Origin of the sequence: Cellulosimicrobium sp. MI9406 (assembly GCF_040595865.1) — a bacterium.
In the GTDB taxonomy this organism is placed as follows: domain Bacteria; phylum Actinomycetota; class Actinomycetes; order Actinomycetales; family Cellulomonadaceae; genus Cellulosimicrobium; species Cellulosimicrobium funkei.
On the sequence record NZ_JALIZI010000004.1, the window covers coordinates 287680 to 344462 of the forward strand.

General features: G+C 75.5%; 54 protein-coding genes (2 of these 54 only partly in view). 24 read left to right on the plus strand and 30 right to left on the minus strand.

Annotated elements, in window-relative coordinates; all coding sequences use genetic code 11:
- Positions 1-874: the 5' portion of a GTP 3',8-cyclase MoaA gene (gene moaA, locus MT994_RS09445; RefSeq protein ID WP_354806007.1), read on the minus strand. Its footprint begins 233 nt before the window's first position; the window shows 874 of its 1107 coding nt (coding positions 1-874); it begins with the start codon at positions 872-874; its stop codon lies beyond the left edge, outside the window.
- 256 nt (positions 875-1130) lie between these two features.
- Here moaA and MT994_RS09450 point away from each other — a divergent pair, with 256 nt between their 5' ends.
- Genes MT994_RS09450 through MT994_RS09460 form a run of 3 tightly spaced genes read left to right on the plus strand, consistent with a single transcriptional unit; the run spans position 1131 to position 6261 of the window.
- Positions 1131-2396, plus strand: coding sequence for an XdhC family protein (locus MT994_RS09450; protein WP_354806008.1), 1266 nt, complete (start codon positions 1131-1133; stop codon positions 2394-2396).
- Positions 2396-3265 (plus strand): FAD binding domain-containing protein, encoded by an 870-nt coding sequence (locus MT994_RS09455; protein WP_354806009.1) that lies wholly within the window; start codon positions 2396-2398, stop codon positions 3263-3265. The genes MT994_RS09450 and MT994_RS09455 overlap by 1 nt, the downstream gene beginning before the upstream one ends.
- On the plus strand, positions 3262-6261 hold the full coding sequence (locus MT994_RS09460) for a molybdopterin cofactor-binding domain-containing protein (RefSeq protein WP_354806010.1): 3000 nt from the start codon (positions 3262-3264) through the stop codon (positions 6259-6261). Before MT994_RS09455 ends, MT994_RS09460 begins: the two co-directional genes overlap by 4 nt.
- A 50-nt stretch (positions 6262-6311) precedes the next feature.
- On the opposite strand, the gene MT994_RS09465 is transcribed toward MT994_RS09460, so the two are convergent.
- Positions 6312-6989, minus strand: coding sequence for a nucleotidyltransferase family protein (locus MT994_RS09465; protein ID WP_354806012.1), 678 nt, complete (start codon positions 6987-6989; stop codon positions 6312-6314).
- A 67-nt stretch (positions 6990-7056) separates the two neighbouring features.
- On the opposite strand from MT994_RS09465, the gene MT994_RS09470 reads away from it, so the two are divergent.
- Complete coding sequence (locus tag MT994_RS09470; RefSeq protein ID WP_354806013.1) at positions 7057-7191, plus strand: hypothetical protein; 135 nt, start codon at positions 7057-7059, stop codon at positions 7189-7191.
- A gap of 5 nt (positions 7192-7196) precedes the next feature.
- On the opposite strand, the gene MT994_RS09475 is transcribed toward MT994_RS09470, so the two are convergent.
- Positions 7197-7604, minus strand: coding sequence for a helix-turn-helix domain-containing protein (locus tag MT994_RS09475; RefSeq protein ID WP_031316645.1), 408 nt, complete (start codon positions 7602-7604; stop codon positions 7197-7199).
- Between the two features lie 143 nt (positions 7605-7747).
- On the opposite strand from MT994_RS09475, the gene MT994_RS09480 reads away from it, so the two are divergent.
- Positions 7748-8626 carry an SDR family oxidoreductase gene (locus tag MT994_RS09480; protein WP_211931874.1) on the plus strand — a complete coding sequence of 293 codons (879 nt, stop codon included), beginning with the start codon at positions 7748-7750 and terminating at the stop codon, positions 8624-8626.
- A gap of 51 nt (positions 8627-8677) precedes the next feature.
- On the opposite strand, the gene MT994_RS09485 is transcribed toward MT994_RS09480, so the two are convergent.
- Positions 8678-9061, minus strand: a complete 384-nt coding sequence (locus MT994_RS09485) for a universal stress protein (RefSeq protein ID WP_034653722.1) — start codon at positions 9059-9061, stop codon at positions 8678-8680.
- 45 nt (positions 9062-9106) lie between these two features.
- Positions 9107-9964 (minus strand): IclR family transcriptional regulator, encoded by an 858-nt coding sequence (locus MT994_RS09490; RefSeq protein ID WP_144680477.1) that lies wholly within the window; start codon positions 9962-9964, stop codon positions 9107-9109.
- A gap of 70 nt (positions 9965-10034) precedes the next feature.
- Here MT994_RS09490 and eda point away from each other — a divergent pair, with 70 nt between their 5' ends.
- The 6 genes from eda (at position 10035) to MT994_RS09520 (ending at position 14752) form a co-directional block, all read left to right on the plus strand.
- On the plus strand, positions 10035-10694 hold the full coding sequence (eda, locus tag MT994_RS09495) for a bifunctional 4-hydroxy-2-oxoglutarate aldolase/2-dehydro-3-deoxy-phosphogluconate aldolase (protein WP_194522260.1): 660 nt from the start codon (positions 10035-10037) through the stop codon (positions 10692-10694).
- 3 nt (positions 10695-10697) lie between these two features.
- Positions 10698-11819: a sugar kinase gene (locus MT994_RS09500; RefSeq protein ID WP_021483692.1), complete on the plus strand. Its 1122-nt coding sequence runs from the start codon at positions 10698-10700 to the stop codon at positions 11817-11819.
- 87 nt (positions 11820-11906) lie between these two features.
- The gene (locus MT994_RS09505) at positions 11907-12302 is read left to right on the plus strand and encodes a hypothetical protein (RefSeq protein WP_128957539.1); all 396 of its coding nucleotides are present in this window, start codon (positions 11907-11909) and stop codon (positions 12300-12302) included.
- A gap of 112 nt (positions 12303-12414) precedes the next feature.
- Positions 12415-12879, plus strand: a complete 465-nt coding sequence (locus tag MT994_RS09510) for a zf-TFIIB domain-containing protein (RefSeq protein WP_194522261.1) — start codon at positions 12415-12417, stop codon at positions 12877-12879.
- A gap of 25 nt (positions 12880-12904) precedes the next feature.
- Positions 12905-13675 (plus strand): SDR family oxidoreductase, encoded by a 771-nt coding sequence (locus tag MT994_RS09515; protein WP_354806015.1) that lies wholly within the window; start codon positions 12905-12907, stop codon positions 13673-13675.
- Positions 13676-13774: 99 nt separating this feature from the next.
- Positions 13775-14752 (plus strand): bile acid:sodium symporter family protein, encoded by a 978-nt coding sequence (locus MT994_RS09520; RefSeq protein ID WP_354806016.1) that lies wholly within the window; start codon positions 13775-13777, stop codon positions 14750-14752.
- A gap of 99 nt (positions 14753-14851) precedes the next feature.
- Here the strand turns inward: MT994_RS09520 and MT994_RS09525 are convergent, their stop codons facing one another.
- The gene (locus MT994_RS09525; protein ID WP_021482841.1) at positions 14852-15313 is read right to left on the minus strand and encodes a SufE family protein; all 462 of its coding nucleotides are present in this window, start codon (positions 15311-15313) and stop codon (positions 14852-14854) included.
- 158 nt (positions 15314-15471) lie between these two features.
- On the minus strand, positions 15472-16383 hold the full coding sequence (locus MT994_RS09530) for a sulfurtransferase (RefSeq protein WP_021483735.1): 912 nt from the start codon (positions 16381-16383) through the stop codon (positions 15472-15474).
- Between the two features lie 136 nt (positions 16384-16519).
- Between MT994_RS09530 and MT994_RS09535 the strand changes: the two genes are divergently transcribed.
- Complete coding sequence (locus MT994_RS09535; RefSeq protein ID WP_354806018.1) at positions 16520-17050, plus strand: methyltransferase; 531 nt, start codon at positions 16520-16522, stop codon at positions 17048-17050.
- 7 nt (positions 17051-17057) lie between these two features.
- Here the strand turns inward: MT994_RS09535 and MT994_RS09540 are convergent, their stop codons facing one another.
- A complete protein-coding gene (locus MT994_RS09540; RefSeq protein ID WP_354806019.1) occupies positions 17058-18452 on the minus strand; it encodes an aspartate aminotransferase family protein in 1395 nt (464 codons plus the stop codon).
- Between the two features lie 89 nt (positions 18453-18541).
- Between MT994_RS09540 and MT994_RS09545 the strand changes: the two genes are divergently transcribed.
- From MT994_RS09545 to yidC, 6 genes are all read left to right on the plus strand, one after another.
- A complete protein-coding gene (locus MT994_RS09545) occupies positions 18542-19462 on the plus strand; it encodes a LysR family transcriptional regulator (RefSeq protein WP_354806020.1) in 921 nt (306 codons plus the stop codon).
- Positions 19463-19530: 68 nt separating this feature from the next.
- Complete coding sequence (locus MT994_RS09550; RefSeq protein ID WP_354806021.1) at positions 19531-20844, plus strand: transcriptional regulator; 1314 nt, start codon at positions 19531-19533, stop codon at positions 20842-20844.
- A gap of 180 nt (positions 20845-21024) precedes the next feature.
- Positions 21025-22548 carry an aldehyde dehydrogenase family protein gene (locus tag MT994_RS09555; RefSeq protein WP_034653685.1) on the plus strand — a complete coding sequence of 508 codons (1524 nt, stop codon included), beginning with the start codon at positions 21025-21027 and terminating at the stop codon, positions 22546-22548.
- Positions 22549-22703: 155 nt separating this feature from the next.
- On the plus strand, positions 22704-23195 hold the full coding sequence (locus MT994_RS09560) for a DUF779 domain-containing protein (RefSeq protein ID WP_354806022.1): 492 nt from the start codon (positions 22704-22706) through the stop codon (positions 23193-23195).
- Between the two features lie 81 nt (positions 23196-23276).
- Positions 23277-23561, plus strand: a complete 285-nt coding sequence (locus MT994_RS09565; protein ID WP_034653680.1) for a DUF6412 domain-containing protein — start codon at positions 23277-23279, stop codon at positions 23559-23561.
- Between the two features lie 115 nt (positions 23562-23676).
- Entirely contained in the window at positions 23677-24468 is a 792-nt protein-coding gene (gene yidC / locus MT994_RS09570) for a membrane protein insertase YidC (protein ID WP_043654817.1), read from the plus strand.
- A gap of 143 nt (positions 24469-24611) precedes the next feature.
- On the opposite strand, the gene MT994_RS09575 is transcribed toward yidC, so the two are convergent.
- A complete protein-coding gene (locus MT994_RS09575; protein WP_354806023.1) occupies positions 24612-24977 on the minus strand; it encodes a DoxX family protein in 366 nt (121 codons plus the stop codon).
- 154 nt (positions 24978-25131) lie between these two features.
- Here MT994_RS09575 and MT994_RS09580 point away from each other — a divergent pair, with 154 nt between their 5' ends.
- Positions 25132-25569 carry a helix-turn-helix domain-containing protein gene (locus MT994_RS09580; RefSeq protein WP_081600010.1) on the plus strand — a complete coding sequence of 146 codons (438 nt, stop codon included), beginning with the start codon at positions 25132-25134 and terminating at the stop codon, positions 25567-25569.
- Positions 25570-25616: 47 nt separating this feature from the next.
- On the opposite strand, the gene MT994_RS09585 is transcribed toward MT994_RS09580, so the two are convergent.
- The 3 genes from MT994_RS09585 to aceA form a co-directional block, all read right to left on the minus strand.
- The gene (locus tag MT994_RS09585; protein ID WP_354806024.1) at positions 25617-26480 is read right to left on the minus strand and encodes a hypothetical protein; all 864 of its coding nucleotides are present in this window, start codon (positions 26478-26480) and stop codon (positions 25617-25619) included.
- A 176-nt stretch (positions 26481-26656) separates the two neighbouring features.
- The gene (aceB, locus tag MT994_RS09590) at positions 26657-28372 is read right to left on the minus strand and encodes a malate synthase A (RefSeq protein ID WP_354806026.1); all 1716 of its coding nucleotides are present in this window, start codon (positions 28370-28372) and stop codon (positions 26657-26659) included.
- Positions 28373-28505: 133 nt separating this feature from the next.
- Entirely contained in the window at positions 28506-29948 is a 1443-nt protein-coding gene (aceA, locus tag MT994_RS09595; protein ID WP_241005618.1) for an isocitrate lyase, read from the minus strand.
- A 180-nt stretch (positions 29949-30128) separates the two neighbouring features.
- Between aceA and MT994_RS09600 the strand changes: the two genes are divergently transcribed.
- Complete coding sequence (locus MT994_RS09600; protein WP_051028156.1) at positions 30129-31622, plus strand: helix-turn-helix transcriptional regulator; 1494 nt, start codon at positions 30129-30131, stop codon at positions 31620-31622.
- Positions 31623-31713: 91 nt separating this feature from the next.
- On the opposite strand, the gene MT994_RS09605 is transcribed toward MT994_RS09600, so the two are convergent.
- From MT994_RS09605 to MT994_RS09670, 14 genes are all read right to left on the minus strand, one after another.
- Entirely contained in the window at positions 31714-33474 is a 1761-nt protein-coding gene (locus MT994_RS09605; RefSeq protein WP_185981317.1) for an alpha/beta hydrolase, read from the minus strand.
- An 80-nt stretch (positions 33475-33554) separates the two neighbouring features.
- Positions 33555-34760 carry an acetyl-CoA C-acyltransferase gene (locus MT994_RS09610; protein WP_354806028.1) on the minus strand — a complete coding sequence of 402 codons (1206 nt, stop codon included), beginning with the start codon at positions 34758-34760 and terminating at the stop codon, positions 33555-33557.
- The gene (locus MT994_RS09615) at positions 34757-35914 is read right to left on the minus strand and encodes an alpha/beta fold hydrolase (RefSeq protein ID WP_354806030.1); all 1158 of its coding nucleotides are present in this window, start codon (positions 35912-35914) and stop codon (positions 34757-34759) included. Before MT994_RS09615 ends, MT994_RS09610 begins: the two co-directional genes overlap by 4 nt.
- Positions 35911-36615, minus strand: a complete 705-nt coding sequence (locus MT994_RS09620) for a CoA transferase subunit B (protein ID WP_354806032.1) — start codon at positions 36613-36615, stop codon at positions 35911-35913. The genes MT994_RS09615 and MT994_RS09620 overlap by 4 nt, the downstream gene beginning before the upstream one ends.
- A gap of 3 nt (positions 36616-36618) precedes the next feature.
- Complete coding sequence (locus MT994_RS09625) at positions 36619-37497, minus strand: CoA transferase subunit A (protein WP_354806033.1); 879 nt, start codon at positions 37495-37497, stop codon at positions 36619-36621.
- The gene (locus MT994_RS09630) at positions 37494-38555 is read right to left on the minus strand and encodes an alpha/beta hydrolase (protein WP_354806035.1); all 1062 of its coding nucleotides are present in this window, start codon (positions 38553-38555) and stop codon (positions 37494-37496) included. The genes MT994_RS09625 and MT994_RS09630 overlap by 4 nt, the downstream gene beginning before the upstream one ends.
- Positions 38552-39328: a 3-hydroxybutyrate dehydrogenase gene (locus tag MT994_RS09635; RefSeq protein ID WP_009863549.1), complete on the minus strand. Its 777-nt coding sequence runs from the start codon at positions 39326-39328 to the stop codon at positions 38552-38554. The genes MT994_RS09630 and MT994_RS09635 overlap by 4 nt, the downstream gene beginning before the upstream one ends.
- The gene (locus MT994_RS09640) at positions 39325-40023 is read right to left on the minus strand and encodes a TetR/AcrR family transcriptional regulator (RefSeq protein WP_021483774.1); all 699 of its coding nucleotides are present in this window, start codon (positions 40021-40023) and stop codon (positions 39325-39327) included. Before MT994_RS09640 ends, MT994_RS09635 begins: the two co-directional genes overlap by 4 nt.
- The gene (locus MT994_RS09645) at positions 40020-41609 is read right to left on the minus strand and encodes an AMP-binding protein (protein ID WP_061266967.1); all 1590 of its coding nucleotides are present in this window, start codon (positions 41607-41609) and stop codon (positions 40020-40022) included. The genes MT994_RS09640 and MT994_RS09645 overlap by 4 nt, the downstream gene beginning before the upstream one ends.
- Entirely contained in the window at positions 41606-42763 is a 1158-nt protein-coding gene (locus tag MT994_RS09650) for a branched-chain amino acid ABC transporter permease (protein ID WP_354806037.1), read from the minus strand. The genes MT994_RS09645 and MT994_RS09650 overlap by 4 nt, the downstream gene beginning before the upstream one ends.
- Positions 42760-43635 carry a branched-chain amino acid ABC transporter permease gene (locus MT994_RS09655; protein ID WP_021482276.1) on the minus strand — a complete coding sequence of 292 codons (876 nt, stop codon included), beginning with the start codon at positions 43633-43635 and terminating at the stop codon, positions 42760-42762. Before MT994_RS09655 ends, MT994_RS09650 begins: the two co-directional genes overlap by 4 nt.
- Positions 43632-44411: an ATP-binding cassette domain-containing protein gene (locus tag MT994_RS09660; protein WP_076405208.1), complete on the minus strand. Its 780-nt coding sequence runs from the start codon at positions 44409-44411 to the stop codon at positions 43632-43634. The genes MT994_RS09655 and MT994_RS09660 overlap by 4 nt, the downstream gene beginning before the upstream one ends.
- Positions 44408-45184 carry an ABC transporter ATP-binding protein gene (locus tag MT994_RS09665; protein ID WP_074809191.1) on the minus strand — a complete coding sequence of 259 codons (777 nt, stop codon included), beginning with the start codon at positions 45182-45184 and terminating at the stop codon, positions 44408-44410. The genes MT994_RS09660 and MT994_RS09665 overlap by 4 nt, the downstream gene beginning before the upstream one ends.
- Position 45185: 1 nt before the next feature.
- Positions 45186-46400, minus strand: a complete 1215-nt coding sequence (locus tag MT994_RS09670; RefSeq protein WP_034650798.1) for a substrate-binding domain-containing protein — start codon at positions 46398-46400, stop codon at positions 45186-45188.
- Between the two features lie 283 nt (positions 46401-46683).
- Here MT994_RS09670 and MT994_RS09675 point away from each other — a divergent pair, with 283 nt between their 5' ends.
- Complete coding sequence (locus MT994_RS09675) at positions 46684-48177, plus strand: PHB depolymerase family esterase (protein ID WP_354806038.1); 1494 nt, start codon at positions 46684-46686, stop codon at positions 48175-48177.
- A 20-nt stretch (positions 48178-48197) separates the two neighbouring features.
- Here MT994_RS09675 and nhaA read toward each other — a convergent pair whose 3' ends face one another.
- The 3 genes from nhaA to MT994_RS09690 all read right to left on the minus strand — a co-directional run bounded on the left by nhaA (position 48198) and on the right by MT994_RS09690 (position 51681).
- The gene (gene nhaA, locus MT994_RS09680; protein ID WP_021483106.1) at positions 48198-49514 is read right to left on the minus strand and encodes a Na+/H+ antiporter NhaA; all 1317 of its coding nucleotides are present in this window, start codon (positions 49512-49514) and stop codon (positions 48198-48200) included.
- Between the two features lie 161 nt (positions 49515-49675).
- Positions 49676-50260 (minus strand): DUF1697 domain-containing protein, encoded by a 585-nt coding sequence (locus MT994_RS09685; protein ID WP_354806040.1) that lies wholly within the window; start codon positions 50258-50260, stop codon positions 49676-49678.
- On the minus strand, positions 50227-51681 hold the full coding sequence (locus tag MT994_RS09690) for an amidase (protein WP_354806042.1): 1455 nt from the start codon (positions 51679-51681) through the stop codon (positions 50227-50229). The genes MT994_RS09685 and MT994_RS09690 overlap by 34 nt, the downstream gene beginning before the upstream one ends.
- Before the next feature lie 219 nt (positions 51682-51900).
- Here MT994_RS09690 and MT994_RS09695 point away from each other — a divergent pair, with 219 nt between their 5' ends.
- The 3 genes from MT994_RS09695 to MT994_RS09705 all read left to right on the plus strand — a co-directional run bounded on the left by MT994_RS09695 (position 51901) and on the right by MT994_RS09705 (position 55877).
- Positions 51901-52521 (plus strand): helix-turn-helix transcriptional regulator, encoded by a 621-nt coding sequence (locus MT994_RS09695; RefSeq protein ID WP_051028208.1) that lies wholly within the window; start codon positions 51901-51903, stop codon positions 52519-52521.
- A gap of 59 nt (positions 52522-52580) precedes the next feature.
- Positions 52581-54158, plus strand: coding sequence for a DHA2 family efflux MFS transporter permease subunit (locus MT994_RS09700; protein ID WP_354806130.1), 1578 nt, complete (start codon positions 52581-52583; stop codon positions 54156-54158).
- A 342-nt stretch (positions 54159-54500) separates the two neighbouring features.
- Positions 54501-55877 carry a PhoH family protein gene (locus MT994_RS09705; RefSeq protein WP_021479796.1) on the plus strand — a complete coding sequence of 459 codons (1377 nt, stop codon included), beginning with the start codon at positions 54501-54503 and terminating at the stop codon, positions 55875-55877.
- A gap of 59 nt (positions 55878-55936) precedes the next feature.
- Here MT994_RS09705 and MT994_RS09710 read toward each other — a convergent pair whose 3' ends face one another.
- On the minus strand, positions 55937-56783 hold the 3' portion of the coding sequence (locus MT994_RS09710) for an FUSC family protein (protein ID WP_354806043.1). It continues 497 nt past the right edge of the window; only the last 847 of its 1344 coding nucleotides appear in the window; its start codon lies beyond the right edge, outside the window; it ends in the stop codon at positions 55937-55939.

Genomic DNA, 56783 nt, shown 5'->3' on the forward strand with positions numbered 1-56783 from the left:
GGGTGCGGTCGCACGCGCCGCAGAACGAGCGCGTGACGGAGGCGATGACACCGACCGTCTGGGGTCCGCCGTCCACGAGCCACTCCTCGGCGGGCGCCGACGGGTCGTCGCGCCCGACCTCGAGCAGGTCGAAGCGGGTGCCCAGCACGGCCAGGAGGTCCGTCGCCGACACGAGGTCCTCGCGCGTCCAGCGCCCGTCGGCGTCGAGCGGCATCTGCTCGATGAACCGCAGGTGGCAGCCGTGCTCGACGGCCCACGCGAGGAGGTCGGCCGCGCCCGCCAGCGTCTCGGGCATGAGGACGGCGTTGAGCTTCACCGGGGCGAGGCCGGCGTCGAGCGCGGCCCGGATCCCGGCGAGCACGTCGGGGAGGCGGTCGCGCCGGGTGAGGCGCGCGAAGTGCGCGCGGTCGACCGAGTCGAGGGAGATGTTCACGCGGTCGAGCCCGGCGTCGACGAGCCCGCGGACGCGCTTGTCGAGGCCGATCGCGTTGGTCGTCAGCGAGAGGGACACGCTCGGCGCGGCGGCGCGCGCGGCGCGCAGGATGTCGGCGAGGTCGTTCCGCAGGAGCGGCTCGCCGCCGGTGAACCGGACGTCGGTGATGCCGAGCCGCTCCACCGCGACCCGCACGACCCGGCCGATCTCGTCGGGCGTGAGCAGGTCCTCGCGGGGGATCGCGGGCAGCCCTTCGGCGGGCATGCAGTACGTGCACCGCAGCGAGCACTTCTCGGTGACGGAGATGCGCAGGTCGCGCGCCACGCGGCCGTACCGGTCGACGAGCGCGTCGGTCGCCGGGCGGGCCGGGTCCAGGTCGTCCGGGGCGCCGGAGGGCACGGCGGGCCGCACCCTGGGCATCCCGAGCGAGACGGCGGTCATGGGCCGATCGTAGTCGTCCGTCGCTCCGGGACGGTGACCTGCGACTCACCGCGTGCTAGCGTGGAGTCCGTCGAATGGAACTGCAATTCCATCAGACGGAACTTCTCTCCGTGAGTCGGAGGGGGTCCACGGCGGATTCAAGCCCTGTGTTTCGGGCGCGTCACAGCGGACGCGGGCCAGGACACGCAGGGGACTCACCGCAAGGGTTCACTGGAAGGACGCCGGTACGCCGGCACCCTGCGGAAGCGAGGCCACGATGCTCCACATCGTCGACCGGCTCGCCCCCTGGCTCGGTCCGGGGCAGCCGCCCTTCGCCGTGGCGACGGTGGTCGCCGCGTCGGGGTCCGTGCCGCGCCCGGTCGGCACCGCGATGGCGGTCCGCGCCGACGGCGCCGTGCTCGGCAGCCTGTCCGGCGGGTGCGTCGAGGGCGCTGTCCACGCCGCAGCGCTCGACGCGATCGAGTCCGGCACGAGCCACCGCGAGACGTTCGGGTACAGCGACGACGACGCGTTCGCCGTCGGGCTGAGCTGCGGCGGGACGCTCGACGTCCACGTCCAGCCCGTGCTCCCCGACGACGACGCGACGCGCGCCCTGCACGCGCTCGCGGCGCGAGCCGAGCCCGCCCCGCCCGTGGCGCTCGTCCGCCGCATCGACGGCGGCGCGCGCACGGCCGTCGTCGTGGACGACCCGGGCGCCGCCGACGAGGCAGCGGTCGCCCGGGCGCTGCGCGGTCTCGTCGGGCCCGACAGCCTGGCCGCCGCCGCGGCGCAGGTCGTGGCGGTGCTGCGCGCGGGCGGCACGGCGACCGTGCACGCGGCGCACGGCGGCCCGGGCGCGTCGCCATCGGCGGGGCGCGCCGCCGCACCGGCCCCGGCAGGAGCAGTCGCCGGCGACGCGTGCGACGCGGCCGAGCCCGTCACGCTGCTCGTCGAGACGCGGCTGCCCGCGCCGCGCTTCCTCGTGTGCGGGGCCAACGACTTCGCGGGCGCGCTCGTGCGGCACGTCCGGCTCCTCGGCTACCGCGTGACGCTCGTCGACGCGCGCGAGGTGTTCGCCGACCCGCGCCGCTTCCCCGAGGCGGAGGTCGTCGTCGAGTGGCCCGACCGCTACCTCGCCGCCGAGGCCGCCGCGGGCCGGCTCGACGCACGGACCGCCGTCGCCGTCCTCACGCACGACGCGAAGTTCGACGTGCCGCTCCTGCGGCTCGCGCTGGACCTTCCGCTCGCGTACGTCGGCGCGATGGGCTCGCGCCGCTCGCACGCCCAGCGCGTCGCCGCCCTGCGCGCCGAGGGCGTGGGCGAGGCCGCTCTCGCGCGCCTGCGGTCGCCCATCGGGCTCGACCTCGGCGCCGTCACGCCTGAGGAGGTCGCCGTCTCCATCACCGCGGAGCTCGTCGCCACCCGGCACGGGCGCTCCGCCGTCGTCCCGCTCAGCAGCAGCTCGGGCCCGCTCCACGCGGAGCCCGCAGCACGACCGGACGGTGCACCGAAGCACCGCCCCCACCCCGAGGAGGCCCCCTGATGGACCTGGGTACCGTCACCGACCTCGTCCCGACCGCCGACCCCGCCGACTGGCGCGAGGGCGACGCGTGGCTCGCGGGCGGGACCGTCCTGTTCTCCTACGGCAGCGAGACGCTCCGGCGCCTGCTCGACCTGACGAGCGCGGGGTGGCCCGCGCTGACCGTCGCCGACGAGGGCCTCGAGATCGCCGCGACGTGCACCGTCGCCGAGCTGTGGGCGTTCGAGGAGAGCGCGCAGGCCGCGCCCGTGCGCGACCGGTGGCGTGCGCTGGACCTCGTGCGGCCGTGCTGCGACAGCTTCGTCGCGTCGTTCAAGATCTGGAACACGTCGACGGTCGGGGGCAACGTCTGCACGTCCCTGCCGGCCGGGCCGATGATCTCGCTCACCGCGGCGCTCGACGGCGTCGCGGAGGTCTGGGGGCCGGGCGGCACCCGCCGGGAGCAGCCCGTCGTCGACCTCGTCACGGGCGAGCTGCGCAACACGCTCGGGCCCGGGGAGCTCCTGCGCGCGATCCGTCTGCCGGACCACGCGCTGCGCTCGCGCACGGCGTTCCGCCGCCTGTCCCTGTCGAACCTCGGGCGCTCCGGCGTGCTGCTCGTGGGGCGGGTCGACCCGCCCGACGCCGGGGGCGCCTTCGTCCTCACGGTCACCGCCTCGACGCGCCGGCCCGTGCAGCTCCGCTTCGCGGCGGACGCACTGCCCACCGCCGCCGACCTCGTCGCCACGCTCGACGCCGCGATCCCCGCCGACCTCTACCACGACGACATCCACGGGCTGCCCGAGTGGCGCCGGGACATGACCTACCGCCTCGGCGAGCAGATCCGCGCGGAGCTCGTCGACGGCACGACCTCGGACGGAGGCCTCCGATGACGACGACGCCCGCCCCGCACCCGGCCCCGCCGGTGACGATCGACGGCCGCACGGCCCGCACCGAGCCCCGCGCGGGCCAGTGCCTGCGCACCTACCTGCGCGAGCAGGGCGCGCTCGGCGTGAAGAAGGGATGCGACGGCGGCGACTGCGGCGCGTGCACCGTGCACGTCGACGGCGTCCCGGTGCACTCGTGCGTCTACCCCGCGCGGCGCGCGGCGGGTCACGAGGTGACGACCATCGAGGGGCTCGCGGCGACGTCGTGCCCGGGCGGTGCCGCCGGGGACGAGCCGGCGGGCGCGTGCGACCACGACCCCCACGGCCCGCAGGACGCGCTGCACCCGGTGCAGCAGCAGTTCCTCGACGCGCAGGGCTTCCAGTGCGGGTTCTGCACCGCCGGGATGATCATGACCGCCGCGACGTTCGACGACGCGCAGCGCGAGAACCTGCCGCGCAACCTCAAGGGCAACCTGTGCCGCTGCACGGGGTACCGCGCGATCGAGGACGCCGTGCTCGGGCGCGGCGACACGACCGGGACCGCGCCGGGCACGGGCGAGCGTGCGCCGTCGGGCGGCGACCGGGCCTCTACCTCGCCGGACCGGGCCTCTACCTCGCCGGACCATGGCTCTACCTCGGGGGACCAGGGCTCTACCTCGGCGGGCCGGGCGTTCGGGCGCGACGTGCCCGCGCCCGCGGGCCGGGGGATCGTCACCGGGACGGTGCGGTACACGCTCGACGTGGACCCGGCCGACTACCCGGGCCTGCTCCACCTCAAGCTCGTGCGGTCGCCGCACGCGCACGCGCGCGTCGTCGCGATCGACACGACGGACGCGCTCGCGGTGCCCGGCGTGCACGCCGTGCTCACGCACGAGGACGCGCCCGCGACGCGGTTCTCGACCGCGCAGCACGAGCTGTTCACCGACGACCCCGACGACACGCGGATCCTCGACGACGTCGTGCGGCACGTCGGCCAGCGGGTCGCGGCCGTCGTCGCCGAGACCGTCGCCGCCGCCGAGGAGGGGGTGCGTCGGGTCCGCGTCGAGTACGCGCCGCTGCCCGCCGTCGTCGACCCGGAGGAGGCCATGGCCGCGGGGGCGCCGCTCGTGCACCCCGAGCTCGACGCCGCCGCCGCGCGCGTCTCGCGGCCGGAGGCGAACGTCGTCGCCGAGGTGCACAGCGAGCTCGGCGACGTCGAGCGCGGGCTCGCGGAGGCCGACGTCGTGCACGAGGCCACGTACCGCACCCACCGCGTGCAGCACGCCGCGCTCGAGACGCACTGCGCCGTCGCGTCCCTCGACGACGACGGGCGCCTCGTCGTGCGGTCGTCCACGCAGGTCCCGTTCCTCGCGCGCCGCCACCTGGCGCGCGTCCTCGACCTCGACCCGGAGCGCGTGCGCGTGCACTGCGAGCGCGTGGGCGGCGGGTTCGGCGGCAAGCAGGAGGTGCTCACGGAGGACGTCGTCGCGCTCGCGACCCTGCGGCTCGGCCGGCCCGTGCAGCTCGAGCTCACGCGCCGCGAGCAGTTCGTCGGCACGACGACGCGCCACCCGTTCCGCATCCGCGTGCGCGCGGGCGCACGCCGCGACGGCACCCTCACGGCGCTGCACCTCGACGTCCTCAGCAACACCGGGGCGTACGGGAACCACGGCCCGGGCGTCATGTTCCACGGGTGCGGCGAGTCCCTCGCCGTCTACCGGTGCGACAACAAGAAGGTCGACGCCCACTGCGTCTACACGAACACCGTGCCCGCAGGCGCGTTCCGCGGGTACGGGCTGTCGCAGATGATCTTCGCGGTCGAGTCCGCGGTCGACGAGCTCGCGCGGCAGCTCGGGATGGACCCGGTCGAGCTGCGGCGCCGCAACGTCGTGCGCGACGGCGACCCCATGCTCTCCACGCACCCGACGCCCGAGGAGGACGTGCTCTACGGCAGCTACGGGCTCGACCAGTGCCTCGACCTGGCCGCCGACGCGCTCGCGCGCGGCCGGGCGCGCGACGTCGCCGCGTACGGCGCGGGCGCCGGGTCGGGTCCGGACGTGCTCCCGGACCTCGGCCCGGAGTGGGGCGTCGGGGAGGGGACGGCGCTGTCCATGATCGACACCGTCCCGCCCCGCGGGCACTACTCGCACGCGCGCGTGCGGCTGCGGCCGGACGGGGTCGTCGAGGCTGAGGTCGGGACCGCCGAGTTCGGCAACGGCACGACGACCGTCCACGCCCAGCTCGTCGCGAGCGCGCTCGGGCAGGACGCCGCCGACGTCGTCGTGCGGCAGTCCGACACCGACCTCGTCGAGCACGACACCGGGGCGTTCGGCTCCACCGGCACGGTCGTCGCGGGCAAGGCGTCGCTCGCCGCCGCGCAGGACCTGGCCGAGGCGGTGCTCAAGGTCGCGGCCGGGCTCGCGGGCGCCGCGCCCGGCGACTGCCGGCTCGTGCCCGGCGGCGTCGACTGCGCCGGGACGGTGCTGCCGCTGGCCGACGTCGCGCGCGCCGCCGACGACGCCGGGATCGCGCTCGTCGCCGAGGGCCGCTGGGGCGGCACCCCGCGCTCGGTCGCGTTCAACGTCCACGGCTTCCGCGTCGCGGTGCACCGCGGGACGGGGGAGATCCGCATCCTCCAGTCCGTCCAGGCTGCCGACGCCGGGGAGGTCGTCAACCCGCGCCAGTGCCGCGGCCAGGTCGAGGGCGGCATCGCGCAGGCCCTCGGCGCGGCGCTCTACGAGAACGTGGTGGTCGACGAGACGGGCCGCGTGACGACGGACATCTTCCGCCAGTACCACCTGCCCACGTTCGCGGACACCCCGCGCAGCGAGGTGTACTTCGCGCGGACGTCGGACACCGTGGGCCCGATGGGCGCGAAGTCGATGAGCGAGAGCCCGTTCAACCCCGTCGCGCCCGCGCTCGCCAACGCGATCCGCGCCGCGACGGGCGTGCGGTTCACCGAGCTCCCGCTCGCGCGCGACCGCGTCTACCTGGGCATCAAGGCCGCCACCCCCACCCGCTGAGTGCGGGGAGCATTCCCGTCCGACGCCGGTCGGCGCGACTGTTCCCGCACTCAGCGGGGGGCGGGGCCGTCCAAGAGGTCGAGGTCGGCCGCAGTGTCGAGGTCGCGGCCGTCGCCGGGGTGGTCGACGACGTCGACCAGGTCGGCGTGGGCACGCAGGAAGTCGCGTGCCCCGTGGTCGCCGCGGGCGCTCGCGGCGGCGGGCGCCGCGAGCGCGGCGTCGAGGACGAGCGGGTGCGCCCACCGAGGGCGGCCCGTCCCCGCAGCGTCTTCGGCAGCGTCCTCCGCGGCGCCCCCGGCGAGCCACCGCGATGCGGTCACGCGCCCGGGGCGGTGCGCGGCGAGGAGGCGCGCGACGTCGTCGGGCCCGACACCGGGCTGGTCCACGTGCGCGACGACGACCCGGGCGGGGGCGAGGCCGAGAGCGGCGGCGACGCCGACGCGCAGGGACGACGCCATCCCGGTGGCCCAGTCGGGGTTGTCGACGACGCGCACCCCGGGCTCGTCGAGAGACGACCCGGCCCGCACGCGCGCGGCCTCGGCGCCGAGCACCACGACGACGGCGTCGCACCCGCCCGCGAGCAGGGTCGTCGTCGCGTGCTCGACGAGCGTGCCGCCGCGGTGGGGGAGCAGCGCCTTGGGCCCGCGCCCGAGGCGCGTCCCGGCCCCGGCCGCGAGGAGGACGGCGACGGTGGGCGTCGCTGGCGCGGTCGTCGGCGGGGTCGGCACCCGGCCAGGATAGGTCGCCGCCGACCCGGGGGCGCTGGCCCGTGATCCGGCGGGACATCGAGCGCAGGTGAGGGTCAACGCGAACACGGGACAGGTGGTCGGGCGGCGCCCCTACAGCGTCGGCAAGATCGTGCTCGCGGTCGTCGCGGGCCTGCTCGTGGTCGCCGCGCTCGTCTGGTGGTACCTGCGCTCGCAGACGTGAGCTGGTCAGTCCCGGCGCGCGTCGTACGCGCGCTGGGACGCCGACACCTCGTCGACCGCGCCCTCGAGGACGTCGATGAGACCCGAGAGGCTGTCCGCGACGCGGCGCCCGAGGTCGGTGAGGGAGTACTCGACGTGGGGCGGGATGCTCGCCCGCACCTCGCGCACGACGATGCCGTCGCGCTCGAGGGACTGGAGGGTCTGCGCGAGCATCTTCTCGCTGACCCCGTCGATGCGGCGGCGGAGCGCGTTGAAGCGCACCGCGCCGTCGCGCAGGCCGGCGACCGTGAGCACGCCCCAGCGCCCGGTCACCGCCTCGAGCACGTGGCGCGAGGTGCAGCCGCGCTGGAAGACGTCGGCCACCATCGCGTCGGTGGGTCCGGTGTCCTCCGCGGGGCGGGCGTCGGTCGTCATCGCCCCAGGATACGGCGCGCTCGCGCGGAAAGCGCTGTGAGATAGAACGCACTCTCTATTGATATGCACTTACGAAAAGTAAGCGCATGCTGGTGGTCGTGCGGCCGACCGGCCGCGCACCCCGCACTCGAAGGAGCCCGCGCATGTCCATCGCCGTCACCGGAGCCAGCGGCCACCTCGGCCGCCTCGTCGTCGAGTCCCTCCTCGCCCGCGGGGCCGACGCGTCCCAGGTCGTCGCGCTCGCGCGCACGACCGCCAAGGTCGCGGACCTTGCTGACCGCGGCGTCGAGGTCCGCGAGGCCGACTACGCACGGCCCGAGACGCTCGCCCCGGCGCTCGCCGGGGTGGACGTCCTCGTGCTCGTCTCCGGCTCCGAGGTGGGGCAGCGCGTCGAGCAGCACCGCAACGTCGTCGACGCCGCGCGGGCCGCCGGGGTCGCGCGCGTCGTCTACACGAGCGCCCCGCACGCGACGACGTCCGCGCTCGTGCTCGCACCCGAGCACAAGGCGACCGAGGAGCTCCTCGCCGCCTCGGGCCTCGCCACGACGGTCCTGCGCAACAACTGGTACACCGAGAACTACGTCGGCGACGTGCTCGGCGCGCGCGAGTCCGGCGAGATCGTCGCGAGCGTGGGCGACGGCCGCGTCGCGAGCGCGAGCCGCGCGGACTTCGCCGAGGCGGCGGCCGTCGTCGCGCTCGCCGCGCACGAGGACGCGTCCGCGCACGCGGGCGCCGTGTACGAGCTGAGCGGCGACGTCGCGTGGACGTACGACGACCTGGCTGCTGCGGCCGCCGAGGTGCTCGGGCGCCCCGTCGTCTACCGGCGCGTGTCGCCCGACGAGCACCGCGCGCTCCTGCTGGGCGCCGGCCTGGACGAGGGGACGGCGGGGTTCGTCGTCGCGCTGGACGGCAACATCCGCGACGGCCTCCTCGCCGAGGTCACCGAGGACCTGCGCCGGCTCCTGGGCCGCCCGACGACGCCGCTCGTCGACGGGCTGCGGGCCGCCGTCGCGCAGGGCTGAGCCGGGCAGCGCGGCCGTCCGGGCGACCGGGCGGCCGCGCGACGGCGTCCGTCAGTGGGACGCCTTGACGACGAGCACGGGGACGGGCGAGTCCAGCAGGACGCGCTGCGTGGTGCTGCCGAGCAGGAACTTGCCGACAGGCGAGCGCTTGCGCGCCCCCACGACGACGAGGTCGGGGGTCGTGCGCTCGGCCTCGTCGATGATCGCCTCGGCCGGGTCGCGGTGCTCGGGGCGGTACGACACCTCGGGGCGCGCGACCTGGGCGGGGAGCGTGTCGAGCAGGTGCGCGAGGCTCGCGGGGACGCCCGCGTCGGCGTCCTGCGGCGTGAGCACGAGGACGGCGAGCGCGGTCGAGCGGTGGACCGCCTCGGCGACGGCCGCCCGGAATGCGGTCTCGCCCTGCGGGGAGTCGTTGTACGCCACGAGGACGGTCATCGCGCGGGCCCTTCCGTCATTCCGTCGTGCTGCGGTTGAACTCTCTCACAGCGCGGCGTCCGTCGCCGGTCGGCGGGTCGCCCCGTCGCCGGAGCCGCGGAGCACGGCGTCGGGCACCGCCAGGGTCGGGGGCAGCAGGGGCGGCACGACCTCCCGCAGGACCGTCTCGATCTCCCGCCGCCGTCGCGGGCCGAGCCGCTCGGCAGGCGCCGTGACGCTGACGGCGGCGACCGGCTGCCCGGCGCGCAGGACCGGGACGGCGACGCAGCTGATGCCCGGCTCGTTCTCCTCCGTCTCCGTGGCGAACCCCGTCGCGCGCGTGGCCTCGCACGTCGCCCGGAGCGCGGCGGGCGTGACGGGGTGGTCCTCGGGCGCGGCGGCGGCGTACCAGGCGAGCGCGCCGTCGTCGAGGGTCCGCTGGGAGAGCAGCGCGCGCCCGAGCGCGGTGGTCGCCGCCGGGCGGCGGCGCCCGACGGCCGACCAGACGCGGACGGCGCGCGCCGGCTCGACCTTGTCGAGGTAGACGATCTCGGTCCCGGCGAGTGTGCCGAGGTGCACGAGCTCGTCGGTCGCGCGGCACACCGCGACGAGCACCGGGTGCAGGAGCGCGGGGAGGTTCTCCTCGCCGAGGTAGACCGTCGCGAGCGCCGTCGCCGCGGGGCCGAGGCGGTAGTCGCCGGTCGTGGCGTCCTGCTCGGCGTACCCGCGGAACCGCAGGGCCGCGAGCGTGCGGTGCAGCGACGCCTTGTGCAGCCCGAGCGAGCGCGCGAGGTCCCCGAGCGCGACGCCGTCGGGGCCGGCCGCGGCGAGCGCCTCGAGCGCGACGAGGGCCTTGTCGACGCTGCCGAGCGGGCTCTCGGCCGACCCCGGGGTGCCCGACGGCGCACGGCCGGCTTCCGCCATGGTGACTCCTTCGCCTAGAGTGCGTTCCGTAGTGAACAACACTTGTTCACCATAGCGAAACGGAGCCTGGATGTCACCCCTGGGACCCCTGGAGGGGATCGCCCGTGCCCGCGTCGTACCGGTCGTCGTGGTCGACGACGCGGCGCAGGGCGTCCTCGTCGCGAGCGCGCTGCGCGACGGCGGCCTGCCCGTCGCCGAGGTCACGTTCCGGACCGCCGGGGCGCGCGCGGCGATCGAGGCGGTCGCGCGCGAGGTGCCCGACGTGCTGGTCGGGGCGGGCACCGTCGTCACGGCCGCCCAGGTCGACGAGGCCGTCGACGCCGGGGCGCGGTTCCTCGTCTCGCCCGGCCTCTCCGCCGGGGTCGTGCGTCGCGCCCAGGAGCTCGGCGTGCCCGTCGTCCCCGGCGTCGCGACGCCGTCGGACGTCATCGCCGCGCTCGACCTCGGCCTCGACGTCGTCAAGCTGTTCCCCGCGAACGTCGTCGGCGGGCCGGCCGCGGTCAAGGCGTTCTCCGCGCCGTTCCCCGGCCTGCGGTTCGTGCCGACCGGCGGCGTGAGCGCCGCCAACCTGCTCGACTACCTCGCCCTGCCCGCCGTGCTCGCCGCCGGCGGCTCCTGGATGGTCGACGCCGCGCTCGTGCGCGCGGGCGACACCGCCGAGATCACCCGACGCACGCGCGAGGCCGTCGCACTCGCCGCGACCGCCCCCCACCCCGCCGAAGGAGCCTGACCCATGACCGACACGACCACCGCCCGCGCCCCGCTCGCCGTCCGCCCCGCGGCCGACTGCGCCTACGACGTCGTCGCGCTCGGCGAGGTCATGCTGCGCCTCGACCCGGGGGAGCGCCGCATCAAGACGGCCCGCAGCTTCGACGTGTGGGAGGGCGGCGGCGAGTACAACGTCGCGCGCGGCCTGCGCCGCGCGTTCGGCCTGCGCGGCGCGATCGTCACCGCGCTCGCGGACAACGAGGTCGGGCGCCTCGTCGAGGACCTCATGCTGACGGGCGGCCTCGACACGCGCTGGGTCCGGTGGCGCGAGGACGACGGCATCGGCCGCACGGTGCGCAACGGGCTCAACTTCACCGAGCGCGGCTTCGGGGTGCGCGGCGCGGTCGGCGTCTCCGACCGCGGCAACACCGCGATCGCCCAGCTCCGGCCCGACGACGTCGACTGGGACGCCGTGTTCGGCAGCGGCGTCCGGTGGTTCCACACCGGGGGCATCTTCGCCGCGCTGTCGGAGTCGTCCGCCGACGTCGCGGAGGCGGCGATGGCCGCCGCCCGCCGCCACGGCACGGTCGTCTCCTACGACCTCAACTACCGCCCCTCGCTGTGGAAGGGCATCGGCGGCGTCGAGCGCGCGCAGGAGGTGAACCGCCGCCTGGCGCGGTACGTCGACGTGATGATCGGCAACGAGGAGGACTTCACCGCGTCGCTCGGGTTCGAGGTCGAGGGCGTCGACGAGAACCTCACCGACCTCGACACGTCCGCGTTCCGCGCGATGATCACGCGCGCGGCCGAGGAGTACCCGAACTTCCAGGTCGTCGCGACGACGCTGCGCGGGGTGCGGACCGCGACGGTCAACGACTGGGGCGCGATCGCGTGGTCGCGCGTGCAGGGCTTCGCGGAGGCGACGCACCGCCCCGGCCTGGAGATCCTCGACCGCGTGGGCGGCGGCGACTCGTTCGCGTCGGGCCTCGCGTACGGGCTCATGGAGCTCGGCTCGATCCAGGAGGCCGTCGAGTACGGCGCGGCGCACGGGGCGCTCGCGATGACGACCCCCGGCGACACGTCGACGGCGTCCCTCGCCGAGGTCCGGAAGCTCGCGTCGGGCGGCAGCGCGCGCGTGCAGCGCTGACCCGTCGACCTCCCGTCTCCCGCCGTGCCGGGCCGCACGTCCAGGGTTAGTGTGGGCGCGCTGTCAGCGGGAGGCGGGAGGTACGGCGTGGCTGGTGGGGCCTTCGTGCCCGGGCTGCCCCGCCGCGGCGCCGAGGAACCGCCGGACCTGGGTCGAGCCCTGGAGCACGCGCGCATCCTCCGCGCGGCGGGAGACCCGGCCGGTGCCGCCCAGGTCCTGGACCGGGCCTTCGCTGCCGAGGGCGTGCGGACCCGCACCGTCGCCGAGCGCGTCCGGTTCCGCGCCCTGGTGCTCCGTGCCGACCTCGCGCTGGCCCTGCACGACGACGCGGCCGCCGCACGGTTCCTCGAGGGCGCGGAGTGGTTCCGCGCCGGGGCCGACTTCCTCCCGCGCGTGGCCGACGCGCTCGCCGCCCTCGACGACGAGGTGCACCTCGCCGACGAGCTGCGCGACCGCCTCGCGAGCGAGCGCCGCACGGGCTGAGCCGCACCGGCAGCCTGCCCGGCCGGGAACCGCTCGCGCCGGAGCCGCGTTGGACTGCGCAGTACCGGTGCGGGCGCCGACCGCGCCCGGCCCATCTCGCGAGGAGGCAGACATGCTGTGCCCCACCGACCAGACCGTGCTCGTCATGACCGAGCGCAAGGGCGTGGAGATCGACTACTGCCCCACGTGCCGCGGCGTGTGGCTCGACCGCGGCGAGCTGGACAAGATCATCGACCGCTCGGTGGAGGGCGAGATCGCCGCCGAGGCCGCGGGTCCGGCCGCCGCCGCGCCGCCCGCCCCTGCCGCGCCCGCCCCGACGTCGTACCCGCCGGCCGCCGCCGTGGACTACGGCAGCCCCGCCCCGCGCTCCGGGGAGCGGTACGGCGACCGCCGCGAGGACGACCGCGACCGCTACCGCGACGACCGGTACCGCGACGACCGGTACGACGAGCGCTCCCGCGACGACCGGTACCGCGACGACCGGGACCGCCGGTACGACGGCCGCGACGGCTACGACCCCCGCTACCGCAAGCGCAAGAAGAAGGAGTCCTGGCTCGAGGACCTCTTCGACTTCTGACGCGCCCCGTGGTCGACTGTCCCGCGTGACCGTCCTCGACTCGTTCTCGCTCGTCGGCCGCACGGCCCTGCTCACCGGCGGCAGCCGCGGCATCGGGCGCGCCGTCGCCCGTGCGCTCGGCGAGGCGGGGGCCCGCGTCGCGGTCACGGCGACCACCGCGGCGGCGGCCGACGAGGCCGCCGCCGCGCTCCGGGAGGCCGGCACCGACGCCCGCGGCTACGTGCTCGACGTCACCGACCGCTTGCAGGTGGACGACGTCGTCGTGCGCGCCGCCGCCGACCTCGGCACGGTCGACCTGCTCGTCAACAACGCGGGCGTGTCGATCGGCGGCGCGGCCCTCGAGATCGGCGACGACGTCTGGCACCGCACGCTCGCCACCAACCTCGACGGCGTCTGGTACTGCTCGCGCGCCGTCGCCCGGGAACTCGTCGCGCAGGGCCGGCCGGGGACGATCGTCAACGTCGGCTCGATGTCCGCGTCGATCGTCAACCGGCCCCGCTGGCAGCCCGCGTACCTCGCGTCCAAGGCGGCGGTGCACCAGCTCACCAAGGGCCTCGCCGCCGAGTGGGCACCGCACGGCATCCGCGTGAACGCGGTGGCGCCCGGGTACGTGCGCACCGAGGCGTCGCCGGTGGACCGGCCGGAGTACCACGACGACTGCGTCGCGCCCGCCGCGATGCAGCGCTGGGCGGAGCCGGAGGAGATCGGGCCGCCCGTCGTCTTCCTCGCGAGCGCGGCGTCGAGCTTCATGACGGGCGCCGTCATCACGGTCGACGGCGGCTACACGCTGTTCTGACCGGACGGGGCGGCCCGGTCCGGCGCTCCGGGCCGGGACGAGGGGCGCCTGCCGGGCGGGTGCCGTCCCGGGTCGTGCGCCGGGCTAGGCTCGGTCCCCGTGCGCGCAGTCCTGAGCAGGTGGGTCGACCCCTTCGTCGTGACGCTGCTCGTGGTGCTCGTGCTCGGGCTCGTCGTGCCCGTGGGGCCGGGCGCGCAGCGCGTGGTCGACGCCGCCGCGGACGTCGCGGTCACCGTCCTCTTCCTCGTCTACGGCATGCGCCTGTCCACGCGGGAGGTCTGGGCCGGGCTGCGCAACTGGCGCCTGCAGGGCGGGATCCTCGCCGCGACGTACGTCGTCTTCCCGGTGCTCGGGCTCGTCACGGCGTGGGCGATCGAGCCGCTCGTCGGGGCGCCGCTCGCCGCCGGCATGCTCTACCTCTCCCTGCTCCCGTCGACCGTACAGTCGTCCGTGGCGTTCACGTCCGTCGCGCGCGGCAACGTCGCCGGGGCGATCTGCGGCGCGACGGTGTCGAACGTCGCGGGCATGGTGATCACCCCGCTGCTCGTGCTGTGGCTCATGACGGGGACGGGCGGGGGAGCCGACGGGCCCACGGGCGGGCTCGGCGGGCTGCGCACCGTGCTGCTCCAGCTGCTGCTGCCGTTCGTCGTCGGGCAGCTCCTCCAGCCCTGGGCGGGGGACTGGGTCCGGGCGCGGCGCTGGCTCACGCTCGGCGTCGACCGCGGCACGATCCTCGTCGTGGTGTTCGGCGCGGTCGCGGCGGCGTCCTCGGCGGGCGTGTGGTCCAGCGTGTCCGGGTGGTCGATCATCGCGCTGCTCGTGGTCAGCGCGATCGTGCTCGCCGTGATGCTCGCGGCCACGTGGTGGGGCGGCGCGGCGCTGGGGCTCTCGACCGAGGACCGGGTCGCGCTGCTCATGTGCGGGTCGAAGAAGTCGCTCGCGACGGGCCTGCCCATGGCGAGCGTGCTGTTCCCCGTCGCGGTCGCCGGCGTCGTCGCCGTGCCGGTGATCGTCTTCCACCAGCTCCAGCTCGTCGTCTGCGCCGTCCTGGCGCGACGCCTGGCCCTCCGCGACTGACGCCCCTGACCCGACCGACGCCGACCATGCGGAGGTGTCCCGTCGCGGCGGCCGGGCGGGCGGCAACCGCATGTTCGGCGGGTCCGGGTGGGACTCCCGTCAGCCGCGGGCCGCTACCTGCTCCCGGACCTGGCGCTTGGCGCGCGTGAGCATGCCGTTCATGCCACCGATGCGCAGCGGGCTCACCGCGCGCGTCAGGCCGATCGACATCGGGAAGTCGTCGGGCACGTCGAGCACCTCCTGCACCGTCAGGCCCGAGAGGCCCTGCGCGAGGATCGACGCGAAGCCGCGCGTCGTCGGGGCCTCGGCCGGGGCGGTCGCGTAGAAGTGCACGACGCCCGCGTCGTCGACCTCCGCGAAGGCCCGCACCGGCGACTGGCACTCCTCGATCCGCTCCAGCAGACCGGGCGCGCTCGCGTAGCGCTCGGGGAGGTCGGGCAGCTCGTTCGCGAACTCGAGCAGCAGCTGGAGGCGCTCGCGCTCCGGCATCGCGAGGAAGTCCTCGCGGATCTCCGCGAGCGTCGCGGGCAGGTCGGGCGAAGCGTCGGAGGGGGAGCTCATGGGGGCGATCCTCGCATCGGGGCCGGGGCGGCGGGACGGCAGTCCCACCGTGCGGAACGCTCCGCGGACGCGTCGTATGCCCGCGGCACGCCGACGGCGCGCGGTCCGTCGTGGAGGACGGGCCGCGCGCCGTCGGGCACGCTCGCGCGGGACGCGGGTCAGTTGAGCGACGCCGGGGCCTCGCCGGGCTCCTCGCCCTTGACGATCGGCACGCGCACGGCGTTGCCCCACTCGGTCCACGAGCCGTCGTAGTTGCGGACCTTGTCGAAACCGAGCAGGTACGTGAGCGCGAACCACGTGTGGCTCGACCGCTCGCCGATGCGGCAGTACGTGACGACCTCGTCGTCCGTCGCGAGGCCGAGGCCGCCCTCCTGGTAGATCGCCTCGAGCTGCTCGCGCGACTTGTAGGTGCCGTCCTCCGCGACCGCCGTCGCCCACGGCACGTTGCGCGCCGTCGGGATGTGGCCGCCGCGCAGCACGCCCTCCTCCGGGTAGTCCGGGATGTGCAGGCGCTCGCCCGTGTACTCCTGCGGGGAGCGGATGTCGACGAGCGGCCCGTTGCCGATGTGGGCGAGGACATCCTCCTTGAACGCGCGGATCGTCACGTCGTCGCGCTCGACGACCGGGTACTCGACCGCGACCGGCTCGGGGACGTCGGTCGTGACCTCGCGGCCCTCGGCGATCCACTTGCCGCGGCCGCCGTCGAGCAGGCGCACGTCCTCGTGGCCGAACAGCGTGAAGACCCACGCCGCGTAGGCCGCCCACCAGTTGTTCTTGTCGCCGTAGACGACGATCGTCGTGTCGCGCGCGATGCCCTTGCTGCCGAGGAGCTGGGCGAAGCCCTTGCCGTCGATGTAGTCCCGGGTGTCGGGGTCGTTGAGGTCGGTGTGCCAGTCGATCTTCACCGCGCCGGGGATGTGCCCGGTCTCGTAGAGCAGCACGTCCTCGTCGGACTCGACGACGACGACGCCCGGCTCGCCCAGGTGCTCGGCGAGCCAGTCGGTGCTCACGAGGCGGTCGGGGTGGGCGTACTGCGTGATCTTCTCGCTGGTGTCGAGCGGTGCGGGCATGGTGTCCTCCGGGCGCGTGGTGGGCGTTCGCTCGTCAGGCTAGGTCGGCCGTCCGCATCACGGAAGGCGGACGACGCATGCTGAGACGGTGTAAACGCACGCTGCGGACGCTCGCTCCGGGAGCCACACTGGACGCGTGACCGCGACCGTCCCGGAGCGCGTGCGGCGCGCCGTCGAGCTGCTCGACCTCCGCGGCGACGAGGCCGTGCTCGAGATCGGACCCGGCCCGGGAGCCGCCGCCGAGCTCGTGCTCGCCACCCACCCCGGCGTGCGGTACGTCGCGCTCGACCGGTCCGCCACGGCGGTCGCCCGCACGACGGCGCGCAACCGGGTCGCTGTCGACGACGGCCGCCTCGTCGTGCGGCGCGGGGAGCTCGCGGCGACCGGCGGTCCGGACGTCCCCGGCGGCCCGTTCGACATCGCGTTCGCGGTGGACGTCAACGTCTTCTGGACGCGCGTGGCCCACGCCGAGGCGAGCGCCCTCGCCGCGCTGCTCGTCCCGGGCGGAGCGCTCTGGCTCGTCCATCAGACGCCCGACGGCGCCGACGACCGGGTCCTCGACGGCGTGCGCGCGTCGCTCGACGTCCGCGCGCTGGGCCCGGTGACGGTCGTGCGCGACGGGGTGCTCGCCGTCGGCGCGCGCCGGGTGGCCGACCCGCCCGGATGACGGGCGGTCAGCCCAGGAGCTCGCGCGTCGCGTCGCCGAGCGCCTGGTCGAGCAGCCCGAGACCGAGGTCGAGCTCGTCCTCGCTCACCGTCAGCGGCGGCGCGATGCGGAACACGCCGCCCATGCCGCGGAGCTGCACGACGTTCATGTGGAGCCCGAGCTCGAGCGCCCGCCGGGTGACGAGCGCGCCGAGCGCGTCGGCGCCCTCCTTCGTCTCGCGGTCGAGCACGAGCTCGATGCCCTGGAGCAGCCCGCGCCCGCGGACGTCGCCGATCGTCGCGTGGCGGTCCTGGAGGTCGAGCAGCCCGGCGCGCAGCCGGTCGCCCAGCACCCGGACGCGCGCGTCCATCCGCTCGGCCTGGAGCACGTCGAGCACGGTGGTGCCGACCGCCGCGACGAGCGGGTCCGAGACGTGCGTCGTGAAGAAGAGGAAGCCGCGCTCGTGCGCGCGGGCCTCGATCTCGGCGCTCGTGACGACCGCGGCGAGCGGGAGCCCGGCGCCGAGGGTCTTGGAGAGGGTGAGGATGTCCGGCACCACGGGCTCCTCGCCGTCGCGCCCTTCGAACGCGTACCAGGAACCCGTGCGGCACAGCGCCGTCTGCGCCTCGTCGAGGATCAGGAGCATCCCGCGCTCGTGGCACTTGTCGCGCAGCGCCGCGAGGTAGCCCGGTGGGAGCTCGACGATCCCGCCCGAGCTGAGGATCGGCTCGACGAGGCACGCCGCGAGGCTGCCCGTCGACTGCACGTCGACGAGGTCGAACGCGAGGTCGAGCTGGCGGCGCCAGTCGTGCGTGCCGTCGGGCGCGAGGTGGTCGGGCCGGTACGCGTTGGGCACGGGGATGACGAGGTTGCCGGGCGCCGTCGGGCCGTAGCCGCGGCGGCCCGCGCTGTACGTCGCGGCGGCCGCGGCGTGCGTCATGCCGTGCCACGACCCCGCGAGCGAGACGACCTCGTGCCGCCCCGTGACGAGCTTCGCCAGCCGGATCGCGGCCTCGTTCGACTCGGCCCCGGTCGTGAGCAGGAGCACCTTCTCGAGCGGGTCGGGCAGCGTGCCCGCGAGCCGGCGCGCGAGGTCGACGACCGGGCGCGACAGCATCCCGGAGAACAGGTGGTCGAGCGTCCCGACCTGGCGGCGCACCGTCTCGACGATCGCCGGGTGGCTGTGCCCGAGGATCGCGCTCATCTGCCCGGACGTGAAGTCGAGGACCCGGCGCCCGTCGGCCGTCGTGACGAAGCTGCCCGCCGCGCTCTCGACGATCTCCGGCGTGAACGGCCCGCCGTACCGCACGAGGTGACGGTCGGCGTCGGCCCAGAACCGCGCGGCGTCGTCCGCGGCGGCCCGGCCCCCGCCGGGGGACGGGGCGGACGGCGGTGCGGGCGCGGGGGAGGGCGGGAACGTCATGCTCGGAGCGTAGGGACGCGCCGCTGTGCGCGTACAGCGCGAGTCTGCGTACAGTCTGTGCGGAGAAGCCGCACAGAAAGGATGCGCACGTGCTCAACGCGGGACGCCTGCAGATCCTCGCGCGGCTCGAGAGCCTCGGGACCGTGCGCGCCGTCGGTGCCTCTCTCCACCTGAGCCCGTCCGCCGTCTCCGCGCAGCTCGCCGCGCTCGAGGCCGAGACCGGCGCGCGCCTCCTGGAGCGCACGGGCCGACGCGTCCGCCTCACGCCCGCCGGGCGCACGCTGGCCCGGCACGCGCGCGTCATCCTCGACCAGATGGCGCTCGCCGAGGCCGAGCTCGCCCACCCCGACGGCGAGCCGGGCGGCGTCGTGCGCGTCGCCGCGTTCTCGAGCGCGGTGCGCGCGCTCGTCATCCCGCTCGCGGCGCGGCTCGCCGTCGAGCACCCGCGCGTCGAGGTGGAGGTCGACGAGCTCGACCCGCGCGAGAGCGGGCCCGCGCTCCGGCGGGGGGACGTCGACGTCGCGGTGACCGCCGACCTGCTCGACGGCGCGCTGCTCGCCGGGCCCGACGTCGCGACCGTCCCGCTGCTCGAGGACCCGGTCGTGCTCGTCACGGCGCGCGGCGACCGGGCCCCCGGCGAGCCGGCCGACCTCGCGCGCCTCGCCGACGCGCCGTGGGCGGCCGACCTCCCCGGGCGCTACCTGTCCACGCTCGTCGAGAGCGCGTGCCGCGAGGCCGGCTTCGAGCCGCGCGTCGTCGCCCGGCTGCCCAGCTACGAGCTGCTGCTCGCGCACGTCGAGGCCGGGCTGTCCGTCGCGCTGCTGCCGGGCCTCGCCGTCGACCCGCGGTACGCCGTCGACGCGCGCCCGCTCCACGCGCCCCGCACCCGCCCGGTGTACGCGGCCGTGCGCCGCGGGGCCGCGCCGACCGCCGCGACCACCGTCGTGCTCGGCGCCCTGCGCCGCGTCGCGCGCGAGGTCGCCGGTCCCGCGGCGCCCGGCACCGGCTGACGCCCGCTCGCGCCGGATCCCGCGCGACCTACACTGGCCCCAGCACCGCACGACGACGTGGAGGTCCCGTGCCGCGCACTCCCGCACCGCCGCCCCGCTCCGAGGAGCACCCGCGCCGCCCCGACGCGCGCCGCGACCCGCGCTCCGTCCGCGCCGCCTACCGCTCGTTCCTCGACCACGGCGTCCTCCCGCGCGGCGTCCACCCGCTCGTCGCCGACTCGTGGCGCCGGTCCGTGCACAGCGGCGTCGACCCGGAGGCGCCCCGCACCGACTCGGGCCTCGCCCACGACGACCTCGTCGCCTACCGCGAGGCGCACCCGCTCGCGGGCGTCATGCCGGTCGTGCGCGAGCTCGTGGTCGACGCCGCCGCCGACGACGGCCTCGTCGTCGCCGTGTCCGACGACGCGGGCCGCCTCCTGTGGGTCGAGGGCGACCGGGCGCTGCGCGACGCCGTCGACCGCGTCGGGTTCGTCGAGGGGTCGGTCTGGCGCGAGGAACGGGTCGGGACGAACGCGCCCGGCACCGCGCTCGCGACGCGCAGCCCTGTCCAGGTCCTCGGCGCCGAGCACTTCTCCCGCCCCGTGCAGGCGTTCAGCTGCACGGCCGTGCCCGTCCACGACCCCGCGAGCGGGCGCGTCCTCGGGGTCCTCGACGTGACGGGGCGCCAGTCCGCCGCGTCGGGCGTCGTGCTGTCGCTCGTGCGCGCGACGGTGCTGAGCCTCGAGCGCGAGCTCGCCCAGCGCGCCGCGGCGACGGGGCCCGACGACGGCCCGGGCCGGCTCCCGGGACCGCCCCGCGACGGCGCGCCCGAGCTGCTCGTGCTCGGGACGGCGCCCGTGCTGCGCTCGCCGGACGGTCTCGACCACCGCCTCTCGCTGCGCCACGCCGAGATCCTCGTGCTCCTCGCGACGCACCCCCGCGGGCTGTCCGCCGACGAGCTCGCCGTCCTGCTGCACCCCGGCGAGCTCTCCGACGTGACCGTCCGCGCCGAGGTGTCGCGCCTGCGGCGCGTCGCGGGCGCGCTCCTCGCGGGGTCGCGCCCCTACCGGCTCGCCCGACCCCTGCGGACCGACGCCGACGTCGTGCGCGACCACCTCGCGGTGGGCGACGTCCGCGGCGCCGTCGCCGCCTACCGCGCGCCGCTCCTGCCGCGCTCGGGCGCGCCCGCCGTCGAGCACCTGCGCGCGGAGCTCGCGGCCGAGCTGCGCACCGCCGTCGTGGCCGCGGGCGGCGCCGACGTGCTCGACGCGTGGACGCGCACCGACGACGGCGCCGAGGACCACGCCGCGTGGACGCGGCTGCAGCGCGTCGCGGACCACGGCAGCCCGCTGTGGCTGCGCGCCCGCGCCCACCTCGACCTGCTCGACGACGAGCTCGACTGAGCTCGGGCGGGAGCCATCCGCTGCAACGGTCCTGCAACCCTGCGCCGCCTACCGTCGGCCCCACGGCGCGACGAGGCGCCGGGTCGCGCACCGCCGTCGGACGCTCCCCGCCCGACGGCGACCTCCCCCAGGGCGCGGCGAGGACCAGCACTGCGAGTCAGCACTGCGAGGAGGCAGACGATGACGGTCTACGCAGCCCCCGGCACGGACGGGGCGATCGCCGAGTACAAGGCCCGGTACGACCACTGGATCGGCGGCGAGTACGTCGCGCCGGCCGGCGGGCAGTACTTCGAGAACCCGAGCCCCGTGACGGGCCGGACCTTCACCGAGGTCGCGCGCGGCACCGCCGACGACATCGAGCGCGCGCTCGACGCCGCGCACGGCGCCGCCCGGTCGTGGGGCCGCACGAGCGCGACCGAGCGCGCCAACGTCCTCAACAAGATCGCCGACCGCATGGAGGAGAACCTCGAGCGGATCGCCGTCGCCGAGTCGTGGGAGAACGGCAAGCCCGTCCGCGAGACGCTCGCCGCCGACATCCCGCTCGCGATCGACCACTTCCGCTACTTCGCGGGCGCGATCCGCGCGCAGGAGGGGTCGATCTCCGAGATCGACGAGGACACCATCGCGTACCACTTCCACGAGCCGCTCGGCGTCGTCGGCCAGATCATCCCGTGGAACTTCCCGATCCTCATGGCCGTGTGGAAGCTCGCCCCGGCGCTCGCGGCGGGCAACTGCGTCGTGCTCAAGCCCGCCGAGCAGACGCCCGCGTCGATCCTCTTCCTCATGGACATCATCGGGGACCTGCTGCCGCCCGGGGTGGTGAACGTCGTGAACGGGTTCGGCGTCGAGGCGGGCAAGCCGCTCGCGTCCAGCCCGCGCATCCGCAAGATCGCGTTCACGGGCGAGACGACGACGGGCCGCCTGATCATGCAGTACGCGAGCCAGAACATCATCCCGGTCACGCTCGAGCTCGGCGGCAAGTCGCCGAACATCTTCTTCTCCGACGTGGCCGACGCGCGCGACGACTTCTACGACAAGGCGCTCGAGGGGTTCACGATGTTCGCCCTCAACCAGGGCGAGGTGTGCACGTGCCCGTCGCGCGCCCTCATCCAGTCGTCGATCTACGACACGTTCCTCGGCGACGCGATCGAGCGCACGAAGGCCGTGCGGCAGGGCAACCCGCTCGACACCGAGACGATGATCGGCGCGCAGGCGTCGAACGACCAGCTCGAGAAGATCCTGTCGTACATCGAGATCGGCAAGGCCGAGGGCGCGAAGGTCCTCACGGGCGGGTCGCGCGCCGAGCTCGGCGGCGACCTCGCGGGCGGGTACTACGTGACGCCCACGATCTTCGAGGGCAAGAACTCGATGCGGATCTTCCAGGAGGAGATCTTCGGGCCCGTCGTCGCGGTGACCGACTTCTCCGACTTCGACGACGCCATGACGATCGCCAACGACACCCTGTACGGGCTCGGGGCCGGCGTCTGGTCGCGGTCGGGCAACACCGCCTACCGCGCGGGCCGCACCATCGAGGCCGGACGCGTGTGGACGAACTGCTACCACGCGTACCCCGCCGCCGCCGCGTTCGGCGGGTACAAGGGCTCCGGCGTCGGGCGCGAGAACCACAAGATGATGCTCGACCACTACCAGCAGACGAAGAACCTCCTCGTCTCCTACTCGGCCCAGAAGCTGGGCTTCTTCTAGACCAACCCCACCCGCCCTGCCCGCCTACCGACCACGGGCTCGGCTCCCCCCGGCCGCCGAGCAGGTGGTCTTGGCTCGTCCGGCCGTCCGGACGGACCAGGACCACCGGCTCGCGGCGCCGGGATCGCCTGGTCGGCCGACACGTGGAGGGTCCCGTGGTCGACGACGTTCCCTCGGTCCGTCCGGTTGGCGCGACACCCGCGCGCGTCGCGCTCACCGACGACGCCGCGGCGCTGCTCGCGCGGCTGCGGACGGTCCACGGCGAGCTCATGTTCCACCAGTCGGGCGGGTGCTGCGACGGGTCGTCGCCCATGTGCTACCCGCAGGGCGACTTCCTGCTCGGCGACGCCGACGTGCACCTCGGCGACCTCGTCGTCGACGCGCCCGGCCCCGACGCGTCCGGTCTCGGCGCGGACGGTCCCGCCGTGGGCGGTCCCACCGGGGCGGACGGCGCGGCGGGCCGGTTCGTCGTGCCCGTCTGGATGAGCCGCGCACAGTTCGAGTACTGGAAGCACACCCACCTGACGATCGACGTCGTGCCCGGCCGCGGCGCCGGGTTCAGCGTGGAGGCGCCCGAGGGCGTGCGTTTCATCATCCGGTCGCGCCTGCTCACCGACGACGAGTGGGCGGCGCTCGACGTGGCCTAGGCTGACCTCACCGACGGGCTCCACGACGGGCCCGACGGCGGGCCCTACGGGGCCCCGACGGCCCGGAGAGGAGGCGGTGCGATGAACGACCTGCTCGTCGTGGCGCGCGACCTCGCCTCCGCGCTCACGCTCCTGCTCGGCACGTCGACCCTCACGGCCACGCTCTTCCTCCTCGGCGCCACCGCCCTCGTCGCGGCCGTGGCTGCCGTGGCCGCGCGCTGGGGCGCACCCCTCGCGCTCGGTGTGGCGGCTCGCCCCGCGGGCCGCCTGCGCGACACGGTCGACGTCGGTCCCGCCGTCACGCAGAGCGACCCGGACGCCCCGGGTCGTGCCCGACCCCGGGCTCCCGGCCGACTCCTCGGCTGATCACCCGGCCGAGGGACCCCACCCGCACCCGCGTCGCTGCGCGGCGTGCTGCTGCCTGCCCACCGCAGGGTGATCGGCGAACGCGTACCCCGCACGTTCGACCGAGGACACCACCATGAACCTGCTCGACCTCCCGCTCGTCTCCACCGTGCTCGACGCCGCGTACCGCGCGCTGATGGGCCTGTCCGACCTGCTCGAACCCCTCGCGGGCGGCGCCGCGGCCGCGGCGGCCGTCGTCCTGCTGACGCTCGCCGTGCGCGCCCTGCTCGTCCCCGTCGGCGTGTCGCAGGCGAAGGCGGAGCGCGACCGCGCGCGTCTCGCACCGCGGCTCGCCGAGCTCCAGCGTCGGCACCGGAACGACCCCGAGCGGCTGCGGCGCGCAACCGTGGAGCTCTACACCCGCGAGGGCACGACGCCGCTCGCGGGGTGCCTCCCGATGCTGGCCCAGGCGCCCGTGGTCGGGGTGGTCTACGCGCTGTTCCTGCACGCGGAGATCGCCGGCCACAGCAACGCGCTGCTCGGCCACACCCTGTTCGGCGCGCCCCTGGGCTCGAGCCTCGTCGGCGGGCTCGGGGCGGGTGGTGTGCCGACCGTGGTCGTGGCCGGCGTGGTCGTGCTCGCGATCGCCCTCGTCGGCGAGCTCACGCGCCGCGCCTCGCTGCCCGGCGGTCGGCTCGCGCTGCCCCGGACGACGCCCGGCGCCGACACCGGGCCGAGCATGTCCGGTGCGGCGGTGCTCTCCGGCCCGGGCCTGCAGAACGCGCTCGGTGCCCTGCAGTTCGTCACCGCCGTGATCGCCTGCTTCGTGCCCCTCGCCGCGGGTCTGTACCTGCTGGTGACGGTGACGTGGACCCTCGGGCAGCGCCTCGTCCTGCGCCGCCGGTACCCGCTCGTCGCGACGGCGTAGCGGAGGCCGCGGGGCTGTCCAGCGGACCGCCGGCCGCGCGAGAGTGTCGGGGTAGGGCCGATCTGTCGCCCTGTCGCGAGGCCGTCCGCGCGGTCCCCGCAGCCCCGCGGCGGCCTGGGGGCGGGCCGCGGCCCGCCCGCGGGTCACGGCGCCGCGAACCGGCCGACGGCGACGAACACCGCGAGGGCGAGCAGCACCACGTTCGCCGGGACGGCCTTGGCCTCGCCGAGGCGCACGTGCAGAGGGATCGCGCCGACCTGCGTGAGCGCGAGCCCGACCGCGGCGACGGGGGTGAGCACCGGCGCGACGCCGAGCGCCCAGGGCAGGATCACGCCGACGGCGCCGGCCACCTCGAGCCACCCGATGGCGCGCACGCCCGCCGCGCGCTCGGGCGTGACCCACCGCATCTGCTCCTGGAGCACGGGGATCGGGCGCAGGGCCTTCATGAGCCCGGCGCCGAGGAAGGCGGCGGCGAGCAGACCGGAGGCGATCCACAGGGCGACGTTCATGCGTGAGTCCTTCGAGAGGAGGCGGCGACGGCCCAGGGTGGCCGGTCACTCTTTGTGCCTGGGCACATGATGGGTAACCATGAGCACCGGTACAAAAGGCACACCGGTGTGCGTGAGGCACACGGAGCAGCACCCGGAGAAGACGGAGACCCCCATGACGACGACGCCCAGCACGGACGTGCCGGTGGTGCGCGAGCTCGCCGAGCGCCACGGCATCCCGGTCGACCGCGGCTGCGCCGCGGCGGAGGCGACGAGCGAGGTGCGCTCGGTCCTCGACCGGGTGGGCGACAAGTGGAGCGTCCTCATCCTGGGGATGCTCTCCGCCGGCCCGCAGCGCTTCACCGAGCTGCTCCACGGGATCGACGGCATCTCGCAGCGCATGCTCACCCTCAACCTGCGCCAGCTCGAGCGGGACGGCCTCGTGAGCCGCACCGTGCACGCCGTCGTGCCGCCGCGCGTCGACTACGCGCTCACAGGGCTCGGCGAGACGCTGCTGCCGCCCGTGCTCGCGCTGGTCGAGTGGGCGCTCGCCCACACGCGCACCATCCGCGAGAACCGCGACGTGTTCGACGCGCGGCGTCCCGCGGGCTGACGGGCCGTCCGGCCCGCGGGGGACCGAGCGGGTCGGACGCAGGGCGGTCAGCCCGCGAGCGGGCCGGCCGCGCGCAGGTACCAGGGCTCGTACCGCTCCAGCGAGAGCGTCCAGAGGCCGGGGGCGCCCGCCGGCACCGCGAGGCACACGTTGCCGGTCACGGTGTCGCCCGAGCCGATGAGGCCCGTGCTCACGAGCGCGTGCGGCACCGCGCCGCACCCGCTCTCGGCGTGGACGCCGTCGTCGCCGACGAACCCGACGTCGACCGCGCCCCACGCGGTCACCTGCGAGCTGGACCCGGTGTAGGTGGCGGTGACGGGCACGATCCAGTACTCGGTGCCGTCCGGCGGCGGGGCGTTGACGTCGTCGTGCGCGAGCACGTCCGCGGTCGCCTCGTACGGCTCCTCGAGGAGGACCTCCCACTCCTCGCCGCCGATCGTGTACCCGTCGAACAGCCACGGGTCGTCGCGCGTGCCCGTGCCCTCCCAGTCGCCCTCGGACCAGTCCTCGTCCGACCAGCCGTCGCCCGGCCACTCGTCGCCGTACGCGTCGTCGGTCGGGGCCGCGACCCACGCGGCGATCCGGGCGCCCGCGTCCGTCGCGACGCCCGCGGCGAACCCCGTCCCGCCGCCGACGACGAGGCACACGACCCCGACGAGCAGCCCGACGGCCGTCCGAGACAGACCACCACGCCCCGGTGCCGCGCGCGGCGGGGCCGGCTGGGGAGCGCCGGGGTACGGCGGCCCTGGGCGCGGTGCGAGGGGCTGCGGGGCGCCCGCGTGCGGAGGGCCGGGGTGCGCTGCGGACGGCGGCGCCGCGTACGGGTTCGGGTGCGCGGCCGGGCCGGGGGAGGAGGACGGCGGGCCGGGAGGGGGCGTCGGCGAGGACGGCGGCGTCACAGGGGTGCTCATGGTGCTCCGGTGTCGTGCGGGCGGGCGCCCGGACGACAGGTGCCACCGTGCGTGGCCGGATGCTCCCACACTGCGGTCCCCGCCGTCGAGGGCGATGGCGCGCGCCCGTGGGCACGCCCTCGGTGCCGCCGCCGGGTGGGCGACGGCACCGAGGCCGTGGAGGGCGGGAGACCGCGCTACGGCTGGTCCACCTCGGAGCCCACGAGGAACTGCGAGTACGCCCCGATGGTGAGGAACGTCGGGAAGTCCTCGGCGAGCGCGACGGCGCGGAACACGTGCGCCGCGTCGTCGATCCGGTTCCCCGGGGTGCGCGGCAGGTCGTCGACGATCTCCGCGAGCAGCGCCTCGACGCGCTCGCGCGTGATCGGCACGCCGTTCTCGGTGCGCGTGCCGGACGCGATCCACTGCCACACCTGCGACCGCGAGATCTCGGCCGTCGCGGCGTCCTCCATGAGGTGGTCGATCGCGGCGGCCCCGACGCCGCGCAGCCACGACTCGAGGTACCGCACCCCGACGGAGACGTTCGAGCGCAGGCCCGCCGCGGTGACGGTCGCCCCGGCCCGGCGGGCCGACCCGATGTCGAGCAGCTCGTGCTGGCCCACCCGGACGTCGTCGCGCTGCCGCGAGACCTGGTTCGGCGCGTCCCCCAGCACCGCGTCGAACTCGGTGCGCGCGACCTCGATGAGGTCGGGGTGCGCGACCCACGTGCCGTCGAACCCGTCCGTCGCCTCCCGGCGCTTGTCCGCGCGCACCTGCTCGAACGCGCGCTCGGTGACGTCCGGCCGACGGCGGTCCGGGATGAACGCGCTCATGCCGCCGATCGCGTGCGCGCCGCGCCGGTGGCACGTCTGCACGAGCAGCTCGGTGTACGCGCGCATGAAGGGCGCGGTCATGGTGACCTGCGCGCGGTCGGGCAGCACGTACGAGTCGCCGCGCGTGCGGAACGCCTTGATCACGGAGAACAGGTAGTCCCAGCGCCCGGCGTTCAGCCCGGCGCAGTGGTCGCGCAGCTCGTGGAGGATCTCCTCCATCTCGAACGCCGCGGGCAGCGTCTCGATGAGCACCGTGGCGCGGATCGTGCCCTGCGGCAGGCCGAGGTACTCCTGGGCGAGCACGAACACGTCGTTCCACAGCCGGGCCTCGCGGTGGCCCTCGAGCTTGGGCAGGTAGAAGTACGGCCCCCGCCCGCGCGCCACGAGCTCGTGCGCGTTGTGGAACAGGTACAGCCCGAAGTCCACGAGCGACGCCGACGCCGAGACGCTCACGCCCGCCCGGTCGACGTACCGCATGTGCTTCTCGATGAGGTGCCACCCGCGCGGGCGGAACACGATCGTGGGGAGATCGGTGAGCGTCGTCGAGCGCAGGCGGTACTCCTTGCGGTGGTCGCCCGAGCCGGCCGTGTGGGTCAGCGTCCCGCGGATCGCGTCGTGCAGCGCGAGCTGGCCCTCGATCACGTTGCGCCACGTCGGGCTGGAGGCGTCCTCGGCGTCCGCGAGCCACACCTTGGCGCCGGAGTTGAGGGCGTTGATCGTCATCTTCGGGTCGGTCGGGCCGGTGATCTCGACGCGGCGGTCCTCCAGGCCCGGCGCGCCGGCCGAGCCCGCGACGCGCCACGACGGGTCGTCGCGCACGGGCCGCGTCGACGGACGGAAGTCGGGGTCGATGCCGTCGGCGACGTCCTGCCGGCGCTGCTGGCGGTCCATGAGGAGCTCGTGGCGGCGTGCCACGAACCGGTCGTGCAGCAGCGTGAGGAAGTCGAGCGCCTCGGGCGTGAGGATCTCGCGGTAGCGCTCGCCGAGCGTGCCGGTGACGCGCAGGGTCCCGGTGACGCGAGGGCCGCTCGCGGGCGCGGGGGTCGACGGGGGAGAGGTGGTCGTGGTCAGCGTGGTCATGGCGTGCTCCGAAGGTCGATGTCGCGAGGTAGAGCTCTGGTCTGCCGAGGGAGAGCCCTGGTCCCGCGAGGTAGAGGCGTGGTCATGACCAGGCCTCTACCTCGCGGGACCGCTCCTCTACCTCGCGAGGGGCTTAGTGGAACTGGGCGGTCTCGGTGGACCCGGCGAGCGCGAGGGTGGCGGCGTCGGGGTTGAGAGCCGTGGCGACCCGGTCGAAGTAGCCGGTGCCGACCTCCCGCTGGTGGCGGGTGGCGGTGTAGCCGTCGGCCTCGGAGGCAAACTCGGCCTCCTGCAGCTCGACGTAGGCGGACATCGCGCGCTCGTTGTAGCCGCGCGCGAGCTCGAACATGGAGTGCGAGACGGCGTGGAAGCCGGCCAGCGTGATGAACTGGAACGCGTAGCCCATCGCGGCGAGCTCCTTCTGGAAGCTCGCGATCTGGGCGTCGTCGAGGTGCTTCTTCCAGTTGAACGACGGCGAGCAGTTGTAGGCGAGCTTCTTGCCCGGGTGCTGCGCGTGGATCGCCTCGGCGAACGTCCGCGCGAGCTCGAGGTCGGGCTCGCCCGTCTCGACCCAGATGAGGTCGGAGTACGGCGCGTACGCGAGGCCGCGCGCGACGACCGCGTCGAAGCCGGGGCGCACCCGGTAGAAGCCCTCGGACGTGCGCTCCCCGGTGAGGAACGGCTGGTCGCGCTCGTCGACGTCGGACGTGAGGAGGTCCGCGGCGAGCGCATCCGTGCGGGCGATGACGATCGACGGCACGCCCGCGACGTCGGCCGCGAGGCGCGCGGCGTTGAGCGTGCGGATGTGCTGGCTCGTGGGCACGAGCACCTTGCCGCCGAGGTGCCCGCACTTCTTCTCGGACGCGAGCTGGTCCTCCCAGTGCACGCCCGCCGCGCCCGCGGCGATCATCGAGTGCATGAGCTCGTAGGCGTTGAGCGGGCCGCCGAACCCGGCCTCGGCGTCGGCGACGATCGGGGCGAGCCAGTCGCGGTCGGGCCGCTGCCCGTCCGACGCCGCGCGCTCGGCCGCCTCGATCTGGTCGGCGCGCAAGAGCGCGTTGTTGATGCGGCGCACGACGGCGGGCACGGAGTTGGCGGGGTAGAGCGACTGGTCGGGGTACGTCTGGCCGGAGAGGTTGGCGTCGGCCGCGACCTGCCACCCGGACAGGTAGATCGCCTTGAGGCCTGCTCGCACCTGCTGCACGGCCTGGTTGCCGGTGAACGCGCCGAGCGCGGCGACCCACTCCTCGGTGTGGATGAGGTCCCACAGCGTCTCGGCGCCGCGGCGGGCGAGCGTGTGCTCCTCGCGCACGGAGCCGCGCAGCGCGACCACGTCCTCGGCGGTGTAGTCGCGCTGCAGGCCGGCCCAGCGCGGGTCGGTCGCCCACTGCTCGGCGAGCTCGGCGGCGCTCTGCGTCTGGTCGCCCGGACGGGCGGACGGGCGCGCGGCGTCGCCGGAGGTCGGGGCGGTGCCGGGGCCGGTGACCGTCGCCGTCGTCGCGACGGCGCCGAGCGGGCGGGCGCCGCCCGCGTACTCGGACGGGGAGCGGCGGCTGACGATGGTGGGCCTGTTCACGGGTGCCTCCTGGTGGTGCGCCGGCCCACGTGGTGCGGGCCGGCCGGGCCGGTCGGTGGACCTCGGCGAGGTCCGTGCTTCGACCTTCCTCCCGCCCGCAAGCCCTTCTCAAGCCAGATCGAACGAAAGAAACGCGGTTCTTCTCTTGTGCGCAAGGAGTGGCGCGTGTCACTCTCAGTCATGGCTATCCCGACGACGCGACCGGCCGGAATCGCGGAACATGCGGAAATCCCGCTCGAGAGCGAGCCCGACGCCCTGACGATCGGCCGCAGGATCCGGCACCTGCGCACCGCTCGCGGCATGACGCTCGACGAGCTCGGCGCCGCGATCGGCCGCGCGCCGTCGCAGGTGTCGCTCCTCGAGAACGGCAAGCGCGAGCCGAAGTTCGGCCAGCTCCAGGCGGTGGCGCGCGCGCTCGGCGCGAGCCTCGACGACCTGCTCTCGCCGGAGCCGCCGTCGCGCCGGGACGCGCTCGAGATCGAGCTGGAGCGCGCCCAGCGCGGCCCGCTCTTCGACGCGCTCGGCCTGCGGCCCGTGCGGGTGGGCAAGTCGCTGCCCACCGACGCGCTCGAGACCATCGTCGCGCTCGAGCGCGAGCTCCAGCGCCTGCACACCGAGCGCGCCGCGACGCCCGAGGAGGCGCGCCGCGCGAACGCGGAGCTGCGCGCGACCATGCGCGCGCAGGACAACTACTTCCCCGAGCTCGAGGACGCGGCGGCCGGGCTGCTCGACGGCGTCGGGCACGCGGGCGGGCCGATGCCGCAGCGCGTCGCGGCCGACCTCGCCGCCCACCTCGGCTTCACGCTGCACTACGTCGGCGACCTGCCGCACTCCACCCGGTCCGTGCTCGACCTGCGCCACCGCCGCGTGTACCTGCCGAGCAACGGGATGCGCGGGCGGTCCAACGCGACGTCGGCGCTGCTCCAGGCGCTCGCGCCGCACGTGCTCGGGCACGCGGAGCCGCGCGACTACCGCGAGTTCCTCCGCCAGCGCGTCGAGGCCAACTACCTCGCCGCGGCGCTCCTGCTCCCGGAGCGGCACGCGGTCAAGGCCCTGCGCGCCGCGAAGGACGCGCGCGAGATCTCCATCGAGGACCTCCGGGACGCGTTCGCGGTGTCGTACGAGACCGCCGCGCACCGGTTCACCAACCTCGCGACGAAGCACCTCGGCATCCCGGTGCACTTCATGAAGGTCCACGAGTCCGGGGTGATCCACAAGGCGTACGAGAACGACGGCGTGCGCTTCCCCGCCGACCCGCTCGGCGCGGTCGAGGGGCAGTACGTGTGCCGGAGCTGGACCGCGCGCACCGTGTTCGCCGTCGAGGACCGGCTCAGCCCGTTCAGCCAGTACACGGACACCCCGAGCGGCACCTACTGGTGCACGTCGCGCGTGCAGGCGTCGGCCGACGGCGAGTTCTCCGTGAGCGTCGGCGTCCCGTTCGCGCACGTCAAGTGGTTCCTCGGGCGCGACACGACCGAGCGGCTCGTGTCCCGCTGCCCCGACGGCGCGTGCTGCCGCCGCCCGCCCGACGACCTCGCCGACCGCTGGGCGGGCCACGCCTGGCCGAGCGCCCGTCCGCACGCGTCGATGCTCGCAGCGATGCCGACCGGCGCGTTCCCGGGCGTCGACCAGACCGAGGTCTTCTCGTTCCTCGAGGCCCACGCGCCGGGCTAGCCGGCCCGTGCCTGCGCGCGCTCCGCCCGGTCCGCACGGTCCGCGCGAGCCGCGAGCCGCGCGAGCCGGGTCGGCGGACGCCGGTCGGCCGTCAGCCGATCGAGCCGCCCTCGACGGGAGCGACCATCGCGTCCTTGAGGCGCGCGGTGTCGGCGTCGGTCCAGCCGTCGGGCGCGTGCAGCGCGGCGAAGCCGTCGGCGTACTCGAGCTGGTAGACGTGCCCGTGGCCCGGCGGGATGTCGGACGCGGCCGCGACGAAGAGGTCGCCCGTGAGCTGCCAGAACGTGACGAACGGGTACCAGCGCACGTCGCCGAGCACGTCGGGCCCGCGCGGCTCGCGGAGCCAGTCGGGCTCGGACCACAGCGTCTCCGGGCCCCACCAGGTGACGCCGTCGGACGCGTGCTGGAGGTACACGACGCGCGGCTCGTCCCAGCGCGGGCCGGGGCCCCAGAGGTCGGCGACGCCGGTCGCGACCGGGTCGCCCCAGCGGACCTGGCGGCCGTCGTCCACCACGGGGGCGTACTCGAGCGACCCGGGGTCGCGCGCGTCGGTGAGCTCGCGCCACATCGGCGTGAACCCGGGCGTCCCGGTGAACATGGCGCCGTCGGAGCGCGCCTCGACGTCCTGCACGCCGCTGAACGCGCCCTGCATCCCGAACGACCCGAGCGAGATGCCGAACGCGAGCAGGCGCGGGCGGTCGTCCTCGGGCAGGTCGGACCACCGCGCGTACACCGCCTCGAACAGCGCCTTGCCCGCGGCGGGCGGGGTCGAGCGGTCGCCGACGAAGCTGATCCAGCTCGGCAGGTAGGAGTACTGCATGCTGGCGATCGCGGTGTCGCCGCCGTGCATGAGCTCGAGCGCCTCGACCATGGCGGGGTCCACCCAGCCGGTCCCGGTCGTGGTCGCGACGACGAGGACGGACCGGTCCCAGGCGTCCGTCCGGTCGAGCTCGTCGACGACGCGGGCCGCCGTGGCGTCGAGGTCGCCCTCGGGGTCGAGGCCCGCGTACGCGTGGATCGGCTCGCGCACGTCCGCGGGGTCGACGACGTCGCCCGCCGCGGCGAACGCGCGCAGCTCGTCGAGGGTCGGGCCGGAGACGACGAACTTGCGCCCCTCCGCGCCGAGCGAGTCCCAGGGCTCGAGGGAGTCGGGGGAGCCGGACCGCTCGGGGAGCGTCGGGGGCGTGAGCCGAGGGCTGATCTCGGCGTTCGCCGCCGCGTAGACCGAGTTCAGCGCGCTGAGCGTGCCTGACCAGATGACGCCGTTGAACAGCAGGACCACGACGACGGCGACCGCGACGCCGCTGACGAACCGCGCCACGGGGGCGGGCACGACCTTGCCGACGAGGACGCTCAGCCATCGGGCGACGCGGCGCAGGCCGCGGCCCGCCTGGAGCACGAGCAGCGCGACGGCGAGCGCCGCGAGCAGCGTGACGACCTCGCGTCCGGGGACGTCCTCCGACATGCCGAACAGGTGCCGCAGCTCGATCTGGCGCCGCGCCCCGAGGATCAGCGCCAGCGGCACGAGCACGACGGTCGCCCCGGCGAGCACCCACCACGCGATCCGGCTCGCGCGCGCGGTCCACCGGATCCGCAGCCCGACCTTCACGGCGAACCACTCGACGAGCGCGCCGACGGCGTACCCGCCGACGGCGCTCACGCCCGAGATCACGGCCTGGTAGTACCAGGCGCGCGGGATGAGCGACGGCGTGAACGACAGGCAGAACCAGGCGAGCGCGACCACGAGCCCGGTGGCGGAGAACCGCCGGAGCCACCGCCCCCACGCGCCGTGCCGGGGGCGCTCCTCGTCGACGGGCTCGGGGGCGCGGGTCTCCGTCGCGGTGGGCTGCACCCCGCGATCGTAGGCGCGGCGCCCCGAGCCGTCCCCTCGAACGGCCGGGGCGCCGTCGGTCCACCGGACCCGGGCGAGCCCTACGCCTCGAGCAGCAGCGCCTCGCCCTGGCCCCCGCCGCCGCACAGCCCGACGGCGACGCGCCCGCCCCCGCGGCGCGCGAGCTCGTGCGCCGCGTGCACGGCGAGGCGGGCGCCGGAGGCGCCGATCGGGTGCCCGAGCGAGATGCCGCCGCCGTGCACGTTGACGACGTCCGGCGAGACGCCGAGCACGCGCGTGGAGACCGCGACGACGGTCGCGAAGGCCTCGTTGATCTCGACGAGGTCGAGGTCGTCGACCGTCCACCCGGCCCGGTCGAGGGCCTGCCGGATCGCGCGCGCGGGCTGGGAGTGCAGCGACGTGTCGGGGCCGGCGACCTGGCCCCACGTCCGCACGGTCGCCAGCAGCGGCGCACCCGCGGACTCGGCCCGGGCGCGGGTCGTGAGGACGAGCGCGGCGGCGCCGTCGGAGATCTGCGACGCGTTGCCCGCGGTGATGGTGCCCTCGGGGTCGAACGCGGGCCGCAGGCGCGCGAGGCCCTCGACCGTCGTGTCGGGGCGTACCCCCTCGTCGTCGCGCACCTCGACCGGCTCGCCCCGGCGCTGCGGGACGCTCACGGGGGCGAGCTCGGCGTCGAACAGGCCGTCCTTCGCCGCGGCCGCGGCGCGCTGGTGCGAGGCCGCCGCGACGGCGTCCTGCTCCTCGCGGGGGACGAACACGTCGCCCACGTTGGTGCGCTCGGTCGAGACGCCCATGGAGGCGTGGTCGAACGCGTCGGTGAGCCCGTCGCGCGCGACGGCGTCGACGAGCGTCGCGTCCCCGAACGCGAACCCGGCGCGCGACCCGAGGAGCAGGTGCGGCGCGTTGGTCATGGACTCCTGGCCGCCGACGAGCACGACCTCCGCCTCGCCGGAGCGGATCATCCGGGTGCCGTCGATGACGGCGGTGAGCCCCGAGAGGCACACCTTGTTCACCGTCACGGCGGGCACGTCCCAGCCCACGCCCGCGGCGGCGGCCGTCTGGCGCGCGGGGTTCTGGCCCGCCCCGGCCTGGAGCACCTGGCCGAGCACGACGGCGTCGACGGCGTCCGCGCCGAGGCCCGAGCGCTCGATCGCGGCGCGCGCGGCGACGGCGCCGAGCTCGACCGCGGTGAGCGCGGCGAGGGAGCCCTTGAGGCGGCCCTGCGGCGTGCGGGCGGCGGCGACGACCACGACGTCGTCGGGGGAGTGCGGGGTGGTGGTGCTCACGGCTGGACCTCCAGGGGTGCGGACGGCGGTGTCTGCGCGGGCGCCGGGGGTGTGGTGCCCGCTCGTGCGGCGGCGGCGTCGACGTCGGCAACGGCAGTGTCGACCAACCCGAGCAGGAGCCCGAGGAACACGTCCGGCTCCTCGAGGTGGGGGCTGTGCCCGACGCCGGGCCGCACCTCCTCACGGTACCGCCCGCCCGCGGCCGCGTAGGCGTCGAGGACGGCCCGGGTCTGGGCGACCATCGGCTGCGGCGGGTGCGTCTCGACCCCGGGCCAGCCAGGGACGGCGCCGAGCGCGCCGAGCTGCGCGAGGTCGAACAGCGACGTGTCCGAGACGATCGCGTCGGCGTCGCCGCGCACCCACAGCACGGGCGCGGTGGCGCCGGACGTCGCGAAGCCGGACAGGTCGCAGTACTTCGCGCTGATCGCGTTGTTCATGCCGCGCGTCCCGGGCGCCACGCCGGGCCACGTGCCCGACGCCGTCCGGTCGCCCGGGTAGCTGTCGTCGCCCGTGCGCGTGGAGAGCACGGAGTCGAGCAGGAGCTCCTCGAGCGCGCCGAGCGGCTCGCCGAGCGCGGCCGGGTCGGCGACGTAGAACCGGCGCAGCACGTCGCGGGGCGACCCGGCGTCCTCGCTGCGGTCGCCGGCGGCGAGCGCCGCGACGAACGCGGGGTTCGCCGTCCCGCCGCCCGAGCCCGCGAAGTCGGGGGAGAGCGGCGTCCCGGCGACGTCGCGCGTGCCGCCGAACCCGTACGGCGACATGGGCGCCTCGAGCAGGATGCCGTCGAACAGGTCGGGCCGGTCGGTCGCGAGCTGCAGCACGACGCCCGCCCCCGCCGAGTGCGCGACGGCGACGAGCGGGCGCGCGAGGTCGAGCGCGTCGAGGACGGCCGCGACGTCGTCGGCGAAGTCCCGCACGCCCCGGGTCGCGTCGACGGGCCGGGGCTCGGCGTCGCCGTACCCGCGCAGGTCGACGGCGACGCCGCGCACGTCGGCGGGGAGCGCGCGCAGCAGCGGGTCGAAGAACGCCGACGACGAGCAGTTGCCGTGCACGAGCAGGACCGTCGCGCGGGCCGCACCCTCGGCGGCGACCTCGCGCACGTGCTCCCGACCGCGCGGGGTCGGGACGTCGCGGCGCAGCACGTCGCGCGTCACGACGGCGTCCCCGCGGCCTGCGTGGACGGTCCCGGGCCGGCGTCGGCGACGTCGAGAGGGGCGTCGTCGAGCGCGACGGCGAGGTCGGGCTCGGTCGCGGCCCGCACGTCGTCGACGCTCACGCCGGGCGCGGTCTCGCGCAGCACGAGCCCGTCGGGCGTCACGTCGATCACCGCGAGGTCGGTGATGACCCGGTGCACGACCCCGCGCCCCGTGAGGGGCAGCGAGCACGAGCGGAGGATCTTGGGCGACCCGTCGCGCGCCACGTGCTCCATGAGCACGATCACGCGGCCCGCCCCGTGCACGAGGTCCATCGCGCCGCCAGGACCCTTGACCATCTTGCCGGGGATCATCCAGTTGGCGAGGTCGCCCGTCTCGGAGACCTGCATGCCGCCGAGGATCGCGGCGTCGATCTTGCCGCCGCGGATCATGCCGAAGCTCAGCGCGGAGTCGAAGAACGCGGCGCCCGGCAGGACGGTGACGGTCTCCTTGCCGGCGTTGATGAGGTCGGGGTCGACGGCGTCCTCGGTCGGGTACGGCCCGACGCCGAGGATCCCGTTCTCCGACTGGAGCACGAGGTGCTTGTCCTGGGGCACGTAGTTGGGCACGAGGGTCGGCAGGCCGATGCCGAGGTTGACGTACCAGCCGTCCTGGAGCTCGCGCGCGGCGCGCGCGGCCATCTCGTCGCGGGTGAGCGGCACGGCTCAGCCCTCCTTCACGGTGGTCGCGGTGCCCGACGGCGCGGGCTGGTCGGTCGCGGCGGGCGGGCGCACGGTGCGGCGCTCGATGCGCTTGGGGACGTCGGGTCCGACCTCGACGACGCGGTGCACGAACACGCCGGGCAGGTGCACGGCGTCGGGGTCGATCTCGCCGGGCTCGACGAGCTCCTCGACCTGCGCGACGCACACGCGGCCCGCCATCGCGGCCAGCGGGGAGAAGTTGCGGGCCGACCGGTGGAACACGAGGTTGCCGTGCCGGTCGCCGCGCAGCGCGTGCACGAGCGCGAAGTCCGTGGTGATCGCGTCCTCGAGCACGAACTCGGCCTCGTCGGCGAACGCGCCGTCGCGACCGCGCGGCCCGACGCCGAACGTGCGCACCTCCTTGGGTACGCTCGCCTGCGCGACGCCGCCCGCGCCGTCGTACCGCTGGGGGAGGCCGCCCTCGGCGACCTGCGTGCCGACGCCGGTGCGCGTCCAGAACCCGGCGATGCCCGCCCCGCCGGCGCGCAGCTTCTCGGCGAGCGTGCCCTGCGGGGTGAGGTCGAGCTCGAGCTCGCCCGAGAGGAACTGCCGCTCGAACTCCTTGTTCTCCCCGACGTACGAGCTCGTCATCTTCCGGATGCGGCCCGCCCCGAGCAGGACCCCGAGGCCCCAGTCGTCGACGCCGCAGTTGTTGCTCACGACCCACAGGTCGCGCGTGCCCTGGGCGAGCAGCGCCTCGATGAGCGCGATGGGGTTGCCGCACAGGCCGAACCCGCCGACGGCGAGCGACGCGCCGTCGGGCACGTCCGCGACGGCCTCGGCCGCGGACGCGACCACCTTGTCCAGCCCGGTCCCTCGTGGGGACGCGATCGTGGGGCTCATGCCGTGACCTCCTCGTCACTCGCCGGTCCGGGTCCGTCGCTCGTGACGGCGGCCAGGGCCCGCAGGGTCTCGCCCGCGACGGCCTCGACGCCGGGCGGGCTCATGATGATCGTGTAGTGATTGATACCCGCTACGTCGCGGGTGCGCAGCCCCGGCAGCCGCGCGCGCCACGCGGCGAGGTGCTCAGGGGAGTAGAGGGCCTCGGGCTCGTCGAGCAGGCCGCGCGGCGCGCGCAGCAGCACGAGGGGCACGTCGAGCGGGTGGTCGCCCGCGAGCGCGTCCGCGAGCGGTCCGCCCTCGTAGAGCTCGAGCGAGTCGGCGGAGACCGCCGCGCCCGACGACGCCGGCCGCAGCGCGGGCGCCTCCCCGACGAGGTCGTAGTCGACGTACCCCGCGACGACGTCGGCCCACGGCTCGTCCCACGCGCTCGCGAAGGCGGGGTGCGCGCGCCAGAAGCCGCGGTACTCCTCGTGGTCGGCGAACGTGCGCTCGAGGCGCTCGACGGCCGGGCCGAGCAGGGCGCGCAGGACCTCGTCGTGCGTCGCGTCGGGCGCGAGCCCGGTCGGCGGCGGGAGCGGGATGCCGCCGTCGACGAGCACGAGCCGGGAGACGCGGCCGGGGTGGCGGTGCGCGAGCACGACGGACACGAACGCGCCCATGGAGTGCCCGAGCGCGACGACGCGGTCGATCCCCAGCGCGTCGAGGACCGTCGCGAGGTCGTCCGCGTGCGCGCCCATGCCGTACGGGCCGGGCAGGCCGTTGCTGCGCCCGCGCCCCCGCAGGTCGGGCGCGACGACGCGCACGCCCGGCAGCGCCGCGACGACGGCCGGCCACGCGCGGTGCGACGCCGTGATGCCGTGCACGGCGAGGACGGTCGGGACGGCGTCGTGCGCGGGGGGCGCGCCGCCGTCGGGCCGGGCGCCGGGCTCGGGTGCGGGCGGGGCGACCGGGTCCCACACGCCGACGCGCAGCCTCCCGCCCGCGACGGGGGCGTCGAGCGTCGCGTAGGTGTGGGTCGCGGCGGTGACGTCGTCCGGCGCGGTCGTGGCCGCGGTCACCGGGCGCTCCAGCCGCCGTCGATCGTCCACGACGCGCCCGAGACCATCGACGCGTCCGGGCCGGTCAGCCAGCCGACGAGCGACGCGACCTCCTCCGGCTCCACGAGCCGCTTCACCGCGGACTCCGCGAGGAGCACGGTCGCGAGCACCTCGGACTCGGGGACGCCGTGCACGCGCGCCTGGTCCGCGATCTGCTTCTCGACGAGCGGCGTGCGGACGTAGCCGGGGTTGACGCACACGCTCGTCACGCCGTGCGGGCCGCCCTCGAGGGCCGTCACCTTGGACAGGCCCTCCAGCCCGTGCTTCGCGGACACGTACGCCGACTTGAACGGCGACGCCACGAGGCCGTGCACGGACGACACGTTGACGACGCGCCCGAACCCGCGCGCGTACATCCCCGGGAGCGCGGCCCGGACCAGCAGGAACGGCGCCTCGAGCATGATCGCGTGCAGCAGGCGGAAGTCGTCCGGGCGGAAGTCCTCGATGGGGCTCACGCGCTGGACGCCCGCGTTGTTGACGAGGACGTCGACGTCGAGCGAGAGGTCGTCGAGCGCGCGCGTGTCGGCGAGGTCGACGACCCACGCCTCGCCGCCGAGCTCGTCCGCGAGGCGCTGCGCGCCGTCGGGGTCGACGTCGGCGACGGTCACGTGCGCGCCACGCGCGGCGAGCTCGCGCGCGCACGCGGCGCCGATGCCGCTCGCGCCGCCCGTGACGAGCGCGCGCCGTCCGGCGAGGGTCGGGGCGGTGCCGGGGACGGTGGCGGGGACGGTCATCGCGCGTCTCCTTCGGTCTCGGTCGAGGTGGCGGGCCCGGTCCCGGTCGGCGGGGCGGTCCGCGGCGCGGCGAGCGCGCGCTCGATGAACTGCATGGTCTGCTCGAACACGTGCGGAGGGACCTCGGCGGCCGCGGTGTCGTACGACGGCGGCTCCGCGCCCTCGTCCCAGCGCCCGCCCCACAGGACCCAGCGCATCCCGACGATCTCGCCGATGCCCATGAGCGCCCACGCGGCGACCTCCGGGTCGACGTCGTGGCCGACCTCGCCGTTCGCGCGCGCCTTGTCCAGCCCGGTCATGTAGCCCTCGACGATGCGCGCGTAGTGGCGGCGCAGCGCCCCGGGGGAGACGAACTCGGCCTGCCGCACGATGCGGTAGAGCGCCGGGTGCTCGGCAGTGAAGCGGAAGAACGCCTCGAAGCCCGCGCGCTCGGCGGCCAGGCGCGTCGTCGCCTGCGAGCTCGCCTCGATCATCGCGTGCCGCACGCGGCGGTTGAGGTCGTCGACGAGCTCGTCGAACACGTCGATCTTCGACTCGAAGTACAGGTAGAACGTGCCCTGCCCGACGCCCGCGGACTCGGTGATCTTCACGATCGACGCGTCGTGGTACCCGACCTCGGCGAACACCTGCTCGGCCGCGGCGAGGATCTTCGCCCGGGTGCGGTTGCCGCGGGCGGTGCGGGGCTGGGTGCTCATGAGTCCTCCGGGACGGTCACGCGCTCGGCGAGCGAGCGGCGCGACACCTTGTGCAGCGACGTGCGGGGCAGGGACGGGACGAGGTCGAAGCGGCGCGGGACCTTGAAGTGCGCGAGCTCGCGGCGGCAGAACGCCTCCAGCTCCTCGGCGTCGGTGGGGTGGCCGGCGCGCGGGACGACGAACGCGGCCCCGACCTCGCCCCACCGGTCGTCGGGGACGCCCACCACCGCCACGTCCGCCACCGCGGGGTGGCGGCGGAGCACGGCCTCCACCTCGGACGGCGTGACGTTCTCGCCGCCGACGATGAAGACGTCCTTGAGGCGGTCGACCACGCGGTAGCACCCGTCGGCGTCGCGCTCGACGAGGTCGCCCGTGCGCAGCCAGCCGTCGCGCAGGACCGCGGCCGTGGCGGCCTCGTCGCGGAAGTAGCCCGCGAACACCCCCGGTCCGCGGACCAGCAGCTCGCCCGCCGCGGGCCCGTCGAGGTGGCGGCCCGTCACCGGGTCGGCGACGGCGACCTCGACGTGCGGGTACGGCGTGCCGGCCGAGCCGCTGCGCTCGCGGGCCTGGTCGTCGGGCAGGCACAGCACGTTGGGGCCCGCCTCCGTGAGCCCGTAGCCCTGCGAGAGGGCGACGCCGCGGCGGTGCCACGTGCGCAGCAGCGGCTCCGGCATGGGCGCGCCGCCCACGACGGCGTGCCGCAGCGACGACAGGTCGGCGTCCGCGAAGCCGGGGTGCTCCGCGAGGAGCAGGTAGTTGGTCGGGACGCCCATCATCGTCGTGACGCGGCGCTCGGCGACCAGCTGGAGCACGCGCTCGGGCTCGAACGTGCGCTCCAGGACGACCGTCGCGCCGGTCCACCACGCGAGCAGCGGCTGGATGTTCCACCCGCCCGCGTGGAACTGCGGCAGCACGCTCAGCACGACGTCGTGACTCGTCAGCTCGACCGTGCGCGAGAGCGACAGGTTCGTCCAGAAGCAGTTCGCGTGCGTGAGCAGCGCGCCCTTGGGCGTGCCCTGCGTGCCGGACGTGAACACGAGGAGGAGCGGGTCGTCGTCGCGCACGGGCCGGCGCTCCGGCGCGGGACCCCGCCGTGACGGCGGCGGGACGTGCGCCTCGACACCGCTGCGCCCGAGCTCCGCCCGCCGGGGCGGGCGGCCGGGCCGCTCCCCGTCGAGCCGGCGCAGCGGGTCGAGCCGGTCGAACGCCGAGTCCGCGAGGCCGGAGAACTCCTGCTCCACGAGCACCAGCGCGGGGTCGGCCTGCTCGACCTGGGCGGCGAGCTCGCCGGGCGACAGCCGCCACGACAGCGGCGCGAGGACCAGCCCGGCCTGCGCGCACGCGAAGAACAGCACGACCTGGTCGGCGCTGTTGCCCGTGACGGTCGCGACGCGGTCCCCGACGCCGTAGCCCGCCTCCCGGAACGCCGCCGCCAGGGCGCTCGCGCGCTCGTGCAGGTCGCGGTAGCGCAGGGTCACGCCGCGGTCGTCGACGGCGACGCGGTCGGGCGTCGCGAGCGCGCGGTCGCGCGTCCAGCGCCCGAGGGTGTGCAGGCCGTCCTGGGCGTCCTGGTGCTGCGTCGTCATGCCACCTCCTCCAGGCGCTCGCGGGCCTCCTCCCGATCCTCCCGCGGGCGGCGGCGCGCGGCGAGGCGCGACGCGGCGCCCGCGATGCCGCCGGGCAGGAACATCACGACGAGGATGAAGAGGGCCCCGAGCAGGAACAGCGGCTCGCTGAGCGGCACGCGCAGCACGGCCGGGAGGTCCGCGACGGCCGCGGAGCTCGCAAGCGTGCCGAGCCGCTGGTCGAGGATCGTGTAGAGCACGCCGCCGACGATCGCGCCCCACCGGGACCCGACGCCGCCGAGCACGACCATGACGAGCAGCGTGAGCGTGAAGTCGGCGGACGTCGCGCGCGGCACGGCGCCGGACTGGAGCAGCAGGTACGCCATGCCGACGACGGTCGCGAGCGTCGCCGCGAGGACGAACACGAGGAGCTTGACGAGGTAGGGGCGCCCGCCGATGACGCGCACGCGCATCTCGTTCTCGCGCGTCGCTGCCGCGACGTGCCCCGCGCGCGACCGCTCGACCCACAGCACCACGAGGTAGACGACGACGAGCACGGCGAGGGCGAGCCAGTAGAGGTTGCGCGTGTTGAGCACGCCCACGAACGCGTCGGGGACGTTCCGGGTCGCGAGCGCGAGGCCCTCCTCGCCGCCGGTCGTGCCCCCGGGGTTGCGGCGCACGAGCACGTTGCCCGCCTGGGCGAACGCGAGGGTGACCATGGCGAACGAGATGCCCGTGACCCGCAGCGAGACGGCGCCGACGACGTGCGCGAGGACGATCCCGCCGACGAGCACGAGCGCCGCGGCGGACAGGAGCGGGATCTCGGTCGTGTCGAGCACGATCGCGAGCCCGTACAGCCCTGCCGCGAAGTACAGCGCGTGGCCGAAGCTCAGCAGGCCCGCGACCCCGAACAGCAGGTGGTAGCTCAGCGCGAGGGCGCCGATGAGCCAGCACATCGCCATCATCTGGAGCGCGCCGGGCGTGTACGTCGGGCCGGGCAGGACGCCCGGCACGTGGAGCGCGAGCAGCGGGAGGCACGCGAGCACCGCGACGAGCGCGACGCCCGCGAGCGTGCGGACCAGCGTGCCCGACGGCGCCCGGCGGGCGGGTCGGTCGGCGCGCGGTGCGTCGTCGGCGGGGGCGGCCGGGGCCGGGGGAGCGGTCTGGGTGGTCATGCGGCTGCCCTCCCGAGGAGGCCGGTGGGACGGACGAGGAGCACGAGCGCGAGCAGGAGCACGACGAGCAGGTCGCCGTAGCCGAGGTAGTAGTTCGCGAACTGCTGCAGGACCGCGACGAGCACGGACGCGACCGCCGCGCCGGTCAGGGAGCCGAGCCCCCCGATGACGGTGACGATGAACGCGAAGATGAGCAGCGAACCGCCGAGGTGCGGGGAGACGTACCCGAAGTACTGCGAGGCGAGGACCCCGCCGAGCCCCGCGGCGGCGCCGCCGACCGCGAAGACGAGCGTGAACGCCTTGCGCACGTCGATGCCGAGCGCGGTGACCATGGACCGGTTCTCGACGCCCGCGCGGATGATGAGCCCGTAGCGGGTGCGCTGGAGGAAGAGCACGATCGCGCCGAGCACGAGCGCCGCGGCGCCGATCGCGACGAACCGGTCGTTGGGCACCGGCGCGCCCGCCAGGTCGGTCGTGCCCTTGAGCCATGCCGGGCCGGAGATGAACTCGGGGTCCGACCCCCACATGCCCTCGAACAGCGCGACGGACGCGAGCGAGAGCCCGACGGTGACGAGCACCTGCTCGATGTGCCGCTCGTAGAGCGGGCGGATGAGCAGGAGCTCGGTGAGCGCCGCGGCCCCCGCCCCGACGACGGCCCCGGCGAGCAGCGAGAGCCCGAAGACGCCCCACGAGTCCGCGCCGAGCGAGCGCGCGACGAACCAGCCGCCGAACGCGCCGAGCGTGAGGAACGAACCGTGCGCGAAGTTGAGGACGCCCATGAGCCCGTAGATGAGCGACAGGCCCGACGCGACGAGGAAGTACAGCGCCCCGAGGCCGAGCCCCGTGACGAGGAGGAGGACGATCGTGCTCACCGGGCCACCGCCCCTTCGGTTCCGTGGTGGTCGACCTCGGCGTGCACGCCGAGGAGCTGCTGGACGCGGTCGGGGTCGTCGAGGAGCTCGCGCGCGGGGCCGGTGTGCACGACGCGGCCCGCGTCGATCACGACGACGCGCTCGGCGAGCCGCTCGATGACCTCGAGGTTCTGCTCGACGAGCAGGATCGGGACCGTGCGGGCCGCCTCCGCGAGCGCGTCCGACACCTCGCCGACGATCCGGGGCGCGAGGCCCTTGGTGGGCTCGTCGACGAGGAGCAGGCGGTTGGCGTTGAGCAGGGCGCGCGCGAGCGACACCATCTGCTGCTGACCGCCCGAGAGGGTGCCCGCGCGCTGGGCGGCGCGCTGCACGAGGTCCGGGAAGAGCTCCGCGACGAGCTCGCGCCGCGGGTGGGCGTCGCGCTCGGCGAGCCTCAGGTTCTCCGCGACCGTGAGCCCGGCGAACACCTCCCGGTCCTCGGGCACGTACCCGACGCCGCGCCGCACGATCCGGTCCGTGCGCTCGCCGTCGACGCGCTCGCCGGCGAGCAGCACCTCGCCCCGGCGCTCGATCAGGCCGAGCACGGCCTTGAGGGTCGACGTCTTGCCGACGCCGTTGCGGCCCAGCACCGCGGTGACGCCCGTGGCCGGGACGGAGAACGTCACGTCCTCGACGACCTGCTGGCCCGCGATGCGCGCGGAGAGCCCGCGCACCTCGAGGACGGGCACGTCGCTCCTGACCGCGGGCTGGGCGGTGCTCCTGCTGCTGCCGCTCATGCTGCCTCTCCTGCCGTGACGCCGAGGTAGGCGCTCTGCACCGTCGGGTCCGCCATGACGGCGTCGGGGGTGTCGCACGCGAGCAGCTCGCCGTGGTGCATGACGGCGACGCGGTCCACGAGCCCCAGCACGACGTCCATGTGGTGCTCGACCATGAGCACCGTGCAGCCGGTCGCGTGCAGGTCGCGGATGACCTCGACGAGGCCGGGCACGTCGGCCGACGACACGCCCGCCATGGGCTCGTCGAGCAGCACGACGCGCGGCTCGGTCGCGAGGAGCACCGCGATCTCGAGCTTGCGCTTGTCGCCGTGCGACAGGTCGCCCGCGGCGACCTCGGCGCGGCGCACGAGCCCGACGGTCTCCAGGTGCCGGTCCGCCTCCCGCGTCGCGGCGTCGCCACGACGCGGGAAGCGCAGCACCGACAGGGCGCCGCCGAGGCGCCCCTGCGCGGCGAGCCGCACGTTCTCCCGGACGCTCAGGCGCGGGAACAGGCTCGACGTCTGGAACGTGCGGCCCAGGCCCGCGCGGGCGCGCGCGGCCACCGAGGTGGTCGTCACGTCCGCGCCCTCGAGGAGCACCGAACCGCTCGTCGGGCGGTGGATCCCCGAGACCAGGTTGAAGAGCGTCGTCTTGCCCGCGCCGTTCGGCCCGATCACGCCGAGCATCTCGCCCTGCCCGACGGCGAGGCTCACGCCCCGCAGGATCCGCGCGCCGCCGATCTGGAGCCCGAGGTCGCGGACCTCGAGCGCGGGAAGGGTGTGCGGCTCGCCCACGTCAGCCCGCCTCGGCCGGCGCGACGTCGTCGCCCGGCACCTCGGCGACGAGCTCGGGGACCCAGCCGTCGCCCTCGGCCACGAGCTTCACCTGGTACATCGGCTGGACGAGCGCGTGGTCCGACGCACGGACCGTCGTCGTGCCCTTGGGGCCGTCGAAGCTCCAGCCCTCGAGCGCGTCGACCATGGCGTCGACGTCGTCGCCGCCCTCGGCGATCGCGTGGACGATCATCTGCGCGGCGACGAAGCCGTCGGGCGTGAAGAGGTCGGCCTGCTTCCCGGCCTCCTCGACGGACGCGAGCATCGCGGCCTCGACCTCGGTGCCCGCGGCGCCGGGGAAGTAGTGGTTGAGGAAGTCGACCTTGCTCGCCGCGGCGCCGTACGCGCCGTAGGTCGCGACGTCGCCGAGCCCGGTGACGACCGTGGTCGCGTCGAGGACGCCCTGCTGGTCCAGGCCCTGCCACATCGCGCCCGACGTCGCCCCGGCCCACGCGACGAACACGAGGTCGGGCGCGGCGTCGACGATCTGGTGCGCGAACGGCGTGAACTCCGTCGCGTCCTCCGGCACGAGCACGCTCGTCACCTCGGCGCCCTGCGCGCCGAGGACGGCCTCGACCGCGGCGAGGTTGCCCTGGCCGAACGCGTTGTCCTGGGCGAACACGACGACCTTCGCACCGTCCGGGTCGACGAACGTGCCGGCGGTCGCCACGTCCTGGAGCGACTGGCGCCCCGAGCGGAACGTGTAGTCGTTGATGCCCGTGAGCGCGTCGACCGCGGCGGGCCCCGAGATGTAGAGCACCTTGTTCTGCTCGGCCTGCTCGGCGAGCTTGAGCGCCACGCCGGACACGACCGTGCCGCCGAGGATCTGGTAGCCCTTGCCGATGAGGTCCTTCGCCTGCCCGACGGCCTTGTCGGGGTCGCCGCCGTCGTCGTGGAACGTCACGTTGACGGGGCGGCCGTCGACCTCGCCCGTGCCGTCGGTCGCGTAGTCGAGACCGGCCTGGAAGCCCTCGTAGTAGGCCTCGCCGTAGGCCGCGAGCGGCCCGGTCTTGGAGTAGATGATGCCGACGTCGACCGGGTCGGCGCTCGTGCTGGTCTCGCCTCCGGCGCTGCCGCCGCCGCTCGCGTCGGTCGGCGCGCAGGCGGCGAGCGCGAGGCTCGCGGCCGCGAGCGCGGCGACGGCGAGCGCCGACCGCTGGGACTTCTTCGTCCGCATGACTTCGCCCTTCGTTGGGTGGTCCTGAGGGGGAGCGCCGCTCAAACATGAGAGGCGATTCAGGTTGCGGGAATCATGGATCCCCGGGCGGCGCGGTGTCAACCCGCGTCGGGAGGGACCGCCGCGCGCCCGGTGTCGCGAGCGCGCCGGTCGTGGCAGGTCTGATGTTGACAGGTGATTCAGGTCACACGTAACGTCCGGTTCGCCCGGGTCCGGCGCGCGACGGTGCGCGCCACGGCGCGCGAAGCGCCGACGGCGACCCGACCTCGACGTGGAGGTTCAGATGGTCAGGCACTCCCTCAGACAGCGCGCCCGCGCCCGCCGGAGCGCCGTCGCGCTCGCCCTCGGCGCGGCGCTCGCGGTCGTGCTCGCCCCGCTCGTCACCGCACCGGCCACGGCCGCCGGGTCGTGGTCCCAGCGCACCGCCGGCGGGATGACGGTCGAGCTCTACCGGCCGTCGACGGCGCCCGCGCTCCCCGGCGGTCGGGCGCTCATGATCTCCCTGCACGGGTGCGTCCAGACGTCGCAGGTGCTCAAGACCGGCGGCAACTGGACCGCGACCGCCGACGAGCACGGCATGGTCGTCGCGGTCCCCGCCGCGCCGAACGGCGGCGTCCTGCTCGGCTGCTGGGACTACTACGACACGAACCACAGCCGCACGAACCCCGCGCGGCACGACGACAACCTGCTCGACCTCGTCTCGACCCTGCTGGCAGACGCCTCGCTCGGCATCGACCCGGACCAGGTCTACGTGAGCGGCCTGTCGTCCGGCGGCGGCCAGGCGATGGTCATGGGCTGCCTCGCGCCCGACGTGTTCGCGGGCGTGGGGATCGCGGCGGGGCCGACGGTCGGGACGACGTCGGGCCAGATCGGGAGCGTCGCGACGACGCTCGCGCAGGCGCGCTCGACGTGCCGGACCTTCGCGGGGACGCACGCGGCGGGCTTCGGCTCGCAGGTGACGTCCGTCGTCTTCGGCAGCGCCGACACGACGGTCGCGACCGGGTACGGGACGCTCAACGCCCAGGTCATGGCCGACCTCTACGGGGCCGGGACCACGTCGTCGTTCTCGCTCGCCGGGCTCGCGGGCACGAACCGCGCGGGCACCGGATCGCTGTGGTCCGACGCCGCCGGCCCGCGCGTCTCGCTGGTCCAGAACACCGGTCTCGCGCACGCGTGGCCCGCGGGCGGCGGCCCCGGAGGGTCCTACGTGTCGACGAACAGCATCGACTACCCGGCCTACCTCACCGACTTCCTGTTCGCGAACAACCGGCGCGTCGACCGCGACCCGGGCCCGGACCCGGACCCGGACGTCACGGCGCCGACGGTCGCGATCACCGCGCCCGCCGCGGGCGCCGCCGTCTCGGGGACGGTCCGCGTGGAGGTCGCGGCGTCCGACGACCGCGCGGTCGACCGCGTCGAGCTGGGCGCCGACGGCGCGGCGCTCGCGACGCTGCGCACCGCCCCGTACGGGTTCGACTGGGACACGACGGCGCTCGCGGCCGGCTCCCACGTGCTCACGGCCCGCGCGGTCGACGCGGCGGGGAACGCGTCGACCGCGCAGGTCACGGTGACGGTGCAGGCGCCGACCGGGCCGTGGTGCGGCACCGCGACGAACGCGCAGCACCGGGCCGCGGGGCGCGCGATCTCCTACGGCGTGAACCCCTACAACCCGTACTACGCGGTCGGCTCGCTCGCGTACCTCGGCCAGGGCGACGCGACGGTCACGACGCTGCGCGAGGCCGCGCCCGGCCGGTTCGAGGTCGCCGCCGCCTGCTGAGCAGGGCGGGCCCGCTCGGGCTAGTGCTCCAGGCGGTCCTTCGGGTCACCGATGAAGTCGGTGACGTCGTCCGGGAGGTCGTCGCGGTTCATGTCGTTCGAGCGGGCCCGGCGGGCGTCCCAGCGCAGCGCGAGCGCGGCCAGCACCGCCGCGATCGTGGACGCCGCGAGGATCGCGATCTTCGCGCCGTCGGTGTGCTCGGCGTCGGGGAACGACAGCTCCGCGATGAGGAGCGAGACGGTGAAGCCGATGCCTGCGAGGAACCCGACCGGCAGGAGGTCGCGCACCCCGATGCCGGCCGCGAGCCGCAGCGGCGTGAAGCGCGTGACGAGCGCGGTGACCCCGAGCACGCCCACGAGCTTGCCGACGACGAGGCCGAGGACGATGGCGAGCACGACGGGCTGCGTCAGCACCTCCCCGACGGGCGTCTCGCCGCCCACGATCGAGACGCCGGCCGCGAAGAACGCGAACACCGGCAGCGCGACACCCTGCGAGAGCGGGCGCACCGTGTGCTCGAAGCGCTGCGTGCGCGACTCGCGCTCCCCGTGCACCGCGAGCGCGGGGACGGTGAAGCCGAGCAGGACGCCGGCGATCGTGGCGTGGACGCCCGACTCGTGCATGAACGCCCAGGCGACCACCGCGACGGGCAGCAGGAGCCACCAGCGGGTGCGGCGCGCGCGCACGAGGACGGCGTAGAGCGCGACGGCGAGCAGCGCGAGGCCGAGGGAGCCCCACCGCAGCTCCGCCGTGTAGAAGATCGCGATGACGACGATCGCGAGCAGGTCGTCGACGACCGCGAGCGTGAGCAGGAACGTGCGGATCGCGACGGGGAGCCCGCGGCCGAAGACGGCGAGCACGCCGAGCGCGAACGCGATGTCCGTCGCCGTGGGGATCGCCCACCCGTGCAGAGCGCCCGGGTCGCCCGTGGTCAGCAGGACGGCGACGAAGATCAGGGCCGGCACCGTCATGCCGCCCATCGCCGCGAGCACGGGGACGCCCGCCTGCCTCGGGTTGCGCAGGCTGCCCGCGACGAACTCCTGCTTGAGCTCGACGCCGACCACGAAGAAGAAGATCGCGAGCAGGCCGTCGGCCGCCCACGTCGACAGCGTCAGGTCGAGGTGCAGCGGGGAGGACGGGCCGACGACGGTGCTCGACAGGGCGAGGTAGGACTCGCGCCAGGGCGAGTTGGCCCAGAGCAGCGCGAGCAGCGCCGCGCCGATGAGGAGGGCGCCGCCCGTCGTCTCGCGCCCGACCCAGCGGCGCAGGCGTGCACCGGGGGAGGGGCGGTCGGTCGGCGGGGTGGCCGAGGGGCCGGAGGGCAGGGCGGCGTGGGTCATCGTGCTCCCGGGGTCGCTGTCGTGTCGCACGGCCGCGTCGCGGACCGTGGCCGACCAGACTTCCCGGCACACCGCCCACGATCCTACGGGGCGGCGCACCCCTCGCGGTCGACGTGTCCGGCTCGCGGTCCAGTCTCCTGGCGCTCGTCCCGCCGCGCGCGTCAGGGCGGGGTGTCCTCGGCGAGCGCGAGGAGGCGCGTCGTCGTTCTCCAGTTCCGGCCCGTCACCGGGGTCCCGGCCGCCTTCGCGAGGACGGCCGCCGTCAGCCTCGACCGACCGACGCCGTCGGGGTAGGCGACGTAGAGGACGCCGTTCGCGACGACGGCGCGCTCGGTCGTCAGGCGCGGCCCGAGCGTGGCGGCGGCGTCCGGGTCGACGGGCTCCTCGCCCACGTGGACCAGCAGCCCGGCCGGGCGCTCGGCGGCGTCGTCGGGCAGCGGGTTCCCGCGCACGATCTTCCGGAGGCGCTCGGTCGTGAGGACGGCCACGGCGGCGTCGACGCCGAACCGTTCGGCGACGCCGTCGTGCACGAGGCGCGCGACGTCCGCGGGCGACGACGCGCCGGACGACCCCGGCCCGACGACGAGGTTCCCGCTGTTCACGACCGTGCGGGCGTGCGCGAGGCCGAGCTCGCCCGCGAGGTCCCGCAGCGCGGTCGACGGGACCTTCCGCCCGCCCACGTTCACGGCGAAGAGCAGGCAGGCGTACGCCGTCACGACGACGTCCCCGGGCGACGGTGGGACCACGGCGCGGCCTCCTCGAGGCGCGCCGCGAGGGCCAGCAGCAGGGCGTCGTCCCCGTGGTCCGCGCCGAGCATGACCCCGACGGGGACGGTCGCGGACGACCCGTCGGGGTCGGTGACGCGCGCCTCGCCGAGCGGGAGGGAGACGGCGGGCCGCCCCGTGAGGTTCCAGACGCTCGTCCAGGGCGTGAACGCCGTCTGCGCGGCGAAGTCGGCGGCCGGGTCGTCGTCGACGCGCTGACTGCCGACGAGCGCGGGCGGCTGCGCGAGCGTGGGGGAGAGCACGACGTCGACGCCCGACCACGCGGCGGCGACCTCGCGCGTGAGCTGCTGCACCCCCGCGAGCGCCGTCGCGTACGCGAGCCCGCTCACCGCGCGCCCGCGCTCGCGCAGCCACCGCGTGAGCGGCACGAGCAGGTGCTCGCGCTCCGGCGGGACGGGTGCCTGGAGCGCCCCGACGGACCACAGCGCCGCGAACGCGTCCCAGCGCTCGGCCCCGAACGGGGGCGGGATCTCGACGACGTCGTGCCCGAGCCGGACGAGGAGCTCCGCCGCCGCGCGGGCGGCGTCGGCGCACGCCGGGTGCACGGGGGCGCCGGCGGCGATCACGGGCTCCAGCAGCAGCCCGACGCGGAGCCGCCGCCCGTCCGGCGGGGCGCCGAGCCGCGCGGTGAAGGTGTCGCCGGGCCAGGGGCGCGCGAGCACGTCGAGGAACGCGGCGGTGTCGCGGACCGACCGGGTGAGGACGCCGTGCGTCGCGAGCCCCGCGCCGTCGACCCCGTACGGGCCCGGGCTCACGAGCCCGCGCGACGGCTTGAGCCCGACGAGCCCGCACGCGCTCGCGGGGATGCGCAGCGAGCCGCCGCCGTCGCTCCCGTGCGCGACGGGGACGACGCGCGCCGCGACCGCGGCGGCCGCACCCCCGCTCGACCCGCCCGCGGACCGCGCGAGGTCCCACGGGGTGCGGGCGGTCGGGCCGACGTCGGGCTCCGTGTAGCAGGGGAGGCCGAGCTCCGGGGTCGAGGTCTTGCCGACCATCACCGTGCCGGCGCGCCGCAGGAGCGTCACGACGCCGTCGTCGTGCGGGGCGGGGAACGGGTCGATCGCGGCCGAGCCCGCGCGCATCGGCACGCCCTCGACCATCGTGAGGTCCTTGACGGGGCAGGGGACGCCGAGGAACGGCGGGAGGCCGTCGTGGGGACCGGCCCGGCCGTCGCGCCGCGCCGCCGCGAGCGCGTCCTGCGCGGCGAGGGCCTGCGTGCGCGCGAGGTCCGGGGTGAGCAGCGTGAAGGCACCGACGGTGGCACCGACCCCCGCGGCGGCGTCGAGCGTCGCGTCGAGGACCTCGACGGGGGAGACGTCGCCGGCGCGCAGGGCGCCGGCGAGCGCGGTCGCGTCGAGGTCCAGGAGCTCGGGGGCGCTCATGGCTCGCGAACCTACGCGCGCCGTCGCGCCCGCGCGACCCCGCCGTGCGACTCGCCCGCGTGACCCCGCGCGCGTGGCCTCGACGATGCCGTGTGCACCGCAGCCTCGGCGGTCGACACCGGCCGGGCGCAGGCGTATATTCCAACCGGAATATTCCAGCCGGGCCCGAGCTCCCCACCCGCCGGCCGGCCACCCCTCCACCCCGTCCCGGAGACTGCCGTGACCTCCCCGCGCCTCAGCCCCACGGCGACCCTCGTGCTCGCCGTGCTGCTCGAGCAGCCCATGCACCCGTACGAGATGCTCGTGCGCCTGCGCAAGCGGCGCGACGACCGCCTCGTGCGGCTCAACCCCGGCGCCGTCTACCACGCGGTGGACCGCCTCGAGCGGGACGGCCTCGTCGAGCGCGCGGGCGTCGACCGGGACGGCAACCGCCCCGAGCGCACGCTCTACGCCATCACCCCGGCCGGCGTGGCCGCGCACGACGCCCGCACGCGCGACCTCGTCCGCGAGACGCCGCGCGAGTACCCCGCCTTCCCTGTCGGGCTCGCGCTCGTGCACGACCTCCCGCGCGAGGACGCCCTCGCGCTGCTCCGCGAGCGTCGCGCGGCGCTCGCGGCCGCGATCGACGGGGTGCGCGAGCGCCTCGACGACGTGGTCGCGCGCGGCCTGCCCCGCCGCTACCTGCTCGACGCCCACTTCGAGCTCCACCAGACCCGGGCCGAGATCGCCTGGCTCGACGCGACCGTCGCGGACGTCACGTCCGGCGCGCTGAGCTGGACCGAGGAGCCCGGGCCCGCGTTCCGCCACTCCCGCACGACCTCACCTCAGGAGTCCTCGTGACCACTCCCGCCCCGGGCACCGGCCCGGCCCCGGCACCCGCCGAGGCCGGCTCGCGCGTCGTGCCCCTCGTCGACCTCCACGGCCGCAGCGCCTGGAGCATCCTGCCGCCGCTCATCCTCGGCTTCTTCATGATCATGGTGGACACCACGATCGTGAACATCGCGGTCCCCACGCTCCAGCGCGAGCTCGACGCGTCGCTGGTCGCGGTCGGCTGGGTCAACAGCGCCTACCTGCTCTCGTACGCGGTGCTGCTCCTGCTCGCGGGCCGCCTGGGCGACAGGTACGGGCCCAAGCCGGTGTTCGTCGTCGGCCTGGCGGTGTTCACGCTCGCGTCCGCGTGGTGCGGGCTGTCGGGCTCGATCGGGATGCTCATCGCCGCGCGCGTCGTCCAGGGCGTCGGAGCGGCGCTCATGACGCCGCAGACGATGGCCATGATCACGCGCGTGTTCCCGCCGCGGCAGCGCGGCGCGGCCATGGGGCTGTGGGGTGCGACGGCGGGCGTCGCGACGATCGCCGGCCCGCTGCTCGGCGGGCTGTTCGTCGAGTCGTGGGGCTGGGAGTGGATCTTCTTCGTCAACGTCCCGGTCGGGGTCGTCGCGCTCTGGCTCGCCCTGGTGCGGCTCCCGCGGCTCGCGACGAACAAGCGCTCGTTCGACGTGGTCGGCGTCGTGCTGTCCGTCGTCGGGCTCTTCGCGGTCGTCTTCGGGCTCCAGGAGGGCCAGACGTACGACTGGGGGACGATCATCGGGCCGGTCACGGTGTGGGGCGTGATCGGCGTCGGCCTGCTCGTGCTGGCCGCGTTCGTGCTGTGGCAGCGCCGGCTCGGCGACGACGCCCTCCTGCCGCTGCGGCTCTTCCGCTCGCGCAACTTCTCGCTCGCGAACGTCGCGGGCATGTCCGTGTCGTTCGCGATGATCGGCATCTTCTTCCCGCTGACGATCTTCCTCCAGTCGATCCTCGGGCTGTCGCCCCTGCACGCCGCGCTCGTGAACCTGCCGGGCTCGCTCGTGTCGGGGATCGTCGCGCCGCTCGCCGGGCGCCTGTCCGACCGCGTGCCCGCGAAGTGGGTCGTCGCGACGGGGTTCGGCGTCCTCGCGGTCGCGATCGGCTGGCTCGCGGCGGTCGTCGGGCCGGGCGTGTCGGTGGTGACGATCGTGCTCCCCATGACGCTGTTCGGCATCGGCACCGGGTGCGTCTTCTCGCCGCTCGCGAACCTCGCGACGTCGGGCCTCGACCACCGCACCGCCGGGGCGGGCGCGGGCGCCTTCAACACGACGCGCCAGGTGGGCGGCGTGATCGGGTCGGCGGCGATCGTCGCGACGCTCACCGCGCGCCTCGCGGTGACCCTCCCGGCGGCCGCGCGGGACGCGGCGGCCTCGCTCCCCGAGCAGTTCCGCCAGCAGTTCGTCGACGGGTTCGCGAACGCGGGGTCGCTCCAGGGGGGGCAGGGCGGGTCGTTCGACCTCCCGCCGGGGGTGCCCGACGACGTCGCGCGCCAGGTCACGGACGCCGCGACCACCGCGTTCCACCAGGGCTTCGCGACCGCCGTCGGGCAGACGCTCGCGGTCACGGCCGTGGTGCTCGTGCTCGGGTTCGTCGCCGCGATCGCGATGGCGCCGAAGCACGTCGAGCACTGACCTGTCCGGGATCGACCCGACCGTCACGACGCCGGCCCCCGGAGGGCCGGTCTCGGACGCTCGGGTCGATCTCGCGCGGCCCGCGGGTGCGGCCTCCGCGTGAACGGGGGGTTAAACCTCGCGCGGAGGCGTGTCGGGGGTGGTGACCCGAATCACACGGGCGTAGTTTCGAGGAGACGGACGGCACCTTCGCCGTCCTCCGGGAGGCCAGCCGATGGGGTTCACGCTCCGCTCAGGAGGGCCGGCACCGGCGCTGCTGAGCCGTGGCACCCACGGCCCGACGGCCGGTCGCCCGCCTCGCCCAGAGAGAGAACGGCGCGCGTGCGCCGGAGGGGAGCCCTCGTGGTCCATTCCTCACCCACCCCCGGTACCTCACCCACACCGCAGGACGGCGCACCGGACGGCGCGCGCCGCACGTTCGTCGTCGACACGTCGGTCCTGCTGAGCGACCCGCGCGCCATCGGGCGGTTCGCCGAGCACGACGTGGTCCTCCCGGTCGTCGTCATCACCGAGCTGGAGGCCAAGCGCCACCACGCCGAGCTCGGCTACTTCGCGCGCAGCGCGCTGCGCATGCTCGACGACCTGCGGGTCAACCACGGCCGGCTCGACGCCCCGATCCCCGTCGGCGACGTCGGCGGGACGCTGCGCGTGGAGCTCAACCACACCGACCCGGGCGTGCTGCCGGCCGGGTTCCGGCTGGGGGACAACGACACCCGGATCCTCTCCGTCGCGGCGAACCTCGCGGCCGAGGGCCACGACGTCACGGTCGTGTCGAAGGACCTGCCGATGCGGGTCAAGGCGTCGGCCGTGGGCCTGCGGGCCGAGGAGTACCGGCACGAGCTCGCCGTCGACTCGGGCTGGACCGGCATGGGCGAGATCTCGTTCACCGACGCGGAAGCGGCGGCGCTCTGGGAGCACGAGTCGGTCGAGCTCACGAGCCTGGACCCAGCGGTCGTCGAGGCGGCCGGCCCGCTGCACTGCCACACGGGTCTCGTCGTGCACTCGCCGCGCGGGTCCGCCCTCGGGCGCGTCACCGCGGACAAGCACGTGCAGCTCGTGCGCGGCGACCGCGAGGTGTTCGGGCTGCACGGGCGGTCCGCGGAGCAGCGCGTCGCGATCGACCTGCTGCTCGACGAGAGCGTGGGGATCGTCTCGCTCGGCGGGCGGGCCGGGACCGGCAAGTCGGCCCTCGCGCTGTGCGCCGGGCTGGAGGCCGTCATGGAGCGCCGGCAGCACCGCAAGGTCATGGTGTTCCGGCCGCTCTACGCCGTCGGGGGCCAGGAGCTCGGCTACCTGCCCGGCTCCGAGGCCGAGAAGATGAACCCGTGGGCGCAGGCCGTCTACGACACCCTCGGGGCGCTCGTCTCGCCGCAGGTGCTCGACGAGGTCATCGACCGCGAGATGCTCGAGGTGCTCCCGCTCACGCACATCCGCGGGCGCTCGCTGCACGACGCGTTCGTCATCGTCGACGAGGCGCAGTCGCTCGAGCGCAACGTCCTGCTCACGGTGCTGTCCCGCATCGGGCAGTCGTCGCGCGTCGTCCTCACGCACGACGTCGCGCAGCGCGACAACCTGCGCGTGGGCCGGCACGACGGCGTCGCCGCGGTCATCGAGGCGCTCAAGGGCCACCCGCTGTTCGCGCACGTCACGCTCACGCGCTCCGAGCGCTCGCCCGTGGCGGCGCTCGTCACGGAGATGCTGGAGTCGATCGAGGTCTGACCTGCCGCCGAGGTAGAGGCCTGGTCATGACCAGGCCTCTACCTCGCGGTGCCAGGCCTCTACCTCGGCGGACCGGGGGTCTCGCTCGCGCGGAGGCGGGTCCGCGGGTGGACGAGGACCACCGCGAGGACGCCGACGACGGCGCCCAGGACCGTGTCGAGCGCGCGGTCGAGCGCGAGCGCCGACGGGTCGGCGGGGTGCGCGAGCGAGGTCATGAGCAGCGCCATGGGCGTGATGGTGAGCATCGCGAGCCCGTAGTGGCGCCCCACGATCGTCTCGGTGACGGTCTGGAGCACGACGACGACGGCGGCCGTCCCCCAGAACCCGAGCGGCGCGGCGAGGAGCGGCCAGGCGAGGAGCGCGCCCGCGACCGTGCCGGCCCCGCGCTGCAGCGCCCGCACGACGGCGTGGCGCGTCGACTCGCCCTGGAGCACCGCGGTCGAGCCCATGGTCGCCCACGCCGCGTGCCCGAGGCCGGCGACGGCGGCGACCGCACCGGCGACGAGCCCGGCCGCGCCGACGCGCACGGTCGGGAGCCGCCAGGGTCCTGCGACCCGGGACCGTGCCTGGGCGCGCAGGGTCGTGCGGACCGCCGGGCCGGTGCCATCGCGCGGCACGCCGCTCGCGTCGAGCGCCTCCTCGACGGCGACGAGCTCCGCGGCGAGCGCGGGGACGGCGGGCCGGGTCCGCCACCAGGACGCGTCGTCCGCGAGGACGTCGCGCGCCCGGGCGACGGCACCGCGGGCAGCATGCGCGGCGTTCTGCGGGGCCCCGGGTCGTTCGGCGGCGCGCACGGCGTCGGCGGCGCGGCGGACGGCGAGGCGCGCGGGCGCCGTCGGGCGGACGAGCACGCCGGCCGTGCACACGAGCCCCGCGAGGAGCGCGCCGAACGCGGCCGCGAGCGCG

Excerpts from the sequence above, each read along its gene's own strand:
- MT994_RS09450 (WP_354806008.1), top strand. The coding sequence starts at position 1,131 with ATGCTCCACATCGTCGACCGGCTCGCCCCCTGGCTCGGTCCGGGGCAG.
- MT994_RS09455 (WP_354806009.1), top strand. The coding sequence starts at position 2,396 with ATGGACCTGGGTACCGTCACCGACCTCGTCCCGACCGCCGACCCCGCC.
- MT994_RS09460 (WP_354806010.1), top strand. The coding sequence starts at position 3,262 with ATGACGACGACGCCCGCCCCGCACCCGGCCCCGCCGGTGACGATCGAC.
- MT994_RS09475 (WP_031316645.1), bottom strand. The coding sequence starts at position 7,604 with ATGACGACCGACGCCCGCCCCGCGGAGGACACCGGACCCACCGACGCG.
- MT994_RS09480 (WP_211931874.1), top strand. The coding sequence starts at position 7,748 with ATGTCCATCGCCGTCACCGGAGCCAGCGGCCACCTCGGCCGCCTCGTC.
- MT994_RS09485 (WP_034653722.1), bottom strand. The coding sequence starts at position 9,061 with ATGACCGTCCTCGTGGCGTACAACGACTCCCCGCAGGGCGAGACCGCA.
- MT994_RS09490 (WP_144680477.1), bottom strand. The coding sequence starts at position 9,964 with ATGGCGGAAGCCGGCCGTGCGCCGTCGGGCACCCCGGGGTCGGCCGAG.
- eda (WP_194522260.1), top strand. The coding sequence starts at position 10,035 with ATGTCACCCCTGGGACCCCTGGAGGGGATCGCCCGTGCCCGCGTCGTA.
- MT994_RS09500 (WP_021483692.1), top strand. The coding sequence starts at position 10,698 with ATGACCGACACGACCACCGCCCGCGCCCCGCTCGCCGTCCGCCCCGCG.
- MT994_RS09510 (WP_194522261.1), top strand. The coding sequence starts at position 12,415 with ATGCTGTGCCCCACCGACCAGACCGTGCTCGTCATGACCGAGCGCAAG.
- MT994_RS09525 (WP_021482841.1), bottom strand. The coding sequence starts at position 15,313 with ATGAGCTCCCCCTCCGACGCTTCGCCCGACCTGCCCGCGACGCTCGCG.
- MT994_RS09530 (WP_021483735.1), bottom strand. The coding sequence starts at position 16,383 with ATGCCCGCACCGCTCGACACCAGCGAGAAGATCACGCAGTACGCCCAC.
- MT994_RS09540 (WP_354806019.1), bottom strand. The coding sequence starts at position 18,452 with ATGACGTTCCCGCCCTCCCCCGCGCCCGCACCGCCGTCCGCCCCGTCC.
- MT994_RS09555 (WP_034653685.1), top strand. The coding sequence starts at position 21,025 with ATGACGGTCTACGCAGCCCCCGGCACGGACGGGGCGATCGCCGAGTAC.
- MT994_RS09565 (WP_034653680.1), top strand. The coding sequence starts at position 23,277 with ATGAACGACCTGCTCGTCGTGGCGCGCGACCTCGCCTCCGCGCTCACG.
- yidC (WP_043654817.1), top strand. The coding sequence starts at position 23,677 with ATGAACCTGCTCGACCTCCCGCTCGTCTCCACCGTGCTCGACGCCGCG.
- MT994_RS09575 (WP_354806023.1), bottom strand. The coding sequence starts at position 24,977 with ATGAACGTCGCCCTGTGGATCGCCTCCGGTCTGCTCGCCGCCGCCTTC.
- MT994_RS09580 (WP_081600010.1), top strand. The coding sequence starts at position 25,132 with ATGACGACGACGCCCAGCACGGACGTGCCGGTGGTGCGCGAGCTCGCC.
- MT994_RS09585 (WP_354806024.1), bottom strand. The coding sequence starts at position 26,480 with ATGAGCACCCCTGTGACGCCGCCGTCCTCGCCGACGCCCCCTCCCGGC.
- aceB (WP_354806026.1), bottom strand. The coding sequence starts at position 28,372 with ATGACCACGCTGACCACGACCACCTCTCCCCCGTCGACCCCCGCGCCC.
- MT994_RS09600 (WP_051028156.1), top strand. The coding sequence starts at position 30,129 with ATGGCTATCCCGACGACGCGACCGGCCGGAATCGCGGAACATGCGGAA.
- MT994_RS09625 (WP_354806033.1), bottom strand. The coding sequence starts at position 37,497 with ATGAGCCCCACGATCGCGTCCCCACGAGGGACCGGGCTGGACAAGGTG.
- MT994_RS09635 (WP_009863549.1), bottom strand. The coding sequence starts at position 39,328 with ATGACCGTCCCCGCCACCGTCCCCGGCACCGCCCCGACCCTCGCCGGA.
- MT994_RS09640 (WP_021483774.1), bottom strand. The coding sequence starts at position 40,023 with ATGAGCACCCAGCCCCGCACCGCCCGCGGCAACCGCACCCGGGCGAAG.
- MT994_RS09645 (WP_061266967.1), bottom strand. The coding sequence starts at position 41,609 with ATGACGACGCAGCACCAGGACGCCCAGGACGGCCTGCACACCCTCGGG.
- MT994_RS09650 (WP_354806037.1), bottom strand. The coding sequence starts at position 42,763 with ATGACCACCCAGACCGCTCCCCCGGCCCCGGCCGCCCCCGCCGACGAC.
- MT994_RS09660 (WP_076405208.1), bottom strand. The coding sequence starts at position 44,411 with ATGAGCGGCAGCAGCAGGAGCACCGCCCAGCCCGCGGTCAGGAGCGAC.
- MT994_RS09670 (WP_034650798.1), bottom strand. The coding sequence starts at position 46,400 with ATGCGGACGAAGAAGTCCCAGCGGTCGGCGCTCGCCGTCGCCGCGCTC.
- MT994_RS09675 (WP_354806038.1), top strand. The coding sequence starts at position 46,684 with ATGGTCAGGCACTCCCTCAGACAGCGCGCCCGCGCCCGCCGGAGCGCC.
- nhaA (WP_021483106.1), bottom strand. The coding sequence starts at position 49,514 with ATGACCCACGCCGCCCTGCCCTCCGGCCCCTCGGCCACCCCGCCGACC.
- MT994_RS09690 (WP_354806042.1), bottom strand. The coding sequence starts at position 51,681 with ATGAGCGCCCCCGAGCTCCTGGACCTCGACGCGACCGCGCTCGCCGGC.